At 45.6% G+C, this 44,543-nt stretch carries 60 protein-coding genes and 1 tRNA gene; 6 read left to right on the top strand and 55 right to left on the bottom strand.

The annotated features are described in order from the left end of the window. Nucleotides 1-403 precede the first annotated feature (403 nt). On the top strand, nucleotides 404-1,021 hold the full coding sequence (locus HMPREF9443_RS05055; RefSeq protein ID WP_021720610.1) for an HD-GYP domain-containing protein: 618 nt from the start codon (nucleotides 404-406) through the stop codon (nucleotides 1,019-1,021). Between the two features lie 107 nt (nucleotides 1,022-1,128). Here the strand turns inward: HMPREF9443_RS05055 and nrdG are convergent, their stop codons facing one another. After that, entirely contained in the window at nucleotides 1,129-1,668 is a 540-nt protein-coding gene (gene nrdG / locus HMPREF9443_RS05050; RefSeq protein WP_009145445.1) for an anaerobic ribonucleoside-triphosphate reductase activating protein, read from the bottom strand. A gap of 18 nt (nucleotides 1,669-1,686) precedes the next feature. After that, complete coding sequence (gene nrdD / locus HMPREF9443_RS05045; RefSeq protein WP_009145444.1) at nucleotides 1,687-3,813, bottom strand: anaerobic ribonucleoside-triphosphate reductase; 2,127 nt, start codon at nucleotides 3,811-3,813, stop codon at nucleotides 1,687-1,689. 473 nt (nucleotides 3,814-4,286) lie between these two features. Here nrdD and HMPREF9443_RS05040 point away from each other — a divergent pair, with 473 nt between their 5' ends. Both HMPREF9443_RS05040 and HMPREF9443_RS05035 read left to right on the top strand, forming a co-directional pair. Next, nucleotides 4,287-5,219 carry a DMT family transporter gene (locus tag HMPREF9443_RS05040; RefSeq protein WP_050787107.1) on the top strand — a complete coding sequence of 311 codons (933 nt, stop codon included), beginning with the start codon at nucleotides 4,287-4,289 and terminating at the stop codon, nucleotides 5,217-5,219. A 200-nt stretch (nucleotides 5,220-5,419) separates the two neighbouring features. Further along, on the top strand, nucleotides 5,420-6,607 hold the full coding sequence (locus tag HMPREF9443_RS05035; RefSeq protein ID WP_009145441.1) for an iron-containing alcohol dehydrogenase: 1,188 nt from the start codon (nucleotides 5,420-5,422) through the stop codon (nucleotides 6,605-6,607). Between the two features lie 111 nt (nucleotides 6,608-6,718). On the opposite strand, the gene rpmA is transcribed toward HMPREF9443_RS05035, so the two are convergent. The 6 genes from rpmA to guaA form a co-directional block, all read right to left on the bottom strand. Beyond that, nucleotides 6,719-7,012, bottom strand: coding sequence for a 50S ribosomal protein L27 (rpmA, locus tag HMPREF9443_RS05030; protein ID WP_021720615.1), 294 nt, complete (start codon nucleotides 7,010-7,012; stop codon nucleotides 6,719-6,721). A gap of 5 nt (nucleotides 7,013-7,017) precedes the next feature. Beyond that, on the bottom strand, nucleotides 7,018-7,344 hold the full coding sequence (locus HMPREF9443_RS05025) for a ribosomal-processing cysteine protease Prp (protein ID WP_009145438.1): 327 nt from the start codon (nucleotides 7,342-7,344) through the stop codon (nucleotides 7,018-7,020). A 5-nt stretch (nucleotides 7,345-7,349) separates the two neighbouring features. Then, nucleotides 7,350-7,661, bottom strand: coding sequence for a 50S ribosomal protein L21 (gene rplU, locus HMPREF9443_RS05020; protein WP_009145437.1), 312 nt, complete (start codon nucleotides 7,659-7,661; stop codon nucleotides 7,350-7,352). A gap of 129 nt (nucleotides 7,662-7,790) precedes the next feature. Then, complete coding sequence (locus tag HMPREF9443_RS05015; RefSeq protein WP_009145436.1) at nucleotides 7,791-9,206, bottom strand: Rne/Rng family ribonuclease; 1,416 nt, start codon at nucleotides 9,204-9,206, stop codon at nucleotides 7,791-7,793. Between the two features lie 121 nt (nucleotides 9,207-9,327). Further along, nucleotides 9,328-10,080: an EFR1 family ferrodoxin gene (locus HMPREF9443_RS05010; RefSeq protein WP_040565070.1), complete on the bottom strand. Its 753-nt coding sequence runs from the start codon at nucleotides 10,078-10,080 to the stop codon at nucleotides 9,328-9,330. 224 nt (nucleotides 10,081-10,304) lie between these two features. Next, nucleotides 10,305-11,858, bottom strand: coding sequence for a glutamine-hydrolyzing GMP synthase (gene guaA, locus HMPREF9443_RS05005; RefSeq protein WP_009145434.1), 1,554 nt, complete (start codon nucleotides 11,856-11,858; stop codon nucleotides 10,305-10,307). Between the two features lie 378 nt (nucleotides 11,859-12,236). On the opposite strand from guaA, the gene HMPREF9443_RS05000 reads away from it, so the two are divergent. After that, nucleotides 12,237-13,520, top strand: coding sequence for a dicarboxylate/amino acid:cation symporter (locus tag HMPREF9443_RS05000; protein WP_009145432.1), 1,284 nt, complete (start codon nucleotides 12,237-12,239; stop codon nucleotides 13,518-13,520). 103 nt (nucleotides 13,521-13,623) lie between these two features. Here HMPREF9443_RS05000 and HMPREF9443_RS04995 read toward each other — a convergent pair. The 15 genes from HMPREF9443_RS04995 to HMPREF9443_RS04925 all read right to left on the bottom strand — a co-directional run bounded on the left by HMPREF9443_RS04995 (nucleotide 13,624) and on the right by HMPREF9443_RS04925 (nucleotide 26,070). Continuing rightward, nucleotides 13,624-13,699, bottom strand: a tRNA-Thr gene (locus HMPREF9443_RS04995). A gap of 76 nt (nucleotides 13,700-13,775) precedes the next feature. Continuing rightward, on the bottom strand, nucleotides 13,776-14,579 hold the full coding sequence (locus HMPREF9443_RS04990; protein WP_009145431.1) for an undecaprenyl-diphosphate phosphatase: 804 nt from the start codon (nucleotides 14,577-14,579) through the stop codon (nucleotides 13,776-13,778). A 199-nt stretch (nucleotides 14,580-14,778) separates the two neighbouring features. Beyond that, the gene (locus tag HMPREF9443_RS04985; RefSeq protein ID WP_009145430.1) at nucleotides 14,779-15,873 is read right to left on the bottom strand and encodes a 6-phosphofructokinase; all 1,095 of its coding nucleotides are present in this window, start codon (nucleotides 15,871-15,873) and stop codon (nucleotides 14,779-14,781) included. Nucleotides 15,874-15,896: 23 nt separating this feature from the next. After that, the gene (gene brxF / locus HMPREF9443_RS04980) at nucleotides 15,897-16,361 is read right to left on the bottom strand and encodes a BREX-3 system P-loop-containing protein BrxF (protein WP_040565069.1); all 465 of its coding nucleotides are present in this window, start codon (nucleotides 16,359-16,361) and stop codon (nucleotides 15,897-15,899) included. 163 nt (nucleotides 16,362-16,524) lie between these two features. After that, entirely contained in the window at nucleotides 16,525-17,262 is a 738-nt protein-coding gene (gene sigH / locus HMPREF9443_RS04975) for an RNA polymerase sporulation sigma factor SigH (RefSeq protein WP_009145428.1), read from the bottom strand. A 108-nt stretch (nucleotides 17,263-17,370) separates the two neighbouring features. Next, on the bottom strand, nucleotides 17,371-17,889 hold the full coding sequence (locus tag HMPREF9443_RS04970) for an NYN domain-containing protein (protein ID WP_009145427.1): 519 nt from the start codon (nucleotides 17,887-17,889) through the stop codon (nucleotides 17,371-17,373). Nucleotides 17,890-17,901: 12 nt separating this feature from the next. Beyond that, a complete protein-coding gene (gene rlmB / locus HMPREF9443_RS04965; RefSeq protein ID WP_009145426.1) occupies nucleotides 17,902-18,648 on the bottom strand; it encodes a 23S rRNA (guanosine(2251)-2'-O)-methyltransferase RlmB in 747 nt (248 codons plus the stop codon). A 9-nt stretch (nucleotides 18,649-18,657) separates the two neighbouring features. Further along, the gene (gene thyX / locus HMPREF9443_RS04960) at nucleotides 18,658-19,359 is read right to left on the bottom strand and encodes an FAD-dependent thymidylate synthase (protein WP_040565068.1); all 702 of its coding nucleotides are present in this window, start codon (nucleotides 19,357-19,359) and stop codon (nucleotides 18,658-18,660) included. 42 nt (nucleotides 19,360-19,401) lie between these two features. Beyond that, nucleotides 19,402-19,869, bottom strand: a complete 468-nt coding sequence (locus tag HMPREF9443_RS04955; RefSeq protein WP_009145424.1) for a Mini-ribonuclease 3 — start codon at nucleotides 19,867-19,869, stop codon at nucleotides 19,402-19,404. Further along, nucleotides 19,869-21,317, bottom strand: coding sequence for a cysteine--tRNA ligase (gene cysS, locus HMPREF9443_RS04950; RefSeq protein ID WP_087942305.1), 1,449 nt, complete (start codon nucleotides 21,315-21,317; stop codon nucleotides 19,869-19,871). The genes HMPREF9443_RS04955 and cysS overlap by 1 nt, the downstream gene beginning before the upstream one ends. Nucleotides 21,318-21,413: 96 nt before the next feature. Next, the gene (gltX, locus tag HMPREF9443_RS04945) at nucleotides 21,414-22,889 is read right to left on the bottom strand and encodes a glutamate--tRNA ligase (RefSeq protein ID WP_009145421.1); all 1,476 of its coding nucleotides are present in this window, start codon (nucleotides 22,887-22,889) and stop codon (nucleotides 21,414-21,416) included. Between the two features lie 133 nt (nucleotides 22,890-23,022). Then, nucleotides 23,023-23,523, bottom strand: coding sequence for a 2-C-methyl-D-erythritol 2,4-cyclodiphosphate synthase (gene ispF, locus HMPREF9443_RS04940; RefSeq protein WP_009145420.1), 501 nt, complete (start codon nucleotides 23,521-23,523; stop codon nucleotides 23,023-23,025). Further along, entirely contained in the window at nucleotides 23,513-24,235 is a 723-nt protein-coding gene (gene ispD / locus HMPREF9443_RS04935) for a 2-C-methyl-D-erythritol 4-phosphate cytidylyltransferase (RefSeq protein ID WP_009145419.1), read from the bottom strand. Before ispD ends, ispF begins: the two co-directional genes overlap by 11 nt. 10 nt (nucleotides 24,236-24,245) lie before the next feature. Beyond that, nucleotides 24,246-25,280 carry a PIN/TRAM domain-containing protein gene (locus tag HMPREF9443_RS04930; protein WP_230197150.1) on the bottom strand — a complete coding sequence of 345 codons (1,035 nt, stop codon included), beginning with the start codon at nucleotides 25,278-25,280 and terminating at the stop codon, nucleotides 24,246-24,248. 304 nt (nucleotides 25,281-25,584) lie between these two features. Further along, nucleotides 25,585-26,070 (bottom strand): CarD family transcriptional regulator, encoded by a 486-nt coding sequence (locus tag HMPREF9443_RS04925; protein ID WP_009145417.1) that lies wholly within the window; start codon nucleotides 26,068-26,070, stop codon nucleotides 25,585-25,587. Nucleotides 26,071-26,360: 290 nt separating this feature from the next. Between HMPREF9443_RS04925 and HMPREF9443_RS04920 the strand changes: the two genes are divergently transcribed. Together HMPREF9443_RS04920 and HMPREF9443_RS04915 are read left to right on the top strand one after the other, a co-directional pair. Beyond that, entirely contained in the window at nucleotides 26,361-27,167 is an 807-nt protein-coding gene (locus HMPREF9443_RS04920; RefSeq protein WP_009145416.1) for an HAD-IIA family hydrolase, read from the top strand. 114 nt (nucleotides 27,168-27,281) lie between these two features. Next, nucleotides 27,282-28,373: a metallophosphoesterase gene (locus HMPREF9443_RS04915; protein WP_009145415.1), complete on the top strand. Its 1,092-nt coding sequence runs from the start codon at nucleotides 27,282-27,284 to the stop codon at nucleotides 28,371-28,373. Between the two features lie 113 nt (nucleotides 28,374-28,486). Here HMPREF9443_RS04915 and HMPREF9443_RS04910 read toward each other — a convergent pair whose 3' ends face one another. From HMPREF9443_RS04910 to rpsJ, 32 genes are all read right to left on the bottom strand, one after another. Next, nucleotides 28,487-28,879 carry a YegP family protein gene (locus HMPREF9443_RS04910; RefSeq protein ID WP_009145414.1) on the bottom strand — a complete coding sequence of 131 codons (393 nt, stop codon included), beginning with the start codon at nucleotides 28,877-28,879 and terminating at the stop codon, nucleotides 28,487-28,489. A 102-nt stretch (nucleotides 28,880-28,981) separates the two neighbouring features. Then, complete coding sequence (locus HMPREF9443_RS04905; RefSeq protein WP_009145413.1) at nucleotides 28,982-29,890, bottom strand: fumarylacetoacetate hydrolase family protein; 909 nt, start codon at nucleotides 29,888-29,890, stop codon at nucleotides 28,982-28,984. 165 nt (nucleotides 29,891-30,055) lie between these two features. Next, nucleotides 30,056-30,394 (bottom strand): 50S ribosomal protein L17, encoded by a 339-nt coding sequence (gene rplQ / locus HMPREF9443_RS04900; protein WP_009145412.1) that lies wholly within the window; start codon nucleotides 30,392-30,394, stop codon nucleotides 30,056-30,058. 19 nt (nucleotides 30,395-30,413) lie between these two features. Continuing rightward, nucleotides 30,414-31,379 carry a DNA-directed RNA polymerase subunit alpha gene (locus HMPREF9443_RS04895; protein ID WP_009145411.1) on the bottom strand — a complete coding sequence of 322 codons (966 nt, stop codon included), beginning with the start codon at nucleotides 31,377-31,379 and terminating at the stop codon, nucleotides 30,414-30,416. A gap of 71 nt (nucleotides 31,380-31,450) precedes the next feature. Continuing rightward, a complete protein-coding gene (gene rpsD, locus HMPREF9443_RS04890; protein WP_009145410.1) occupies nucleotides 31,451-32,044 on the bottom strand; it encodes a 30S ribosomal protein S4 in 594 nt (197 codons plus the stop codon). A gap of 16 nt (nucleotides 32,045-32,060) precedes the next feature. Next, entirely contained in the window at nucleotides 32,061-32,453 is a 393-nt protein-coding gene (gene rpsK / locus HMPREF9443_RS04885; protein WP_009145409.1) for a 30S ribosomal protein S11, read from the bottom strand. Nucleotides 32,454-32,475: 22 nt separating this feature from the next. Further along, on the bottom strand, nucleotides 32,476-32,844 hold the full coding sequence (rpsM, locus tag HMPREF9443_RS04880) for a 30S ribosomal protein S13 (protein ID WP_009145408.1): 369 nt from the start codon (nucleotides 32,842-32,844) through the stop codon (nucleotides 32,476-32,478). Between the two features lie 17 nt (nucleotides 32,845-32,861). Further along, the gene (gene rpmJ / locus HMPREF9443_RS04875; RefSeq protein ID WP_004092858.1) at nucleotides 32,862-32,975 is read right to left on the bottom strand and encodes a 50S ribosomal protein L36; all 114 of its coding nucleotides are present in this window, start codon (nucleotides 32,973-32,975) and stop codon (nucleotides 32,862-32,864) included. Nucleotides 32,976-33,003: 28 nt separating this feature from the next. After that, complete coding sequence (gene infA, locus HMPREF9443_RS04870) at nucleotides 33,004-33,222, bottom strand: translation initiation factor IF-1 (RefSeq protein WP_009145407.1); 219 nt, start codon at nucleotides 33,220-33,222, stop codon at nucleotides 33,004-33,006. Between the two features lie 12 nt (nucleotides 33,223-33,234). Further along, entirely contained in the window at nucleotides 33,235-33,885 is a 651-nt protein-coding gene (locus tag HMPREF9443_RS04865; protein ID WP_009145406.1) for an adenylate kinase, read from the bottom strand. A gap of 12 nt (nucleotides 33,886-33,897) precedes the next feature. Then, a complete protein-coding gene (gene secY, locus HMPREF9443_RS04860; RefSeq protein ID WP_009145405.1) occupies nucleotides 33,898-35,154 on the bottom strand; it encodes a preprotein translocase subunit SecY in 1,257 nt (418 codons plus the stop codon). Nucleotide 35,155: 1 nt separating this feature from the next. After that, nucleotides 35,156-35,596: a 50S ribosomal protein L15 gene (gene rplO, locus HMPREF9443_RS04855; RefSeq protein WP_009145404.1), complete on the bottom strand. Its 441-nt coding sequence runs from the start codon at nucleotides 35,594-35,596 to the stop codon at nucleotides 35,156-35,158. A 20-nt stretch (nucleotides 35,597-35,616) separates the two neighbouring features. Further along, entirely contained in the window at nucleotides 35,617-35,796 is a 180-nt protein-coding gene (rpmD, locus tag HMPREF9443_RS04850) for a 50S ribosomal protein L30 (RefSeq protein WP_009145403.1), read from the bottom strand. Nucleotides 35,797-35,809: 13 nt separating this feature from the next. Further along, nucleotides 35,810-36,310 (bottom strand): 30S ribosomal protein S5, encoded by a 501-nt coding sequence (gene rpsE, locus HMPREF9443_RS04845; protein WP_009145402.1) that lies wholly within the window; start codon nucleotides 36,308-36,310, stop codon nucleotides 35,810-35,812. 17 nt (nucleotides 36,311-36,327) lie between these two features. After that, nucleotides 36,328-36,690, bottom strand: a complete 363-nt coding sequence (gene rplR / locus HMPREF9443_RS04840; RefSeq protein ID WP_021719367.1) for a 50S ribosomal protein L18 — start codon at nucleotides 36,688-36,690, stop codon at nucleotides 36,328-36,330. 25 nt (nucleotides 36,691-36,715) lie between these two features. Further along, complete coding sequence (gene rplF, locus HMPREF9443_RS04835; RefSeq protein ID WP_040565066.1) at nucleotides 36,716-37,264, bottom strand: 50S ribosomal protein L6; 549 nt, start codon at nucleotides 37,262-37,264, stop codon at nucleotides 36,716-36,718. A gap of 27 nt (nucleotides 37,265-37,291) precedes the next feature. After that, a complete protein-coding gene (gene rpsH / locus HMPREF9443_RS04830) occupies nucleotides 37,292-37,690 on the bottom strand; it encodes a 30S ribosomal protein S8 (RefSeq protein ID WP_009145399.1) in 399 nt (132 codons plus the stop codon). A gap of 31 nt (nucleotides 37,691-37,721) precedes the next feature. Further along, nucleotides 37,722-37,907 (bottom strand): type Z 30S ribosomal protein S14, encoded by a 186-nt coding sequence (locus tag HMPREF9443_RS04825; protein ID WP_009145398.1) that lies wholly within the window; start codon nucleotides 37,905-37,907, stop codon nucleotides 37,722-37,724. A 16-nt stretch (nucleotides 37,908-37,923) separates the two neighbouring features. Next, entirely contained in the window at nucleotides 37,924-38,469 is a 546-nt protein-coding gene (gene rplE / locus HMPREF9443_RS04820) for a 50S ribosomal protein L5 (protein WP_009145397.1), read from the bottom strand. A gap of 27 nt (nucleotides 38,470-38,496) precedes the next feature. After that, on the bottom strand, nucleotides 38,497-38,826 hold the full coding sequence (rplX, locus tag HMPREF9443_RS04815; RefSeq protein ID WP_009145396.1) for a 50S ribosomal protein L24: 330 nt from the start codon (nucleotides 38,824-38,826) through the stop codon (nucleotides 38,497-38,499). 37 nt (nucleotides 38,827-38,863) lie between these two features. Continuing rightward, on the bottom strand, nucleotides 38,864-39,232 hold the full coding sequence (gene rplN, locus HMPREF9443_RS04810) for a 50S ribosomal protein L14 (protein WP_009145395.1): 369 nt from the start codon (nucleotides 39,230-39,232) through the stop codon (nucleotides 38,864-38,866). Between the two features lie 38 nt (nucleotides 39,233-39,270). Then, nucleotides 39,271-39,531 carry a 30S ribosomal protein S17 gene (gene rpsQ, locus HMPREF9443_RS04805; RefSeq protein ID WP_021719365.1) on the bottom strand — a complete coding sequence of 87 codons (261 nt, stop codon included), beginning with the start codon at nucleotides 39,529-39,531 and terminating at the stop codon, nucleotides 39,271-39,273. 32 nt (nucleotides 39,532-39,563) lie between these two features. Then, nucleotides 39,564-39,758 carry a 50S ribosomal protein L29 gene (gene rpmC, locus HMPREF9443_RS04800; RefSeq protein ID WP_009145393.1) on the bottom strand — a complete coding sequence of 65 codons (195 nt, stop codon included), beginning with the start codon at nucleotides 39,756-39,758 and terminating at the stop codon, nucleotides 39,564-39,566. Further along, the gene (gene rplP, locus HMPREF9443_RS04795) at nucleotides 39,758-40,210 is read right to left on the bottom strand and encodes a 50S ribosomal protein L16 (RefSeq protein ID WP_021719364.1); all 453 of its coding nucleotides are present in this window, start codon (nucleotides 40,208-40,210) and stop codon (nucleotides 39,758-39,760) included. Before rplP ends, rpmC begins: the two co-directional genes overlap by 1 nt. Before the next feature lie 6 nt (nucleotides 40,211-40,216). Beyond that, a complete protein-coding gene (gene rpsC, locus HMPREF9443_RS04790) occupies nucleotides 40,217-40,885 on the bottom strand; it encodes a 30S ribosomal protein S3 (RefSeq protein ID WP_009145391.1) in 669 nt (222 codons plus the stop codon). A 27-nt stretch (nucleotides 40,886-40,912) separates the two neighbouring features. Continuing rightward, nucleotides 40,913-41,245, bottom strand: a complete 333-nt coding sequence (gene rplV / locus HMPREF9443_RS04785; protein ID WP_009145390.1) for a 50S ribosomal protein L22 — start codon at nucleotides 41,243-41,245, stop codon at nucleotides 40,913-40,915. Between the two features lie 20 nt (nucleotides 41,246-41,265). Further along, a complete protein-coding gene (rpsS, locus tag HMPREF9443_RS04780; RefSeq protein WP_009145389.1) occupies nucleotides 41,266-41,541 on the bottom strand; it encodes a 30S ribosomal protein S19 in 276 nt (91 codons plus the stop codon). A gap of 31 nt (nucleotides 41,542-41,572) precedes the next feature. Then, nucleotides 41,573-42,403 (bottom strand): 50S ribosomal protein L2, encoded by an 831-nt coding sequence (rplB, locus tag HMPREF9443_RS04775; protein ID WP_009145388.1) that lies wholly within the window; start codon nucleotides 42,401-42,403, stop codon nucleotides 41,573-41,575. A 23-nt stretch (nucleotides 42,404-42,426) separates the two neighbouring features. Next, nucleotides 42,427-42,717, bottom strand: a complete 291-nt coding sequence (rplW, locus tag HMPREF9443_RS04770) for a 50S ribosomal protein L23 (protein ID WP_009145387.1) — start codon at nucleotides 42,715-42,717, stop codon at nucleotides 42,427-42,429. Further along, complete coding sequence (gene rplD, locus HMPREF9443_RS04765; protein WP_021719361.1) at nucleotides 42,717-43,343, bottom strand: 50S ribosomal protein L4; 627 nt, start codon at nucleotides 43,341-43,343, stop codon at nucleotides 42,717-42,719. The genes rplW and rplD overlap by 1 nt, the downstream gene beginning before the upstream one ends. A gap of 32 nt (nucleotides 43,344-43,375) precedes the next feature. Continuing rightward, nucleotides 43,376-44,017, bottom strand: coding sequence for a 50S ribosomal protein L3 (gene rplC / locus HMPREF9443_RS04760; RefSeq protein ID WP_009145385.1), 642 nt, complete (start codon nucleotides 44,015-44,017; stop codon nucleotides 43,376-43,378). Between the two features lie 15 nt (nucleotides 44,018-44,032). Then, complete coding sequence (gene rpsJ, locus HMPREF9443_RS04755; protein WP_040565065.1) at nucleotides 44,033-44,344, bottom strand: 30S ribosomal protein S10; 312 nt, start codon at nucleotides 44,342-44,344, stop codon at nucleotides 44,033-44,035. Nucleotides 44,345-44,543: the final 199 nt, after the last annotated feature.

Raw genomic sequence — 44,543 nt, 5'->3', positions numbered from 1 at the left:
TATAAAAATAAAAATTGGCCGCATTTTTTTTTCATTTTGCGGCAAACTGTAATTTAGGTAACAAAAAACAACTCAGCTGACCTGGTTTTCGCCCCCACACTCGCCTGCTGGAAGGTTCGCTCCTAAGCATTCCGCTCCCCACTACTACCTCTCTCGCCCATAATTTTTTTGCGGCAGGACTTACTTCTAAGCTGCACCGTGCTCACAGCAAAATTTTGCTGCTTACGTGGATCGTTTCGCCTGCAACTGGCATCGACTTGCAACCACAGACCTGAGTTGTCCTATCTATTATAATGGGAAAAAAATTTTTTTGCAAGTCAATCGCTCTGCATACTTTTATCTTTTCTCAAAAAGTGCTATACTATTTGTACTCAATATTGAACGGAAAAAGGAAATAAGCTTTATGATTGCTATACCACAATGTCTGGACTTTGCTGATGCTCGCCTGACGAAGGATATCTGCGAGTTCTATTTAAGAATGTTGGAAATTAAAAATAGAGAAATTTATCTGCACAGCCAGCAGGTTGCCAATTATTCTGCCAGCACTGCCGCTAAGCTCGGTCTGCCTGCCAGCGAAGTTTCGCAGATAAAAACAGCAGCGCTGCTGCATGATATCGGTCAGCTTTCCGTACCCAATATTATTTTGGCTAAGCTGCCGTTTCTTTCTACGCGCGAGCAGTCTATTTATAAACGTCACTGCATCGCAGGCGCCAGCATGCTGGAAAACATTCCCGGCTTTGATACCATCAGCGATATCATCCGCGCGCACCATGAAAAATGGGACGGCACCGGTTATCCCAAACGCCTGAAGGGACAGAACATCCCTATCGGTGCACGCATAGTCGCCGTAGCCAATTATTATGACCGCAACCTTAACCCCTGCACCCAGCATTGGCAAAAAACTCACGCCGACGCTATCATCGAGCTGCAGAATAAGGCCGGTCTGGATTTTGAGCCGGCAATAGTCAAAGCCTTTATCGAATCTGTTATTCCGCAATCCTTGCGCACACAATTAAAATAGCATTGTCAGTCCTGCTAAGACCGACAATGCTATTTCTTTTTCCTGGCATCCCTGCTCCTGCGAGCCGGGATGCTTTATTTTTTATAAATTTGTAAACGCACTGCTTATCAGATGCTCAAGCCTTCACCGTCATCCCATTGTACAATGCCGTCTGCCTTCAGCGATTCCTGCACTAGGATAACGCGTTGGTTTTCGCTGCCGCGAAAGCGCAGATTAGGATTCTTCAGCTCAAGCTTAAATTCTCCGTCTACCAGTACGTCAATGTAGGACAACATTTCCTCAGTGATTTCCCAAGCGCCGAGATTACCTGTCAGCATATCTTTTTCGAAATCATAGCCGCTGTAGCACCAGATATCCTTCTTGGGAAAGCGTGCTCTTACCTTGCGCAGGAACGGCAGCAGTTCTGCCTGATTGGCAGGCTCGAATGGTTCACCGCCCAAAAGCGACAGGCCGCGGATATGTTCGTTCTCCAACAGCTCCAGCAAATGCTCTTGCGTTGCTTCCGTAAAAGGCTGACCGTAATTAAAATTCCAGGACTCCGGGTTGAAGCAGCCCTTGCAATGATGCGTACAGCCGCTGACAAACAGCGATACACGCAAGCCCGGTCCGTTAGCAATATCCAGATTTTTTATTTCTGCGTAATTCATACGCCCTCACCTCGCAAATTACAGATGCATTACTCTGGCTTTGATTTCCTTAGTCTTGCCTACATTCCAGAAGTTCTCTCCCAGATAACCGCAGGTACGGCGGATAACCGTCATCTTGGAGTGATCCTTGTTGTGGCATGCGGGGCATTCCCACTCATTATCATCATTAATGGTAATTTCACCGTCAAAGCCGCAAACATGGCAGTAATCGGATTTAGTATTAAACTCCGCATACTGGATGTTGTCATAAATGAATTTGACAACCTCTTCCAATGCTTCGGTGTTGTGACGCATATTAGGAATTTCTACATAAGAAATCGCACCGCCGGAGGAAATATTCTGGAACTGGCTTTCAAATTTAAATTTGCTGAAAGCATCAATCTTCTCACGTACGTCAACATGATAGGAGTTAGTGTAGTAACCCTTATCGGTAACATCCTCAATCGTGCCAAAACGTTCCTTGTCGATACGTGCGAAGCGGTAGCAAAGGCTTTCTGCCGGTGTACCGTACAGACCGAAGCCCAGACCTGTCTGTGCCTTCCATTTATCGCAGGCACCGCGCAGACGGTTCATAACGCGCAGAGCAAAATCCTTGCCTGCAGGATCTGTATGGCTTACGCCCTTCATCAGCTTGGTCAGCTCATAGAGGCCGATATAGCCAAGAGAGATAGTAGAATAACCGTTTTCCAGATACTTGTCTATTGTTTCACCCTTACCCAGACGGGCAATAGCACCGTACTGCCAATGTACAGGACTGACATCGCTCTTAATGCCCTTCAGCGCATTGTGACGGCACATAAATGCTTCAAAGCACAGCTCCAGACGCTCATCCAACAGCTTCCAGAACTTCTGCTCATCGCCTTTGGCAACAATGCCAATCTGCGGCAGGTTCAGAGAAACTACGCCCTGATTGAAGCGACCTTCAAATTTATAGTTACCGTTTTCATCCTTCCAGGGAGACAGGAAGCTGCGGCAGCCCATCGGGGAGAAAACATTGCCTTCGTAGTTTTCACGCATCTTCTTAGCGCTGATGTAATCGGGATACATACGCTTAGCGCTGCATTTTACTGCCAGACGTGTAATGTAATCGTACTTGCCGCCCTTCAGGCAGTTATGCTCATCCAGAACATAAACCAGCTTCGGGAAGGCCGGGGTTACATAAACGCCCTTGTCATTTTTAATGCCCTGCAGACGCTGACGCAGAATTTCTTCAACAATCATGGCGTTTTCCTTCAGATACGGATCATCCTTCTGCAGATTCAAAAACAGGGTAACAAACGGAGATTGACCATTGGTGGTCATCAAGGTATTAATCTGATACTGAATAGTCTGTACGCCGCCCTTCAGCTCGTAGCGCAGGCGCTCGTTTGTCAGACGCTCCAGAGTTTCCTCATCAATGTTGCCTTCAGCGGCCTCCATAATACCCTTTTTGAACTTTTCGTAGCTCTTACGCAGATATTTGCCCAGATGACGGATATCAACAGACTGACCGCCGTACTGGCTAGAAGCAACAGAAGCAATAATCTGTGTCATAACGGTGCAGGCAACCTGAAAGCTCTTAGGACTTTCAATCATTTTGCCGTTCATAACCGTGCCGTTATCCAGCATATCGCCGATATTAATCAGGCAGCAGTTGAAAATAGGCTGAATAAAATAGTCGGCATCATGGAAATGCAGCACGCCCTCTTCATGCGCCTTCGAAATCTTTGCCGGCAGCATAATACGCTTCGTCAGGTCCTTGGAAACCTCACCGGCAATCAAGTCACGCTGAGTAGCAGCCATCGTTGCATTTTTATTACTGTTTTCTTCCATAACGTCCTTATTGCTGTTGCGGATTAAGGACAGAATAGAATCGTCGGTAGTGTTGGCCTTACGCACCAGAGCACGTTTATAACGGTAAATAATATACTGCTTTGCCAATTCAAACTTACCGGCATCCATCAGGCTATGCTCTACCATATCCTGAATATCCTCTACAAGCAGACGCATGCGGTTACGAGATTGTACGCTATCCGCAATTTCCTGGATTTTATCCTCCTCAATACGAAATTCCGGTTCCACGGCAGCATTGGCTTTTTGAATAGCAACGACAATTTTTGCGGCATCAAAATCTACTGTTGTGCCATCGCGTTTAATAACTTTCATAACCTGTCAGCATCCTTTCCTGTAAAAATTAAAGTTATAAATTCATATCTTCGTATAAGAACTAAGAACAAAATTCCATAAGTTATTCTTAAAATACACCTATACGTTATTCAAGGCTCTGACCGTAACAGTCAAAGCCTTGTCTTTATCATAAAAAACAGCTACGGTTAAGCGCAGCATTTTCTGTAGCTTTATTCTACCACAATATATCGTAGGTGTCAAAGATAAATTCATCAATATGTTGATAAAATTCTTTGTAGACGATTTTTTCGCCAATTTAGCACTTAGCTTTATTTTTTCTGTTTTCAGCTAATTGCTTTACAAAAAAGTCCTGCAAGAGGAAATATTCCGCAGAAAAGCAACTCAAAATTATCCCTCTGACGGCGTTTTTTCAAGCTGTTACCTTTGTACACGCACTGCAAAATATGGTATAATAATTTTCATCTTATTGTTTTGTTATAGGGGTGTTGTTTATGCATAATTCATCAGCAAATAATCATAGTACTCGCGGCGTTCTCATGCTCACGCTGTGTGCTTTTATCTGGGGCACTGCCTTTATCGCGCAAAGCGTCGGAGGCAATTACGCCGAACCGTTAACCTTCAACTGCGCGCGCAGTGTTTTGGCTACTATATTTTTGTTCGGCTGCTGCCTATTGTTCGACAAAGCGGCAGGTAAGCGCTTTACTGTTTTAGGCAGTGATGACCCTATTTATAAAGAACGTCTGCTTAAGGGCGGCATCACCTGCGGCCTGTTCCTCTCACTCGCGTGTTTTTTCCAGCAGCTTGGCATAATGTACACTACCGTAGGCAAAAGCGGCTTTATTACAGCACTCTATATCATTCTGGTACCTGTTTTGAGCTATATCTTCTATCGTCGCTCTGTTTCCCTGCTGCAGGGTCTCAGCGTTGTCGTAGCAGCCGTAGGCATGTACTTCATCTGCATCAACGAAGGCTTCTCTATCAACAAAGGTGATTTATACACCCTCATCTGCGCTTTCTGCTTTGCCGCACAGATTATCGCCATAGAAAATATCATTAAAAATCTTGACGGCGTGCGCCTGTCACTCATACAATTTATGACCTGCACCGTGGTCAACGGTGTGCTGATGTTTATTTTCGAAACACCATCCATGAGCAATATTATTGCAGGCTGGGCACCTATCGCCTACGCCGGTATCATGTCCAGCGGTGTAGCCTACACGCTGCAGATTGTCGGCCAAAAACATGTCAGCTCCCTGGTTGCCTGCATGCTGATGAGTCTGGAATCAGCCTTCGCATTGGTAAGCGGCTGGCTTATTTTGGGACAGGCTATGAGCAGCCGTGAAATCTTTGGCTGTGCTCTGGTATTTGCAGCTATTACGCTGGCACAGCTGCCGGAAGAAATACTGGGATTAAAGAAGCACTAAGCCTTACACTTAAAATAAATTGACAAAGAAAAAATAATTTCCTATAATAAGCAAAGTAAGAGAGATTCCTGATAGCTGTATGTCAGTCCTCTCCGGATTTTGTTTTGCGAGAGACTGCCTGCTACCTCAGGCAGTCTTTTTGTTATTCTTTTATTACCTTTTATCCATTGAGAAATTATTACTGGCAAGGAGCTGATATTATGGATCATTTTCAGATTCACGCACCTACACAAATAATCTTCGGTAAAAATACCGAAAACGAAGCAGGTAAATGGTGTAAATATTATGGTGCCCACAAGGTACTTGTACACTTCGGCGGCCACAGCGCCAAGAAAAGCGGTCTGCTGGACCGCGTCTGCGCCAGCCTGAAGGACGCAGGCCTGGAATACGTACTGTTGGGAGGCGTTGTGCCTAATCCGCAGCTTTCCATGGTTAAAAAGGGCGTAGAACTGTGCCGTGAGGAAAACGTTGATTTTATTCTCGCAGTCGGCGGCGGCAGTGTTATCGACAGCGCCAAGGGCATTGGTTACGGTCTTGCCAACCCCGGAGATGTGTGGGATTATTATGCTAAGAAAAAAGAGATTACCGCCTGCGCTCCGCTCGGCGCAGTGCTGACTATTGCGGCAGCAGGCAGCGAAATGAGCAACTGCAGCGTTATCACCAACGAGGACGGCATGCTCAAGCGCGGTCTTTCTACCGATTACGGCTACTGCAAATTCGCTATTATGAACCCTGAGCTTACCTATACCCTGCCTGCCTACCAGACAGCCAGCGGCTGCACTGATATCATGGTACATACCTTGGAGCGTTATTTTACCGCTCCTGCCACACATCAGCTGGCACTAATCGACGGTATTGCCGAAACATTGCTGCGCAATGTTATGCGCTATGCTAAAATTGCACTCAAAGAACCGGATAATTACGATGCCCGCGCCGAAATCATGTGGAGCGGTACCCTGTCCCACAACGAAACCACCGGTGACCGCACCTTCGGTGACTGGTCCTGCCACCAGCTAGAACACGAGCTGAGCAGCATGTTCGGCGTTGCTCACGGCGCAGGTCTGGCAGCAGTCTGGGGCAGCTGGGCACGCTATGTCTATAAAGAAAATGTCGGCCGCTTTGCACAGCTGGCAACCAATGTTTTCCATATTCCCTATAACTTCCGTAATCCCGAGGCTACAGCTTTAGAAGGCATTGCTGCAATGGAAAGCTTCTTTCACCATATCGGTATGCCCACCAGCATTCACGAGCTTATCGGCAAGGACCTCACAGAAGATGAAATCAAAGAGCTGGCATATAAATGCAGCTTTATGAATACGCGCACTATCGGCCAGTTTAAAGTTCTGACTATCGGAGATATGGAAAATATCTACCGTGCGGCAAAATAACCTGTTACTAAAATCAAAATGCTTCCCTTTGCGGGGAAGCATTTTTTCATCTAGTGCCGGAAACACAAAAAACTCCGTAACCAGAGAGTTACGGAGTAATTTTTATGAAGATTACATTGCTGCTTCTTCAACAGGATATACACTGATTTGGCGTTTGTCGCGGCCTTTGCGTTCAAATTTAACGCGACCTTCAACCTTAGCATAAATAGTGTAGTCCTTGCCCATGCCAACATTGTTGCCCGGATGGAATTTAGTACCACGTTGACGAACGATGATGCTGCCAGCGGTTACCAGCTGGGTGTCATGAGCTTTGGTACCCAGACGTTGTGCGTTAGAGTCACGACCGTTGTGGGAGCTACCAGTACCTTTTTTATGTGCATGTAATTGCAGAATAATTTCAAACATTACTTTCACCTCCTATGTTCTTGAATGCGAACATATTGCGGACACTGACGCGCTATTGATTCCACTCCATAAATCATGGTTTGCAATATAGCCTCTGTCAGGTCGGTAGGAGCACTGTTCAATGCTACCTCGAAGATTCCGTCCTCCTGATTAACGACATAGGACGGATTGAGTTTCAAATGTTTCTCCAAGCCAAGCAAGGGAGCCTGTGTCAGAGCGGAAACCGCGCTGCAGACAATGTCTGAGCCTTCCTCACTGTAGCCAGCATGACCACTAACCTTATAGCCGGTAATCATACCCTGCCTGTTCCTGAATAAATCAACACTTACCATAAAAATTATGCGTTAATAGCGGTGATTTCAACAGTAGTGAACGGTTGACGATGACCTTGACGTTTACGGTAGTTGGATTTAGCTTTGTATTTGAAAACGAAAATTTTGTCTGCTTTGCCGTGTTCAACAACTTTAGCAACAACTTTTGCACCTTCAACTACGGGCTTGCCAATCTTAACATCAGCATCATTTACAACGGTCAGAACTTCTTCAAAAACTACTTCAGCGCCAACTTCTGCGTTCAGTTTTTCAACTTGCAGAGTTTCGCCTTCGCTTACACGGTATTGTTTGCCACCGGTTTTGATAATTGCGTACATCTATTGCACCTCCCTTAATGATAGACTCGCCAAATACGGTACCCTGACGCCAGGGATTTTCAGAACCTCTCTGCGCGGTTGGGGACGGACCAAATCAGTCCATACTGGAATATTTTACCTTAATGTCTGCTATTTGTCAACACCACTGTTATCTAAAATCATAAAACTTTCTACATGCAGTGAAGCATCTGCCTCAACCTTCAGGGTGCAGGCCAATTCTCTTTCCCAGGCACGCAAATCCTTGCTCACCAGCCACTCTGCCAGCCAGGGATTAGCTGTAATCAAAAGATTCTTTGAGCTGCTGCGACGCTTCAGCAAAGTACGCAGACGACGCTTAATTTCCAAAGAAAGATTTTCTCTGCTCTGCACACGTCCGCTGCCGTTGCATACCGGGCAGGGAGTGTATAGTACGCTTGATAAATTCTGACGCGATTTTTTTCTGGTAATCTCTACAAGATTCAGCACCGTGATATCCTGCACCTTGGGATGCATTTTATCACCCTTCAGCGCCTGCTGCAGAGAGTTTATAATCTCTCTTTTGTGATTGTCGGTATGCATATCAATAAAATCTACTACGATAATGCCGCCAATATCACGCAAACGCAGCTGACGCGCAATCTCCAGCGCCGCTTCGCGGTTAATCTGCATTATCGTCTCTTCCAGATTTTCGCGTCCGCTGAACTTGCCGCTGTTAACATCAATAACCGTCATTGCCTCGGTGTGGTCGATAACAAGGTAACCGCCGCTCGGCAAAGTCACCTGTCTGTCGCTGATGCCGGCAACCGCTTCTCCCTGCTTATGATATTCAAAGATATCCTCCAGGCCCTGATACAGCGTTACCCTGATATCCTGTGCCTGCGGCATCTCGGCCAACAGCTCCTCTACACGCTTATAAATCGGCAGATTATCAATCACGATTTCTGTCAGCTCCGGACGCAGATAATCGCGCACAATACGGATTGGCAGATCAAGCTCACGCCTCAGCAGGCAGGGAGCCTTCGCTACACGCTCACGCGCCGCCAGCACCTTCCAGTCAGCCGCCAGCTCCTGCACGTCGCGCTCCAGAAGCTCACGCGCAACACCGGTCGCCGCCGTGCGCACCACAATCCCCATACCGACAGGACGTACACCCTCGCAAATCGTATTCAGGCGCTCGCGCTCCTCCTTATCGGTAATCTTACGCGAAATACCCACATAATCTGCCTGCGGCAGCAGTACAACATAGCGTCCGGGCAAGGTAATTTCGCGGGTAGCAGTAGGACCTTTGGTACCGCGTGCATCCTTAGATATCTGCACTATCAGGCTTTGACCTTCGGTAACGTCCTTTTTATTACCTAAATACAGAAAAGCATTTTGCTCCAGACCGATATCAACAAAGGCAGCCTGAATGCCACGTACTACATTGCATACCTTTCCCTTAAATACACTGCCTACAAGATGCTGCTCTTCCTTGCGCTCTACCAGATATTCCATCAATATTCCGTTTTCCAGCAACCCCATACGGTTTTCGTCTTCGTTGGCGCTTATAATTATTTTAGCTATCATCGCTACTCTCCGCTCTTAAATAATCATGATATTATATTGTAGCATAAATTACGCCTGCTGGCAAAAGCAACGGCATTTCTGTATGTTAAAAATCCATTAAAGCGCATATAGGCAAAAGCTCTTAGAAAAAGGTTTCATTTTCATTTCTGGCAGCCTTGAATGCAGCAAGCATATTATCTGTTTTCTCCTGCAAGGGAGGCGGAAGAATTCTTGCCTGCTTAGGACACGCATGGATGCAAGCCATGCAAAGAATACATTTTGCTGCATCCGTAGCCATCTTGCCGTCCATATTTGATATAGCATCTGTCGGGCAGATTTTTGCGCATGCTCCGCATGATGTACACGTTGGCAAAGAAAGCGGCGCTGCCGCCACATTCATCTCCGGCTTATAGGGGCGATTACCGGGAACATGAACATTTTCTGCGGAAGTGCTGCTCTTCACTGCTTCGGCAAATGTACGGATTTCTTTTATATCATCCGCATCAGGTCTGCCGGCGCCAACCTCCGGCACAATAGAATGCTGCGCCACAAAGGCAGCTGATGCTATTACCGTAAAGCCGCCTTGAATCAGAATGTCATTCATCTCCAGCAATGCATCCTCATAAGCTCTGTTACCATAAACAGCGATAGTTACGGCCTTCTTCCCCTCACCGGCAAGCGTTTTTATTTTTTCACGCACGACAGAAGGAATTCGTCCTGCAAATACAGGCGCTGCAACAATAATCAGCTCACCCTGCGGTTGCTTCGTCGGCGTTTGCTTATCTCTCAAATCATGCCATACTACATCTTTGCCTACGGCAGCAGCAAAAATATCGCTTACCTTTTTTGTTCCTCCCGTGGGACTGAAATAATAAATCTCCATTTTATCTGACATTTTTCGTCCTCCTTTTCTTTGTGCATACATATAATAATTTTAACTGCAGCCTCTTCGAAAACTTTTTTCTCTTAAGCAATAATTATGCATCACTTGATATTATTGTAAAACAAAAAGTGAGATATGGCCAGCGCATAAATATGTACAAACGCAAAAATCCCTTAGCTATGAGTTTTATACTCACAGCTAAGGGACTTGTTTTTACTATTATAATGTATCAGAAATCATTCGAACTCAATAGTAGCAGGCGGTTTGGTGGTATAGTCAAAGAGTACACGGTTGATGTGCTTAACCTCATTGACGATACGGTTAGCAGCAGTAGTAATAGTTGCCGGCGGCAGCATAGTTACTTCTGCAGTCATGAAGTCGGTAGTAGTTACCGCACGCAGAGCGATAGCATAATCATAGGTACGCTCGTCGCCCATAACGCCGACACTGCGCATATTGGTCAGAGCTGCAAAGTACTGGCTCGGACGCTCGCTCATCGGCAGCTTGTCTACCTCTTCACGATAAATTGCATCGGCATCCTGTACGATAGCAACCTTTTCCGGAGTTACATCGCCGATGATGCGGATTGCCAGACCGGGGCCCGGGAACGGCTGACGTGCTACCAGATTTTCAGGCAGGCCAAGCTCACGGCCGGATTGACGAACCTCATCCTTGAACAGGTCACGCAGAGGCTCAACGATTTCCTTAAAATCAACAAAGTCAGGCAGACCGCCGACATTATGATGGCTCTTAATGGTTGCAGATTCGCCGCCGAGGCCGCTTTCTACAACGTCAGGATAAATGGTGCCCTGTGCCAGATAGTCAACAGCACCGATTTTCTTAGCTTCTTCTTCAAATACGCGAATGAATTCTTCACCGATAATTTTACGTTTTCCTTCCGGAGCAGTTACGCCTGCCAGCTTGCTGTAGAAGCGCTCGCGTGCATCAACACAGATGAAGTTGATATCGAACTGACCGCCTTCACCGAAAACAGCGCAAACCTCTTCACGCTCGTTTTTGCGCAGCAGACCGTGGTCTACAAATACGCAGGTCAGTTGTTTGCCGATAGCCTTAGCCAGCATAGCGGCACAAACGCTGGAATCAACACCGCCGGAGAGTGCGCACAGAACCTTGCCGTCACCGATTCTTTCTTTCAGCTCAGCAACAGTCTGCTCTACGAAGGAATCCATTTTCCAGGTACCTGCACAGCCACAAACATTGTAAACAAAGTTGCTCAGCATCTTGGTGCCGTTTTCGGTATGCAGAACCTCGGGATGGAATTGTACACAGTATAATTTACGGGCTGCATCTTCAGCAGCAGCAACCGGGCAGTTCGGGGTGCTGGCAACAATCTTGAATCCGGGAGCTGCGGTTTCGATATAATCGTTATGGCTCATCCAGCAAACATTCTTCTCGGAAAGACCGGCGAACATCGGGCTGGTGGTGTCGAGGTCGACAACGGTTTTTCCGTATTCGCGCTCGGGAGCTACGCATACATGACCGCCGAGCATATGCATCATCAGCTGGCTGCCGTAGCAAATGCCCAGAACAGGTACGCCCCAAGTATAGATTTCCGGATCAATAGTAGGAGAATCCTCCAGATAAGCACTGTTAGGACCGCCGGTAAAAATAATTCCCTTAGGATTTTTAGCCTTAATTGCTTCCAGGCTATGCTTATAGGATACGATTTCGCAGTACACACCGCTTTCACGTACGCGTCTTGCGATTAACTGGTTATACTGCCCGCCGAAGTCAATTACGAGCACCATTTCTTGTGCATTATTTTGCATCAATCCTTCACTCTCCTTCAAAAATAAACATGCTGCTTATATAGCAGTTATGTAAAAAATTATACGTTTTTAATATATTATAGATTACCATAAACGGCATGAAAATGCAATGAAAATGCTATTTCAGCGTCATAACGTCTTGTTTTGGCAGAAGTATACATCCTACTGCTCTTAAAATGTACTTTGCTGCAATAAATAACAGTAAGCTTAAACACAAACATCCCATATTCAAATATCATTAATGACTGCTAAATTGAAATTTACAAATCTTTCAGAAAATGCTATAATATTTTTTAGGTATGTCACAAGGCTACCTAGGGAGTATTAGCTGACAGAAATTCTAAAAAATCTGACAGCACCTATTTTAGGAGGGATATAATGCAGCAAAATGCAGATGTGAAGGATTTAGCACAAAAAGTGATAAATCAAAACAAATCACAAAACAACAAAAGTCAATTTATTCTATGGATGGGCGCATTGGTAGTCGGTGCCATTCTCGGTTACATGGGAATTAAACCCCTGAATGAATTATTCAATTTCATCGCTACCGTTTATACACGCCTCTTCCAATTTATCGCCGTACCGACCATTGCTTTAGCCGTAATCACTACATTGGCTGCTTTGGGAAGCAAAAAAGAAACCGGCCAAATTTTTGCTCACGCCGTAGTTTATACCTTTTTGACTACTGTTTGTGCAGCAGGCATCGGTCTTGCTATCTATCTTTGGGTAGCTCCCGGCAACCTGCCGGCAGAAATTATTGGCAGCGGCATGTCCAATGTACCGCAAAATCTTGGCAAGTTAAGCTACTACGACCACATTTTAAATGTTATTCCTAACAACATGCTGCAGCCGTTCCTCGCAGGCAACGTACTTTCCGTAATGCTGATTGCTGCTGCTATGGGCTTAGGTCTGGCATTCATGCCTAAAACCGAAAACAGAGAAGCTCTGCTGAAAACAGTATTAGGCTTCCAGGAGCTGCTGTTCACTCTTATTAAAGCGCTGCTGTTCATACTGCCTCTCGGTATTCTGGCATTCGCAGGTCAGCTTTCCGCACAGATTGAAGCCGGCGTAATCGTTGGCGCTCTGGGCAAATACACTCTGGTTATCATGGCCAGCAACTGTGTTCAGTTCTTCATCGTTCTGCCTATCTTCCTGCTGGCAAGAGGCCTGAACCCGATTGATGTATTCAAGAAAATGTCTCCGGCAGTCGCTGTTGCTCTGTTTACCAAGAGCTCCGCAGGCACCCTGCCTGTAACCATGGCTTCCGCTGAACAAAACTTGAAGGTTAACAAAGCTGTTTCCCGCTTTGTACTGCCTATCTGCACCACCATCAACATGAACGGCTGCGCTGCCTTCATCTTGATTACCTCCATTTTCGTAATGCAGAACGCAGGCTTCGAGCTGTCCATGTCCACCATGCTGACATGGCTGCTGGTATCCGTACTGGCTGCTGTTGGTAACGCAGGCGTACCGATGGGCTGCTACTTCCTCACCCTGTCTCTGATGAGCGGCATCGGCGCTCCTATCGGCATCATGGGTATCATCCTGCCGATTTACACCATCATCGATATGGTTGAAACCGCAGAAAACGTTTGGTCCGACTCCTGCGTTTGCGCAATGACCGACCATGACCTCAAAGGTAAAATTGCCGAAGAAGAATAAGCCATAAAGCAAATAACTGCTAATTCGCTGTGAATTAGCAGTTATTTTTTTTCAGGAAAAACAAAAACGCCGTCAGATAAACATCTAACGGCGAAAAATTCACTGGAGCTGGCAATAGGAATCGAACCCACAACCTGCTGATTACAAATCAGCTGCTCTGCCAATTGAGCTATGCCAGCACAAAATTCTTTTATTATTATAAAGGATAAAGCCTGTTTTGTCAATACTTTCACAAGCAAAGATTTTAGAGCAAGCTTACATGTAAAAATACCAGTAGGTTACACCGGCCAGCAGTATCCTGTAAACCGCAAAGCTGGTCAGCTTGGAATTCTGCAAAAATTTCAGGAACCATAATACCGAAATATAAGCAACTATAAAGGATACAACAAAACCTATTGCCAATACCTGCATATCACCGGCAGAAAGATACTGGAGGTTTCTGAGCAAATCATAAATACAGGCCACAAACATCAAGGGTACAGCAATCACAAAGGTATAGTTTGCTGCAGCACTGCGAGTCAGGCCAACAAGCAATCCTCCGGCAATAGTACTGCCGCTGCGGGAAAAACCCGGCCACAGGGAAAGAAATTGATAAATACCAACCCATACTGCCTGACGGATAGAAATTTTATCGACATCATCCACCAGTTCAGCCTCGCGGCCTTTAGTTCTATATTCCGCAAACATCAGCAGCAGACCGCCCAGGAAAAGACCGATTGCTACCGTAAAAGGAGAAAACAGATACTCCTTGATATAGTGATACAGGAAGAAGGCTACCAGCATAACCGGTACGATACCGGCAGCTACATGCCAGACAGAAAGTCCCTTATTTATATCCCAGCCATCTTTGGTAAAGAATCTGGCAAAACGCTCTTTGTAAATAAATACTACAGACAGGATAGCGCCCAACTGTACAAAGACATCAAAAACATCTGCCAGCTGGCCTTCAAAGCCCAACACGTGACCGACAATAATCATATGTCCGGTAGAAGAAACCGGTAAAAATTCTGTCAGACCTTCGACAATACCCACAATAACGGCAATTAAATTTAAGTCCATGATTTACTCCCTTTCGCAAACACTAAGCCTTTTTATTATACTCTGAATCACGCTTAACTGCAATGAAATCTCACTATTTTTTTAAATTTTTCACAGTTCATAAAGCTGCACACAAAAACAGAGGATGGTGCAAGCACCACCCTCTGTAATATAAGTGTATAATCTTAATCTGGGGTTAAATCTAGTAATCAAGTTTAAATCAATCGCCAAAGCACAATCCCAGCTGGCGTCCTGTACGGATAATTTCGCTGTCCACAGGAACCTGACGCGGTTTTGATGCTGCCTTTTGAATAAAGACGGTAACAATCTGATCATGATACAGTGAAACCATAACATTATATTCACGTCTTAGGCAAGCCTCTGCTGCTGCCACGCCGTAACGCGTTGACAGCACACGATCAAACGCTGTAGGCGAACCGCCACGCTGCAGATAACCTAATACGGTACAGCGTGATTCGATGCCTGTCTGCTCTTCAATGGCCTGCGCCACCTTTTCGCCCGCACCGCCAAGGCGGATCGGCTCAAAGCTGCCCTCAACCATACGTGCGATTGACATCTCGCCACCCTCAGGGCGTGCGCCTTCGGCAACAACAACAATACTAAAATTCTTTCCGGCAGCCTTTCGCGCCTGAATCTTAGCAATCACCGGCTCCAGCTTGTAAGGAATTTCCGGTAGCAAAATAACGTCCGCACCGCCGGCAATACCACTGTGCAAAGCAATCCAGCCGGCATAACGGCCCATAACCTCCAACACCATAACACGGTGATGTGATTCGGCAGTAGTATGCAGTCTGTCAAGCGCTTCGGTAGCCATAGCCATAGCAGTATCAAAGCCGAATGTCCGCTCTGTGCAGGGCAAATCATTATCAATGGTCTTAGGTACGCCAACAACCTTAATATCACATTCACGCGCCAGCTCGGCACCAATATTCAGGCTACCGTCACCGCCGATAACAACCAAGGCTTCTATATCGTATTTACGCAGGTTTTCGATAACCTTTTCGCGCATATCCTTATATACAAGCTCACCATTTTCTTCAACAGCAAAATGGAAGGGATTATCACGGTTCGTGGTTCCTAAAATTGTTCCGCCGCGCGGTAAAATACCCGATACTGCAGCATAATCCATCAATTTAAGATTATCGTTTATCAGGCCGTTAAAGCCATTGAGTACGCCATAAACCTCACAATCGTTCTGCAGGAAGGTTTTTACAACCGCACGGATTACAGCATTTAATCCCGGGCAGTCACCTCCACCGGTCAAAACAGCAAAGCGACGTTTTTTCTGCTCCATATCAAGCCTCCGCTTATTAACTATTAACCTTCTACGTTCCAGATCTTAAAGCCATCGGGGCTGATACGGATAGCTTCGGTACCGTCAAATTTGTCATAGCACAGGTTACCGTTATCAATGTATCCGGGCCATGCGGTTACGATAGTAAACTTTTTGCTCAGTTTACGCATCAGGCTGTCGGTATTGATGTGGAATACAGGTACAAACAAGGTCTGCAGTCTGTCAAGAATGATAACATCTGCATTGTAGCTTGCCAGAATATCTGCAAACATATCAGGAGCATACAAGCCTCTGTCAGCAGCCGGAATTGCCAGGAATTCCTCACTGATCAGCATGCGGCAGTCAACGTAGGTCCATTTTTGAGATTCTGCAGCTTCACGTAAAACTTTGCTCTTGCCACTGCCCGGTTTACCGGTAACAATAACAACATTTCCTTTGTCGGTCTGAGCCTCTGCTACAACCTTCACTAATTCTTCAACTTGATTCATTTGAAAAACCTCCTCTAACACCGAAGTGTCAATTTTTCTTTACTGACTTGTTAATATATCTATTCGCTATACTTGTCAAAAATCCTCTTAATAAAAAAACACCATTCTGAAAATTTCAAAATGATGTAGATTTTTGTTACAGTTTTATCAATTATCCGCTTTTTCAGGAATTTTTATTCTTGAAACGCTCATACGGATCAATAGCCAGCAGTCCGCTGTAAACTGTACGCAGATCAGTAATATCTCCTTTGCTGATGATATATTTTTCAAGTTTACGCTTTACACGCTGCAGCGCATTATCAATAGATTTGATATGACGCCCCAGCTCAGCAGCAATTTCCTGATAGGATTTGCCATCAAGATAGCTCATCAGAACCTTCCATTCCAGGTCACTGAGAATATCATTCATCTTGCTTTCAATATCGCTGAATTCCTCACGGCTGATAATCATATCCTCCGGATTAGCAACCTTCACACCGCTGATGACATCCAGCAGCGTGCGGTCACTGTCCTCCTCATAAATAGGCTTGTTAAGCGATACATAGGAGTTGAGAGGGATATGCTTCTGTCTGGTAGCAGTCTTTATTGCCGTAATAATCTGCCTTGTTACACACAGCTCGGCAAACGCACGGAACGATGCCTGCTTATCGGCACGGAAATCACGGATAGCCTTATAAAGACCGATCATGCCTTCCTGAATAATATCTTCTCGCTCGGCACCTATTAAAAAATAGCTGCGAGCCTTGGCTCTGACGAAGTTTCTGTATTTATGCAGCAGATATTCCTGCGCTAAAACATTATCATGCTGTTGTGATTCTAAAACGATTTCCTCATCAGTCATTTTTGCAAAAGCGTCATTGGGATCGTTTTGCATTACAGTATCTGTAGCCATCAATAGCATATCCTCCGTCTGTTCATCTATCTGCCACTGTCTTGCAAAACAGTTATCGCAAATATCTTCATAATAAAAGCATCAGTGTTTTTATTATATCCTGCCTGGTGTTTTCCGTCAACTTTTCTCCCGACGCAATTTTTCCAGATGAGCCAGAACATGTCCGCTCACTATGCCACCAAGCTCATTGCGGTTTAAAGCTCGTCTGGGGACATGCAGACGCTCGGCAATTTCCTTTTTTGTCTTATAATACTGCTCGCGGAATTCCCTGGAGGAAATGCGGTATGCACCTGCTCCCAAAATGTTAATCTGCTCCGCGTAGTCACTGGTGACAACGAAAACCTTTGCCTGTACACGTCTAAGCTCGTAGGCTCTGCGTTCAATCCAGGAATCTGCCGTTTCTCCCTCATCGGTAAATACAACGTCAATGCCATGAATTTTTTCGGAAGCAGCAGCGCCTGCCACCTCCTGAGCATCAAAAACTACGATAGCACGATAGCCCTTAAAGGCAGCATATTCTGCCACACCCGCTACCAGCAGCTCGCGTGCATGCTCCAGGTTTTCCTGACGCAGCTGGGCAAAATCCTTCCAGGCGTTAATTACATTATACCCATCAATTATCAGATATTCGCCCATGCCTTCACCTCTTTAGAATTGATGTCGTTGACGTACTACCTCGTACATCAGGACAGCACCCGCAGCCGATGCGTTCAAAGAATTAACGCCGCCGTTCATCGGAATGCTGACAACATCATCACATTTTTGTTTTACAAGTCGGCCTAAGCCTCTGCCTTCAGCGCCGATTACCAGTACAATCGGACCGCTCATATTGGCAGCATAAAAATCAACGCCATCCATATCAGCCCCGACAACCCAGCAGCCGCGCTGCTTAAGCTCTTCGATAGTCTGGGCGATATTGCCGATTTGCACAACGGGTACATATTCTACCGCACCTGCGGAAATCTTGGCAACAACAGCGTTCAGCGGGCAGCTGCGGCGGCGCGGCATCAGCACGCCATGCACGCCTGCGGCATCGGCACTGCGGATAAGAGCACCCACGTTCTGCGGGTCCTGCAGCTCATCCAAAAGCAAAATAAACGGCTCTTCATTTTTTTCTGCCGCACAGGCAAAAACATCATCCAGAGTACGGAATGCAATCGGTGCCGCTAAAGCAGCTACACCCTGATGACGCAGACCTTTAGCCAGCTTATCCAGCTTTTCGGCCTTTACGGTTTCTACAGGTACACCCTTTTGCTTTGCCAAAGCAATGATTTCGCCCAGACTGCCGCCATGAGCGCCTTCCTGCAAAAGTATTTTATTTATTGAACGCTGACTGCGCAAGGCTTCACTAACCGCATTACGTCCAGCTATTAAATCATTATTCTGCTCAGCCATAGTTTCTCCTTACTGCTTTTGCTCTGCCTTGGCTTTTGCCGCCAAAATTGCCTGCAGACGTCCGCAGGACATAGCGCCCTCGTGACAAACGCCCTCAGATACACAGGTCGGACCTGCATTTTCAAAAATAACCGGTGCTACAGCCTGACATTGGCGCAGCATCTCATTAGCCAGCGCACGGATTTCCCATTGTGCACGGGTGCAGCAGCGCAGGCTGAAGAAGTTCAGCAAGGAGCGTGCATTAAACGTGCAGACAATCTTCGTTTCTGTTGCGTTAGGCAGAATATAACGGGCATCCTCAGCCGGAATATCAAGCGCGATAAACTCGTCATACATTGCCTGAATCTCAGTCATCAGCTTGTCGAATTTAGCCTTAGCCTCGGGCTTAGAAGCAATGGAAGCAGGCACAATTGTTTCAAAATCATGCTCCTTCACATAGCGCTGAGATTGCTGGGAATAAGAAGCAATACGGTGGCGCACCAGCTGATGTGTCAAAACACGGGATACGCCTTCGATAGCAAAGGTAAAGGTAACATGCTCCAAGGTGGACAAGTGCCCCATGCTTACCAGTTTGCGTACCAGATTTGCTGCCTGCTCATCACTGATTTTTTCTTCCAGCTGAGCGGCACCAATCGGTGAATAGCACAGACGCGCGCTCATAGCCACAGTACGCTCCGGCTCCGGCGTATGACGTACTAATTTTACCATCATATTTATCATCTCCTCTCTTTTCAACGGACAAATAGAGGGGTATTATTTTTTGTGATTTTCCTGCATATATTTGCTGATAATATCAAAGGAAAGATCCATAACCTCTTGCAGGCGCTCCTCGCGTTCTTCAAGGAACAACCAGCCCAAAAGTGCTTCAAAAGCTGTTGCCATACGGTATTCATGCACTGAGGCGCTTTTCGGCACCATCGACTTAGTATTACGGCCGCGGCGGAAAATAACGCTTTCCTCCTCGCTCAGGCCTGCCTCCAGCTGCTGCATTGCCTGACATTGGCACACTGCAGAAACCATCTTGGAACCGATGTCATGTACAATTCTTACATGCTTGGAAGTCGGCAAAAGGCGCAGACGGACATACATAGAAAAAACTACGTCGCCGATATACGCCAGCAGAATCGGATTTATTTCCTTAGTTGCAGGAAAAGGAGCACCGGCAGCCGCACAGGCTGCCAGGGCATGCTCCTTTAGCATTTTGTATTGTTCAAATTTCATTATTGCTTAGACCACTTTACGCCTTGCGGAGTATCCTGCAGCACAATGCCGATTTCATTCAGCTTATTGCGCAGCTCATCTGCCAGTGCGTAATTTTTGTTTTTACGTGCATCCTGACGCATAGCGATAAGCATTTCCACCAACTCGGCTTCCTTGCTGTCGCCTGCCTCTTCTGCAGCCGGAGCAGCAGTTTTTTCCAGAACACCGATGATAGAGCAGGTTTCTGCAAAGACATCGTTAAACATAGCAACCAGCTTGCCGTCCGGTTTAATGCCGGCATCAACAACTGCCTTATGGTAAATGTTGATTTCCTTAGCCAGAGCAAACATATGGCTGATAGCCAGCGCAGTATTGAAGTCATCGCGCATAGCTTCCATAAATGCTTCACGCAGCTCTTTAACCTTCTCGCGCAGTGCCAAGCTTTCGGCAGTCGGGCCGGCGCTCAGCATTTCGCTCAGCTCACCCAAAGTTTCCTGTGCCTGACGCAGACGTGCAAGGCTCTTTTGTGCTTCGGTAAGACGTGCATCGCTGAAGTCCAGCGGGCTGCGATAATGCGTGGAAACGATGAAGAAACGCAGAGTTTCCGGATCGTAATGCTCTAAAATATCGATAACCATGAAGAAGTTGCCCAGAGATTTGGACATTTTTTCTTCGTTAACGGTAATAAAGCCGTTGTGCAGCCAGTAATGTACGAAAGGATGAATGCCGGTGCAGCCTTCGGATTGAGCAATCTCGTTTTCATGATGTGGGAAAATCAAATCGCTGCCGCCACCATGGAAGTCAAAGGTTTCGCCCAGATACTTCATGCTCATGGTAGAGCATTCAATATGCCAGCCGGGACGACCGGGACCCCAAGGGCTCTCCCAAGCAGGCTCGCCCGGTTTAGCGGATTTCCACAGCGCAAAATCCATCGGATTATGCTTGCGGTCATCAACGTCTACACGTGCACCAGCCATCATATCCTCAATATTACGGCCGGAAAGCTGTCCATAGTATTTAAATTTTTCTACACTGTAGAAAACATCGCCGTCAACAACATAGCCATAGCCATTGTCAACCAGGCATTGAACGGTTTTGATGATATCATCGATATGCTCGGATACACGCGGATAAACATGCGCACGGCGCACATTGAGTTTATCCATTACTTCAAAGTAGGAGTCAATATAGCGGTTGCAGATATCATACCATTGTACGCCCTCTTTATTGGCAGTGTTGATAATCTTGTCATCAACATCGGTAAAGTTCTGTACATGGGTTACGTCATAGCCTTCATGCTCCAGAAAGCGGCGGATAACGTCCCAGGTTACGAACGGACGCGCATTACCAACATGCGGATGGTTGTACGGAGTAACACCGCAAACATAGATGTTGGCTTTGCCCGGATGAATAGGTACGAATTCTTCTTTTTGTTTGGTTAAGGTGTTATATACTTTAATGCTCATAATAACTATTCCTTTGCAAAAATTCTCTGAGCGACAAGAGGGCCTGGGATGCGAGCAACGCCGTTACGAAGCAGATGAGGCCTTATCGTCAGTCATCAATCAAAGATTTACGCCTGTTTTTGCCAAGCTGGATTTAATACGTTTTGCAGTACGCTCAACGCCCAGCAGCGGAACCATTGCTGCCAGCTCAGGACCATGCTGATTACCGGTCAGAGCGACACGAATCGGCATGAATACATCCTTGCCCTTCAGCTTAGTTGCTTTCTGAATCTGCTTGAACAGAGCTTTAACTGCATCATTGTCCAGTTTTTCTACCTTCGGCAGCTCTTCCAGCAGCATATTGATAACTGTCGGCACAGTTTCAGCCTTCAGGACTGCTTCTGCTTCCTCGTTTTCAAAATCGAATTCATCATTGAAGTACATTTCTACGCATTCAGGAATTTGGGCAGCATATGAAATGTGCTCCTGTGCGGTTGCTACAACGCGTTTCAGCCAAGCCAGCTTCTCGCCTTCTTCTTCGCCGGTCATGTAGCCTGCAGCAATCATGTGCGGTTTAGCAGCTTCAAAGAATGCTTCCGCATCCAGCTGACGCATATAGTGCTGGTTAATCCAGTTCAGCTTGTCGATATCGAAAACAGCAGGGTTCTTGGCAACACGGTCCATGCTGAATTCGTGAATCAGCTCGTCCATGCTGAAGATTTCCTGCTCACTGTTCGGAGCCCAACCCAAAAGTGCCAGGAAGTTGTTGATAGCTTCCGGCAGGTAACCCAGCTGACGATATTGGTCAACACTAGTAGCGCCGTGACGCTTGCTCATTTTGGTGTGGTCCTTGCCCAGAATCAGGGAAATGTGACCGAAGGTCGGTTGTTTGAAGCCCAATGCATCATAAACGAGGCATTGACGCGGAGTGTTGGACAGATGCTCTTCAGCGCGGATTACATGAGTAATGTGCATCAGCGCATCATCGATAACTACAGCATAGTTATAGGTCGGAATACCGTCGGATTTAACAATAACGAAATCACCGATATTATTGGAATCAAAAACTACATCGCCACGAACCATGTCGCGAACGAGAATCTGCTTGTCGGCAGGAACACGGAAGCGAACGGTCGGTTTGCGGCCTTCAGCTTTGAACTGAGCAATCTGCTCTTCGGTCAGATGACGGCATTTGCCCATATAACGCGGCATTTTGCCTTCTTTGATCAGGCTCTGGCGTTCTTTCTCCAGCTCCTCATCGGTGCAGTAGCAATAGTAAGCCTTGCCTTCAGCCAACAGCTTGTCAGTATATTTTTTATAGATATCAAGACGTTCCATCTGATGATACGGTCCGTTCGGGCCGCCAACATCAACGCCCTCATCCCAGTCCATACCCAGCCACTTCAAAGCAGCCTTGATATTTTCCTCGGATTCCGGGGTAGAACGCTCACGGTCGGTATCCTCGATACGCAGAATCAGCTTACCGCCGGTTTTGCGGGCCAGCAGATAGTTGAACAGCGCACTGCGCGCACCACCGATATGGAACGGGCCGGTCGGGCTCGGCGCAAATCTTACTCTAACTTCATCATTACACATTGATATATCCCTCCAAATTTATCTATTAACATTAGATTTACCAAAAAAGCACAATCACTCCGGCTCCGGCTAAAATAAATTTCCTTCCACCGGTATATCCAAACAGATTACACTTATCAGTCTAATTATTATATCACATCTTGACAATACTCGCCACAGCTTCAGCGGCAATACCTTCACCTCTGCCTGTAAAACCGAGCTTTTCTGTTGTTGTTGCCTTAATATTTACTACGGACTCAGCAACATCCAAGACCTTGGCAACATTGGCACGCATTTTGGCAATATAGCCTGCCAGCTTCGGGCGTTGGGCAATAATGGTTACATCCACGTTATTAACCTGCCAGCCTTCCTCCTGCAAGAGCTTTTTGACATGCAGCGTCAGCTGCATGCTGTCAGCTCCCTTAAAGCGTTCATCCGTATCCGGGAAGTGCTTGCCGATATCTCCCATGGCCGCCGCGCCCAAGAGCGCGTCCATCAGCGCATGCAACGCCACATCTGCATCACTGTGTCCCAAAAGGCCTTTTTCATAAGGCACCTCAACACCGCAGAGAATTAATTTACGTTCTTCTCCCAGCTTATGTACATCATAGCCGCAGCCGATGCGAAATTGCGGCATTACAATCTTATTTTCCATCTTCCTGCTCCTGTTGCGCCAGCAGATTTTCTGCAAAAAGCAAATCCTCCGGCGTAGTAATTTTAATATTTTCGTAGCGTCCTAACGCTGTCGCTACCTTATGGCCCATCAGCTCTACTACCGAAGCATCGTCGGTAACAGCAGCGGGATGTGCCGCCAAATGTGCGTAAGCCTGCTTCAGCAGTTCCGCAGTAAAAATCTGCGGTGTCTGCACTGCCATCAGCGTACTGCGCTCAGGCGTAGCAGTTACAATACCGTCGGTGCCGACAACCTTGATGGTATCTTTCACCGGAACGGCAGCAATTGCGGCGCCATGCACCTTAGCGGCAGCCAATGTGCGTTCAAAAACAGCGCGTCCCGCAAAAGGACGCGCACCATCGTGAACAGCGATATAACAATCTGTTTCCTCTACTGCGGCCAACGCATTGGCAACACTGTCCTGACGCTCCTTCCCGCCGGCTACTACGCAAAACGGCAGCGTCCGGAAATAATCTTCCTGATAGCCTGCCAAAAGCTCACGGCCTTCAACAACCTCCTGCGGCGCCAGCACGACAACGGCACGCTTAACCAGACCTGTTGCCTCCAACATATGCAGACAGTGCACCAGAAGAGGTGCACCGTTCAGCATAGCAAAGGCCTTATTAATCCCCAGCCCCAGACGCTTACCGGCGCCTGCAGCCGGAACAATTACAATAAGTTCATCCTTGCCCATCTCAAAGCTCCTATTTTGTTTTTGCGAAAATCATTCTTCCGGCAGAAGTCTGCAGCACGCTGGTTACAACAACAATTGCGCTGCGGCCGATGAAGTGACGTCCGTTTTCTACAACGATCATAGTACCGTCATCAAGATAAGCAACAGCCTGTCCCTGCTCCTTGCCTTCCTTAACCAGGAATACGTTCATTTCCTCGCCTGCAACAACTACCGCTTTAATAGCGTTCGCCAGCTCATTGATATTCAACACCTTAACGCCCTGAATACCTGCAACCTTATTCAGGTTATAATCATTGGTAATAATGTCAGCGTTAGCCTGTCTTGCCAAACGTACAAGCTTAGCATCCACGCCTTCCAAATCATCATAATCGTTATCTACGACCAGAATACGGTTCTTGTAGCTTATCTGCAAATCATGCACCAGGTCCAAACCACGACGGCCTTTGGCACGCTTCATATTATCCGAAGAATCCGCCAGCTTCTGCAGCTCCTCCAGCACAAAATTCGGCACCACCAGCTGACCGTCCAAAAAGCCTGCAGCCATAATATCCATAACACGTCCGTCAATAATGACGCTGGTATCAAGCAATTTATTGCTGCTGTAAAGACGGTCACCCAAAGGTCCCTCCAATACGCTCTTTGTTTCATCGACAGGCTTTACGGACTTACGCGTAGGAATGCGGTTAAAAAACTCCACAATATCATTATGCTTACGCAAAGCCAGCTTAGCACCGACAACCGAAAGTACAAGGCTTAGTACGATGGGAATAAACGGTCCGATAACCGGCAGTCTGGAAAAAGGACTGCCTATCAGATTTGCTAAAATCAGACCGATGCCGATACCGAAAATCATTACCAGAATATCACTGGTAGGTACGCCGGAGAGAGAAACCGTCAGACGTTCAGCGTAATTGAACAGCCATTTTGTAATAAACGGTGCCAATACTAGGCCAAGCCAAGAAGATATAAAAAGACCTGGTAAAGTCAGTATCATGGTAGCAAAGGTAATTCCCATTAAGCCATTGCCGTGTAAATCATAGCCCAAGTAATTTGATAAAAACGGTAAAGATAAATTTGTTAGTATGAGTCCGGTTACAATAATAATTAACGATATGCTCAGGCTAATAATTTTTCTCAGCATTTCAATTTCTCCTTTCTCTGAATTTCTGATACATAGTATTTCATCCTACTATTATATCAATTATATAATACAGCTATAATCCGCAAAAAACAAGTAAATAACTTTTTTAAATATGACATTAATGAAAAAAAGGCCTAAAAATTTTGCAAAAAAACCGTTTTAAAGCAGTTTCTAACTCAACAGCCTTAAAACGGTCTTTATATTCTGCCTAATTACAGCAACGCTCTAACCAGTTGCCCGCTTTCTCTGCATCCACATCCTTAATCAGCATTATTTCACTTTGCAAAATCTGCTTCGTACTGTGCAGCAATCTGCGCTCACCTACGGAAATTTTCTTTCTGCGTTCTAAAATAGTCAGTATTTTAAAGATTCTTGCGACCTCAGCAACACTGCCGCTTTTTATCTTCTGCATATACAACTGAAAGCGCCGATTCCAGGAAATCGCCTTCACCGTTTGTACATCCGGTACTTCATGCAGCGTATTCTGAATTATTGCCAGAGTTTCATCATCGCCAATATAACGTAAACCTAATTTTTCGGCGTTTTCTACCGGTACCGACACTGTCATATTGTCAAAAAGCATTTGTAAAATGTAATACTTCACAGTCTCGCCATCCTGTATATGTGCTTCTATATCCTTGATAATAGCTCCACCATGAAGTGGATATACAACTCTGTCACCCATCGCAAACATCTTCAACCCTCCTAAAATTATAATTCTGATAAATACATTGTAGCACACCCCTTCTTTATTGTCAAAAATATTTTATTTTACCACTATCTTTCTAATATGTCAACCTTTAACTAGGATGTTGGTCTATCTTCAGAATTCTTTTAACATTTAGCGATAAAACCACACTTAAAAGAATAATATTTTACAAACTGTTAACTAATTACAGCTTCTGCTGCCCCGTTAAGCTCTTGCAAAAGATATTTTTTTCTTGCATAATATAAGTGTCTAAAACAGTAAAGGAAGTAAAAATTATGGACAGCAACGAAAAATATGAATTATTATTAACACAGCTTCGCGCAAAAGAAGGCTTTATCTGCGATATGGATGGTGTTATCTACCACGGAAATAACCTATTGCCCGGAGTAAGAGAATTCGTAAACTGGCTCTATGAAGAAAAAAAGAGCTTTTTATTTTTGACTAACGCCAGCGAACGCAGTCCCAAAGAACTGCAGCAAAAGCTTTTACGTCTGGGACTGGAGGTTGACGAAAGTCATTTCTATACCAGTGCTCTCGCCACTGCCAAATTTATCCATTCGCAGGCCCCCGGCTGCAGTGCCTACGTTATCGGCGGCCCCGGTCTTGTCAATGCGCTTTATGATGCCGGCATCACAATGAATGATGTTAATCCCGATTACGTTGTAGTCGGCGAAACAAATTCTTATAATTATAATATGATTCTCAAGGCAGTAAGCCTGATTAACCAAGGAGCACGCCTGATTGCAACAAACAGCGACCTTACCGGCCCCTCTGATTTCGGTATCATCCCCGCCTGCCGCGCACTGGTCGCACCTATTGAGCTTGCTACCGGCAAAAAGGCTTACTTTGTCGGCAAACCTAACCCCTTGATGATGCGCACAGGCTTGCGTCTGCTGGATGTTCATTCAGAGGATGCTGCTATGATCGGCGACCGTATGGATACAGATATCGTTGCCGGTATGGAAAGCGGTCTGATGACAGCTCTTGTTCTGAGCGGCGTAAGTACGTTGGAAAATATTAAGGAATTCTCCTACCGTCCGTCTATCATCTTAAACGGCGTCGGTGATATTCCGAACAAATAATGTTATACCTCACGGACTGCCGCACTCGGCAGTCCTTTTTCTTTAGCGCAGCACTTGACTTAAAGTACACTCTAACATATATAATGTAAGCAAGAATTATATAAAGGAGCCTTAATGAATAATATGCGCATTTTTCTTTTCGTCGGTACGATTGATGCTCTCATGAGTATCATCGGTTATATGTATTATCGCCATTATCTGCCCTTCGGCCGCACACTGACCTTCGGGCTTATATATCTGCTGATGGCACTCGGCACAGCTATCAGTGTCATTCTGCCGCAGGGAACGCCTCATTTTCTGCTCAAGCTCACTGCGTGGATAGAAGGACTTTGGATTGCTTTTTGCTACTACACACTTCTGTTGGCCATCATTCATCTTCTCTGCCTGCTTTTCAGTAAGCTGGGCGGTTGGCAGCTACCTTCAGCAAAAATCAGTATCATCGGCCTTGCCTTTATCTGCTGCTTCATTACCTGGGGCAGCTGGCGCGCCTTTCACCCGACAGTACGCACAGAAGCACTGGTAACGGAAAAGCTGCCGCAGAATGCTCATTATAAAATTGTCTTTCTCACCGACCTGCATATGGGAAGAATACTCGGCCATGACTACGCAGAACGTCTGGCAGCACGCATCAACGAGCAAAAGCCGGACTTTGTTGTAGTCAGCGGCGATATGCTTGATGAGCGCATTTTTTATGTAGAAGAGGAGGATACGCTTTCTGCTCTGGCTCAAATCAAAGCGCCTGTCTACATGGCCTTCGGCAACCATGATTATCTTGACGAACCATTGCGCTGGCAACAAATGCTCACAGACAAGGGCTTCTACATCCTGCGCAATACCGATACCATTATCGACAACAAAATCAAAATAACCGGTATAGATGATTACAGCAAAAACCGTACCAACAACCAGCTTATAAACCTTTCCTCCCAAAATGAAGACTACTACAGTATTCTGCTCGATCATCAGCCTCGCCGTATGGATGCTGCGGCTGCTGCGGGTTATGATCTTTATCTGGCAGGCCATACGCATACAGGCCAGCTTTTTCCCAACCGTCTGGTAACGAAAAAAATGTACAAGCTGGATTACGGCCGTACAAACTTTGGCAATCTGACCGCAATCACCAATAACGGCTACGGCTTTTGGGGACCTCCGGTTCGCACGGAGATAGCACCGGAAATGGTTGTATTGGAGCTGCGGGGAAAATAACTTCTGCCGGATAAAGCTTTCCAAAAAAATACACAGCAGACTAATATAATCTGTTGTGTTACAAAAAAAAGGACCACTGCGTGTTTATAGCGTAGTGGTCCTTTTGATTGACATTATTCAGCTTTTGCTTCTTTAGGTGCTTCAACAATTATTTTGGCATCAACAACATTTTTCTTAATGGACTCAATGCCGCGTTTGCATCCTGCCATTGCCTTGTAGCCTTCACCGGTAGCAATAATCTGTCCGTTGGTTGCCTTCAAACGGAAGCGGAATTCTCCGGCCTTGTCTTTATAAACTTCAAATTTCGGATGCTTACAAGGGGTAAAGCCTTCTACCGTCTGGTCCTCTATCGGAGCAACAGGAGCATTGTTGATAACACTGGCAATACCCTTTCGACAGTACTTCTCATCCTTATAAACCTGGGAGCTGGCAATGACTTCACCATTTGCAGCTTTTAAATTAAATTTAACGCCATTTTTTGCCTGAGAAATTATGAATTTACCCATTTTGTAGCCTCCTTTAAATTTAGTATGGTCTATATGTTTATTTTATGCCATCAGCACTAAAAACACAAGTATTTTTATTTAAACTACACAATTTAGCAATTTTTAATCGATAACATTCTTCAATGAACCGATTTTTTCAATAGAGCAGACAATTTTATCACCGTGCTGTAAGAATGTCGGCGGTTTCATCCCCATGCCGACGCCGGCCGGAGTACCGGTAGCAATAATTGTACCTGCAGCTAATTTCATGCCCTCTGACAGCTCTGCAATTGCACCAGAGACAGTCTGAATCATATAACGGGTATTACTGCTCTGGCGCAGCTCTCCGTTAACCGTACAGCTGATATCAAGTGCCTGCTCATCGCCAATTTCATCTGCCGTAACAATACACGGTCCCATAGGCGTAAAGCCGTCAAGACTTTTTCCCAAATACCATTGCTTATGACGCGTCTGCAGATTACGTGCACTGATATCATTAATAATTGTATAACCAAAAATATAATCTCTGGCGTTTTCTTTGCTGACACCCTTGGCATCGCGTCCCAGGATTACTCCCAGCTCTGCTTCGTAATCAAGGCTGTCTACCAATCCTTCATAACGCGGAACACTTTCACCGCTTGCCGTTGCTCTGTTCACACGCTTGGAAAAATAAATTGTGTAGGGGCGTTCACCGCCGAAAGCTTCACTGGAAAAGCGTCCTGCTTCCTGAGCATGTGCATCATAGTTAATACCAAGGCAGACTACATCCTGACGCGGATGAACAATCGGTGCCAGCAGCTTTACTTCCGGAAGCTTGACTGCAGCGCCCTGCAGAACGTCCTCATTATCAGCCAAGTGCTCCAGCTTTGCCTTAACCTCAGGCGTATAACGGCATATTAATTCATTCATATCCGCAACTGCCAGCTCAGGCACAAGTCTTGCCAATAAATTCAGTCTGTAAACGGCTTCATTCTCACGAAAGCCAACAAGAATTTCCTCACGTCCCGCTATCTCTACTGTATAAAAACGCATTATATCTTCCTCCTCTTGGAATATTGATAGTTTGTATCATGCTAAAGCCATAGTATTTTCGGATCATATATCCGGAAATAGGATTAGCATAATATTATTATACACATACAATCCCCGGAACGCAAAAAAGCAGGAACCGAAGTTCCTGCTTTTTACAGCTCTAAATTAGATGAGTTCGATGATAGCCATTTCAGCTGCATCGCCACGGCGAGGACCTACTCTGTAAATGCGAGTAAAGCCGCCTTGTCTGCCTTCATATTTCGGAGCAATTTCTTCAAACAGTTTTTTGGTAATGGTTTCGTCAACCAGAACTGCCATAACCTGACGACGAGCATGCAGGTCATTGCGTTTTGCCAAAGTAATCAGTTGAGCGGAATGCTTAGCAACTTCTTTAGCTTTGGTAACGGTGGTTTCGATCTTACCATATTTGAAGAAGGAAGTTAAAATGCTGCGAAACAGAGCCTTACGGTTGCTGGAGTTACGACCCAGTTTTCTGTATGCCATGTACTTCTGACCCCCTTAATTATTCTTCATCGTTTTTGCGAAAATGCAAGCCCATATCCTCAAGTTTCTTTTTAATCTCTTCCAGAGATTTACTACCCAAGTTACGAACTTTAATCATATCAGCTTCTGTTTTCTGGATCAATTCTTCGACAGTATTGATACCTGCACGTCTCAGGCAGTTATTGCTGCGGACGGACAAATCCAAATCGTCGATAGACATTGTGTTTTGACCCTCTTGCTTGCTCGGTTCGGGAGCTTCAGGCTCAGAACCGCCAGCTACAGTGATCACAGAACCTTTGCCATCACTGGTCTGGAAAAGCTTGAGATAGTCAATCAGGATGGTGGAAGCCATATCAACAGCTTCATCAGGCTTTATGCTGCCATCTGTCCAAACTTCCAAAGTAAGCTTGTCATAGTTGGTAACATTACCTACGCGGGTATCGTTAACAGCAAATTTTACTCTGGTAATCGGAGAGTAAATGGAGTCTACCGGAATAACGCCGATAGGCTGATCAGGCTGTTTATTTTTGTCCGCAGGTACATAGCCACGGCCTTTATCAATATGGATTTCCATATTGAAAACTGCGTCTTTATCTAAAGTCGCAATATGCAGCTCAGGGTTCAGGATTTCAACATCGCTATCAGCAATGATATTTGCAGCAGTAACTTCCTGTTCACCGGAACATTCGATACGCAGAATCTTTTCCCCTTCACCTTCCATTTTAAGGCACAAAGCCTTAATGTTCAGGATGATATCAGCAACATCCTCACGAACACCAGGAATGGTAGCAAACTCATGCAGAACACCGTCAATCTTGACGTAGGTTACTGCAGCACCCGGCAGGGAGGACAGCAGCACACGACGCAGGCTGTTGCCCAGCGTGATGCCGTAGCCTCTCTCGAGCGGCTCCCAAACGAATTTGCCATAACGACCATCTTCGCTGACATCAGATGTAACCATCTTAGGTTTTTCAATTTCAATCATTCGGAAAGCCTCCTTCTATCGCGTATTACCACAATACGTCTCATAAGTGGGTGGCACAAGATATTCACTAATTATTTGGAGTACAACTCTACGATGAAGTGCTCTTCAATAGGAACATCAATTTCCTCACGAGTCGGGAAACGGTCTACCTTACCGCTAACGTTAGCAGCGTCCAGTACCAGCCAAGCCGGAACTGCTTTGGTAGCCAGAGTTTCGTCCATGCCTTTGAAGTATTCTTTAGCACGGCTGTTTTCCATAACGGTTACAACATCGCCAACTCTTACCAATGCGGAAGGAATGTCCAGACGTTTGCCGTTAACAGCAATGTGGCCATGTCTTACGATTTGGCGAGCCTGACGGCGGGTGTTAGCCAAGCCGAGGCGGAAAACTACGTTGTCGATTCTTCTTTCGAGGAGGATCAGCAGGTTTTCACCGGTGATACCTTCCATCTTTTTAGCTTTATCATAGTAGCCACGGAATTGTTTTTCCAGTACGCCATAGATAAATTTAGCTTTTTGTTTTTCAGTTAACTGAATGCCATATTCGCTCTTTTTTCTGTTTTGGCGGCGAACTTGGCGTTTAGATTCCTTGCTAATGCCCATGAATGCGGGAGCTAAGCCCAAAGATCTGCATCTTTTCAGGACAGGAGTTCTATCAATTGCCATCTATTTACACCCCCAATTATACTCTTCTACGTTTCGGCGGACGGCAGCCGTTATGCGGGATCGGAGTAACGTCTTTAATAGAGTTAACTTCCAGACCTGCAGCCTGAAGTGCACGGATTGCTGCTTCACGGCCAGCGCCAGGACCTTTTACATATACTTCTACTTGTTTCAAGCCATGCTCCATAGCAGCTTTGGTTGCTTCTTCAGCAGCCATTTGTGCAGCAAACGGAGTGCTCTTACGGCTGCCACGGAAACCGAGGCCGCCTGCGGAGGCCCAGCTCAGAACATTACCTTCGGTATCAGCGATGGTAACGATAGTATTATTGAAGGTGGAGCGGATATGTGCTACACCGTTGATTACGTTTTTGCTAACTTTTTTCTTGTTGCGAACAACTTTCTTGCCAGCCACTGGTTTATCCCTCCCTCGCTAATTATTTCTTCTTGCCTGCAATAGTACGTTTCGGACCTTTACGGGTGCGGGCATTGTTTTTAGTGTTTTGACCACGAACAGGCAGACCCATACGATGTCTTCTGCCACGATAGCTGCCAATTTCAATCAGACGTTTAATGTTCAGGGATTCCTCACGGCGGAGGTCACCTTCAACTTTATAGTCCTGATCCAGAGTTTCACGGATCTTAGCAACTTCTTCTTCAGTCAGGTCGCGAACGCGAGTGTCCGGGTTAATACCGGTTTTAGCTAAAATTTCACGAGAGAGAGTCAGGCCGATGCCGTAGATGTACGGCAGAGCATACTCAATACGTTTATCTCTCGGTAAATCGACACCAGAAATACGTGCCATTAATGTGCACCTCCTTCTTATCCTTGTTTTTGTTTATGTTTCGGGTTTTCGCAAATTACCATTACATGGCCTTTACGTTTAATGACTTTGCATTTTTCACATATTGGCTTAACAGACGGTCTTACTTTCATAATTTAAACCTCCTCTTTGCCTGTTGGATTATTTATACCGATAAGTAATTCTTCCACGATTGAGGTCGTACGGAGTAAGCTCCACGGTAACCTTATCACCAGGCAAAATCTTGATGAAGTTCATACGAATCTTACCGGATATATGTGCTAAAATTGTATGGCCGTTAACCAGTTGAACTTGGAACATAGCATTGGGAAGTGCTTCTAAGATTGTACCTTCAACCTCAATAACATCCTGTTTGGACACTGTTGTACCTCCTTATTTGCTACATCCGAGACTAACTTTAACGTCGGCATATACTTTATCGATAGGCTGCAAGCCATCGATTTCTTTGTACAGGCCTTGTTTTTTGTAGTACTCAATTAACGGTTCTGTTTGTTCATGATATGCATGCAGACGATTTACAACGGTTTCTTCTTTATCGTCGTTACGTTGATAAAGGTTACCACCGCATTTGTCGCAAACATTTTCTACCTTGCTGGGGTTAAAGCTTACATGATAGGTAGCACCGCAAGCTTTGCAGATACGGCGGCCAACTACACGCGCAACCAACTCGGAGTCAGGAACAGAGATATTAACAACACCGGTCAATTTAATGCCCAGGTCTTTGAGGATTCCGTCGAGAGCAACTGCTTGCTCCTCAGTTCTCGGGAAGCCATCTAAGATGAAACCATTTGCACATTCGGGTTTGGACAAGCCTTCACGAACAATGCCGATGGTTACGACGTCGGGGACAAGTCCGCCAGCGTCCATATATTTTTTTGCCTCTTTACCAAGTTCGGTGCCTGCGCTTACTGCTGCACGGAACATGTCTCCTGTGGAGATATGAGGGATTTTAAATTCATCAATGAGTTTTTCTGCTTGAGTGCCTTTACCAGCACCCGGAGGTCCCATTAAAAGAATGTACATTCTGAACTCCTCCTATTTCATAAAGCCATGATAATGACGCATCAGAACCATGGACTCTATTTGCTTCATAGTTTGTAATGCAACACCAACAACGATCAACAAAGCGGTACCGCCGAAGTACACACCTTCAATGCGGGTTACCCATCCGATAACATGAGGCATCAGCGCAATTAATGAGAGGAAAATCGCACCGGCCAAAGTTATTCTGGACATCACCTTGTCAAGATATTCTGTAGTAGGATTACCGGGTCTTAAACCGGGAATAAAGCCACCGTTCTTTTTAATATTATCGGAAAGATCTCCGATGTTCAGGCTTACTGCTGTATAGAAGTAAGTGAAGAACAAAATCATCAGAACATATAATGTGGTCTGCAGCGGGCTGCCCCACTGAAAGAGCTTACCCATTGCTTTAACCCAGGGAACATCAACGAACTGAGCAATTGTTACCGGGAACATCAGCACCGAAGAAGCGAAGATGATCGGAATAACGCCTGCCTGGTTGACCTTCAGAGGGATATAGCTTGTATGACCGCCATAAGCCTTTTTGCCTACTACACGCTTAGCATACTGAACGGGGATTTTGCGAATACCCTCAGAAATGATAATTACGAAAACTACCATCGCCAGGGCTATAGCCGCGAACAAAATAACGTTCAATAAGCTTACCGTGCCAGCCTGCAGATATTGGAAAATTACCTTAAGTCCATCCGGCAGTCTGGATACGATACCGGCAAAGATTATCAGGGAAATACCATTGCCGACGCCGCGAGCTGTAATCTGCTCGCCTATCCACATAAGGAAAACGGTTCCTGCAGTAAGTGTGATAGCAATAAGCAGGATTGAGAAAATCCCGGGGTTATTAATCGCCATCTTCAGGCCGTAGGCCATACCGCAGGCTTGGACAAACGCCAAAGCCACCGTCAGCATACGTGTAAGCTTTGTCGTTTTCTTGAAGCCTTCCTCACCTTCCTTGGACCATTGTTCCAAGGTCGGTACAACTACCTTCAATAACTGTAAAATAATTGAAGCATTGATATATGGGGTAATACTCATAGCAAAAATAGAGAATTTGCTCAAGGCGCCGCCACTGAACATATCAAGCAGTCCGAAGAGATTACCGCTGCGGAAAAGCTGTTCAATGACAGAAGCGTTTACGCCAGGAACAGGTATATGTGTTCCAGCCCTGAATACGATGAACATGGCGAGAGTAAATAAAACTTTTTGCCTGAGTTCTGTTATTCTAAATATGTTTGCAAGGGCTGCTAACACTTTAGATCACCTCAATCTTACCGCCAGCTGCAACGATTTTCTCTTCAGCGGATTTGCTGAAGCCCATAGCTTGTACAGTAAGCTTTTTGGTTAATTCGCCATTGCCAAGAATACGGATGCCGTCGCGAATGTTCTTAACAACACCTTCTTCAATGAGCATTACGGGTTCAACAACGGTGCCGTCCTCAAAACGATTGAGTACGGAAACGTTGATTTCAACATAATCTTTACCAAATTTATTGTAGAAACCGCGTTTAGGAAGACGCAGGTACAGAGGTCTTTGACCACCTTCAAATCCAGGGCGCTTAACACCGCCGGAACGGGATTTCTGACCTTTCTGGCCTTTGCCGGAAGTCTTGCCCAAGCCACTGCCCAGGCCACGACCTACGCGAACTGCTACACGTTTAGATCCCGGAGCGGGAGACAATTCATGTAAATTCATCTTCAGTACACCTCCTTGTCTTACGCTTCTTCAACCTTCACGAGATGTTCAACCTTGTGAATCATGCCGCGAATAGTCGGAGTATCTTCTTTAACAACGCTAGTATTGATTTTACCTAAGCCCAGAGCTTTAACGGTTGCACGCTGATCTTTGGGGTAACCGATCAGGCTGCGGGTCAGGGTGATTTTAATTTGTGCCATGACAAAGTCCTCCTTAGCCCAACAATTCTTCTACGGTTTTACCACGCAGAGCTGCAACAGCTTCAGCACTCTTCAAGGATTTCAGACCTTCAATGGTTGCACGAACCATGTTGTTCGGGTTGGAAGAGCCTTGAGATTTAGTAAGAATATCACGAACGCCAGCCAGTTCCAGTACGGCACGTACAGGGCCGCCAGCGATAACGCCGGTACCTTCTGCAGCCGGTTTCAGGAATACGCGGCCTGCGCCGAATACACCGATGTTTTCATGAGGAATGGTAGTACCAACCAGCGGTACAGTAACCAGGTTTTTCTTAGCATCTTCAACGCCTTTACGAATAGCTTCAGGAACCTCTGCAGCTTTACCCAGGCCCATGCCTACATGACCATTTTCATCACCTACAACAACAAGTGCAGCGAAGGAGAAACGACGTCCGCCTTTAACAACCTTAGCAACACGGTTGATGAAAACGACTTTTTCTTGTAATTCGTTTTCTTTATTTTCGAAGTTCGCCACTTTATTTCCTCCTTCTCTTAGAATACCAGGCCAGCTTCGCGAGCAGCTTCAGCCAGGGCAGCTACACGTCCGTGGTACAGATAGCCACCACGATCGAATACAACTTCTTTTACACCCTTAGCCAGCGCTTTTTCAGCGATTGCTTTGCCTACAGCTTTAGCAGCCTCAATGTTGCCGCCGTAGTTTTCTTTCAGATCTTTTTCAACGGTGCTGGCAGCAGCGATAGTTTCGCCGGTCTCATCGTTAATAACCTGTGCATAAATGTTGGACAGGGAACGGTATACGTTCAGACGAGGTTTTTCAGCAGTACCGATAATATATCTACGAGAACGGAGATGACGTTTTTGACGTTTCTCGTTTTTATCAACTCTGTTAAGCAAGAGTTTCACTCCCTTCTTTTAGAAATTATTTCTTGCCTTTAGCGCCGGCTTTACCAATCTTACGACGAACATGTTCGCCTTCGTAACGGATACCTTTACCTTTGTAAGGTTCAGGCGGACGCAAAGTACGGATATCTGCAGCAACTGCACCTACAACTTCTTTATCAGCACCGCTAACAACGATCTTGTTCGGAGCGGGAACTTCAAAAGTAATACCTGCAGGCGGCTCTTTTACAACCGGGTGAGAGAAACCCAGAGTAAAGTTAATGTTTTGGCCTTGCTTAGCAGCACGGTAACCAACACCATTAATTTCCAGAGTTTTGCTGAAGCCTTGGGTTACACCGATGATCATGTTGTTAATCAGGGTGCGGGACAGACCATGCAGAGAACGGTTTTCTTTTTCATCGTCCGGACGTTCAACGGTGATTACACCATTGTCCATGGTCAGCTTCATGTTTTTATTGATTTGGCGAGCTAATTCGCCTTTAGGACCTTTAACGGTCACGTGATTATCTTCAATAGTAACTGTTACACCAGCGGGAACAGTAATTGGCATCTTACCAATTCTAGACACGTACGAGCACCTCCTATCTTTTTAGTATTACCATACGTATGCAAGAACTTCGCCGCCCAAGCCTGCTTTACGAGCAGCTTTGTCGGTCATCAAGCCTTGGGAAGTAGAAATTAATGCAATACCCAGACCTCCGAGGACTCTAGGCAGTTGGTCTTTTTGAGAGTAAACTCTCAGACCAGGTTTGGAAATACGTTTAATACCGGAGATAACCTTCTCTTTATTAGCACCGTATTTCAGGCTGACGCGGATAACATTTTGTTTGCTGTCAGCAATAACTTCGAAATCTTTAATGAAACCTTCGGCTTTCAGGATTTCAGCAATAGCCAGCTTAATCTTGCTGCCGGGGATTTCAACTTTATCATGATGAACTGAATTTGCGTTACGAATACGGGTAAGCATATCAGCAATCGGGTCAGTCATTACCATACTTAAATACCCTCCTTCCTTGTTGTCTGTCTTACCAGCTTGCTTTGGTTACGCCCGGAATAGCTCCTTTATAAGCATATTCACGGAAGCAGATACGGCAGAGGCCAAATTTACGCATATAGCCATGAGGTCTGCCGCAAACTTTGCAGCGGTTATAATGACGAACTTCGAATTTCGGTTCGCCTTTCCATTTTTCGATCAGGGCTTTTTTAGCCAATGTGTTCCCTCCTCACTTATGCGCCGAACGGCATTCCGAGGAGTTTGAGCAGCTCTCTAGCTTCCTCGTCTGTCTTAGCGGTAGTCACAATGATGATATCCATGCCACGAACTTTATCGATCTTATCATATTCGATTTCCGGGAAAATCAATTGTTCTTTCAGACCCAGTGCGTAGTTGCCACGGCCGTCAAATGCGGAAGCATTTACGCCACGGAAGTCACGTACGCGCGGAAGAGCGAGATTCATCAGTTTATCAAGGAAATAGTACATACGGTCGCCACGCAGGGTTACTTTAGCACCCAGAGGCATACCTTGACGTACTTTGAAAGCTGCGATGGATTTCTTAGCTTTGGTGATAACAGGTTTCTGACCTGCGATCTGAGTCATATCAGCAACTGCGCTTTCCAGAGCTTTGCTGTTGCCTACAGCCTCGCCAACACCCATGTTGATTACAACTTTCTCAATTTTAGGGATTTCCATTACGTTTTTATATTGGAATTTGTCATGCATAGCCTTAGCTACTTCAGACAAATATTTTTCTTGCAATCTGGTCTTTGCCATTCAGTTATTTCCTCCTTTCCCGGAAAATTATTTATCGATTACTTCACCGCATTTTTTGCAGGTTCTTACGAAAGCACCGGCAACTTCGGTCTTTTTAATACGGGTAGCTTGTTTGCAAACCGGGCATACCAGCATTACTTTGGAAGAAGCGAGCGGAGCTTCTTTAGTAATGATGCCGCCTTGAGGATTTGCCTGAGACGGTTTGGTATGACGTTTTACTTTATTCACGCCTTCAACAACCACTTTGGCTTTCTTAGGCAGAGCTTCAACGATCTTACCTTGCTTGCCTTTATCCTTACCGGACAGTACAAGAACGGTATCGCCTTTTTTAACATGCAGCTTTACAGCATTTGCCATGTCAAGAACACCTCCTTACAGTGCGTTATCTAATTTCTTACAGCACTTCCGGTGCCAGAGAAATGATTTTCATGAAGTCTTTTTCGCGAAGTTCGCGGGCAACAGGCCCAAAAATACGAGTGCCGCGCGGGCTCTTGTCGTCTTTAATTACAACTGCTGCGTTCTCATCAAAACGGATGTAGGAACCGTCTGCACGGCGAACACCTTTAACGGAACGAACAACAACTGCTTTAACTACGTCGCCTTTTTTTACAACGCCACCGGGTGATGCATCTTTAACAGCACATACGATAACGTCACCGATATTAGCATATTTACGGTAAGAACCGCCTAATACACGGATACACATAACCTTCTTAGCGCCAGTGTTGTCACCAACATTAAGGATAGTTTGTTGTTGTATCATGGATTTCCCTCCCTTGCCGGACTAACTCTTCGGCAAAATTATTTAGCACGCTCTAAGATTTCAATAACGCGCCAGCATTTATCTTTAGACAGCGGACGAGTTTGCATAATTTCAACTACGTCGCCAACATGTGCTTCGTTATTTTCATCATGAGCTTTAAATTTAATAGTATGTTGTACGCCTTTTTTGTACAGCGGATGCTGAACGAAACGTTCTACTGCAACTACGACAGTTTTCTGCATTTTATCGCTGACAACTTTACCAATACGGGTAACACGTGCGTTTCTTTCTTCGGTCACGACTGTTTCCTCCTTGTTATACTTCAAAACAGTTAAGCCTTGAGCTCACGTTCACGCTGGATTGTTTTGATACGGGCAATGGATTTCTTAACGTCACGAATTTTCATCGGATTTTCACATTGACCGGTTGCCATTTGAAAACGCAGATTGAAGAGTTCCTCTTTCAAATCTGCCAACTTGGTGTCTAACTCAGCAGCAGACAATTCACGAATTTCTGTTGTTTTCATTAAGCTTCACCACCCTTTTCTTGTGCGGCAGCTTCAGCTTCCTGTTGAGCGCGAGTTACAAATTTGCATTTGATAGGCAATTTGTGGCTAGCAAGACGCATTGCTTCTTTAGCAACTTCTTCGCTAACACCGTTCATTTCGAACAGAACGCGACCAGGTTTAACTACTGCTACCCAGTACTCCGGAGAACCTTTACCAGAACCCATACGAGTTTCAGCAGGTTTTGCAGTAATCGGTTTATCCGGGAAAATTTGAATCCAAACTTGACCGCCACGTTTGATATAACGTGTCATTGCGATACGGGCTGCCTCAATCTGGCGGTTGGTAATCCAAGCGGGCTCCAATGCTACCAGACCGAAATCGCCATGAGCGATTCTATTACCGCGCATAGCACGGCCAGTCATACGACCTCTATGTTGTTTACGATGTTTAACTCTCTTCGGTAATAACATGTCTGATTATGCCTCCTTTGCCGGAGCAACTTTAGCTGCTTCTTTGCTTTCAGGAAGAACTTCACCTTTGTAAATCCATACCTTAATGCCGATACGGCCATAAGTGGTATGTGCTTCTGCAGTGCCATAATCGATGTCAGCACGCAGGGTGTGCAGAGGAATGCTGCCTTCACGATAGGATTCGCTGCGTGCAATTTCAGCACCGCCAAGACGACCGCCGCAGGTAATTTTGATACCTTTAGCACCCATACGCATGGTACGGCCAACGCATTGTTTCATAGCACGACGGAAAGCGATACGGCGTTCCAGCTGTGCTGCAATGTTCTCTGCAACCAAGGTTGCGTCCATATCCGGGGTTTTAACTTCTACGATGTTGATTTCGATAGCGCTCTCAGTCATTTTCTTCAGGTCGGATTTCAGCAGTTCGATGTTGCTGCCTTGACGACCGATTACCATACCAGGTTTTGCAGTATGGATGGAAATGCGGGCTTTATTAGATGCGCGTTCGATTTCTACTTTAGAGATACCGGACAGGAACAGTTTTTCTTTGATGAACTCACGGATTTTAATGTCTTCTAACAAGAATTTCTCATAGTCTTTGCCAGCGTACCATTTGGAATCCCAGCCTTTGATAACGCCAACACGGAGACCATGCGGATTAACTTTTTGACCCACTATCTTTTCCCTCCTTCTGACGGGATATTATTTTTCTTTAACTGCTACAGTTACGTGGCTAGAACGTTTCAGAATTTTGAAAGCCTGTCCACGGGAACGAGGATGAATACGTTTCATGGTCGGACCTTGATCTACTGCACAGTAGGATACGATCAGGTTATCCACGTTCATGTCAAAATTGTGCTCTGCGTTTGCTACTGCACTGCGCAGAACTTTCTCGATTACCTCAGAACCAACCTTCGGGGTATATTTGAGGATCGCGAATGCTTCACCAACGGATTTGCCGCGGATGAGATTGATTACGATGCGCAGTTTGCGCGGCGCAATACGGATATATTTTGCAATTGCCTTTGCTTCCATTGTTTGGTCCCCCTTTCCCCTTATTTTAAGCCGGTGCTCTTATCTGCGTGACCTTTGTAAGTACGAGTAGGAGCGAATTCTCCTAATTTGTGGCCTACCATATCCTCGGTAATGAATACCGGAACATGTTTGCGTCCGTCATGAACCGCAATGGTGTGACCAACGAAAGACGGAAGAATAGTAGAGCTGCGAGACCAGGTCTTAACAACTTTTTTATCATTAGCGGCATTAAGCACGTCAATCTTTTTCAAAAGACTTGCATGGACAAAAGGTCCTTTTTTAACTGATCTGGACACTAGGTTAGCCTCCTTTCCTTATCCTGTTTTATTATTTAGTTCTACGTTTCAGAATTAACTTAGTAGAAGCTTTCTTCTCTCTGCGAGTACGAGTACCGAATGCACATTTACCCCAAGGAGTAACAGGACGTTTACGACCAACGGGGGAGTGACCTTCACCACCACCATGCGGATGGTCGTTAGGATTCATAACAACGCCGCGGTTAGCAGGACGGATACCCAGCCAACGGCTGCGGCCAGCTTTACCGATGCAGATGTTTTCAGCATCAATGTTACCAACTTGACCGATGGTTGCACGGCAGTTGATATGTACTTTACGGATTTCGCCAGAAGGAAGACGGAGCAGAGCGTAGTCGCCCTCTTTAGCCATCAGCTGTGCGCTGGTACCAGCACTACGAGCCATTTGGCCGCCTTTACCAATTTTCATTTCCACGTTGTGTACGGTAGTACCAAGCGGAATGTTTTTCAGCGGCAGGCAGTTACCGGTTTTGATATCTGCGTCAGGACCGCTTACTACGATATCGCCAACTTTCAAATCAAGCGGAGCGATGATGTAACGTTTTTCGCCGTCAACATAGTTGATCAGAGCGATACGAGCGTTACGGTTAGGATCGTATTCAATGGTAGCAACCTTAGCCGGAATGCCGTCTTTGGTACGCTTGAAATCAATGATACGATATTGTTTTTTATGACCGCCGCCTTGATGACGAACAGTCATTTTACCGGTATTATTACGGCCTGCATGTTTACCAAGTTTTTCAACAAGCGGGCGGTAAGGCTTGTCAGTCGTAATCTCTTCGAAGGCAGACACAGTAATAAAGCGTCTGGAAGGAGAATACGGATTAAAGCTTTTAATAGCCATTTAATTTACCTCCTATACGTTAATTACATTCCTTCGAAAAGGGGAATCGTATTGCCTTCAGCAAGCTTCACGATAGCTTTCTTATAATCGGAACGTTTGCCAACATATTTACCCATGCGTTTGGTTTTGCCCAGTACGCGGATGGTATTTACATTCAATACTTTAACTTTGAAAATCGCCTCTACAGCTTGGCGAATCTCTACTTTGTTAGCATCCAGGGGAACCTGGAAGGTGTATTTGTTCTCCTGCATCATCTGAGAAGTCTTTTCAGTGATGATGGGACGAATCAGTATATCGCGAGGATTAGTAGCCATTATGCGAGCACCTCCTCAATTTTTTCTACAGCATCTTTAGCAAGGAATACCTTTTTGCTGTTCAGGATATCAAAGCAGTTCAGACCCATGTTGGTGATGGTGGTTACTTTCGGCATGTTACGTGCGGAAAGAGCAACGTTTTCGTTGGAACCATCGGTAATCAACAGAGCTTTAGTGTCAACAGCTTCAAAAGCTTTCAGCAGAGAAGCTACTTGTTTAGTTTTCGGAGCGTCAAAAGCCAGACCTTCAACAACTACCAGTTCACCAGCTGCTACTTTAGCAGACAGTGCGCAGCACAGAGCTAAGCGACGTGCTTTACGAGGCATTTTCTTTGCATAGCTGCGGGGTTGGGGACCAAAAGTGGTACCACCGCCAACCCATACGGGAGAACGGTTGGAACCGCAACGAGCGCGGCCAGTACCTTTTTGTTTCCAGGGTTTACGACCGCCACCGCGTACCATAGCACGGGTTTTAGTAGCGGAAGTTCCTTGACGTTGGTTTGCCAGCTGCATTACAACTGCTTGATGTACTACAGCTTCATTGAACTCAGCGCCAAATACGGAATCATTTAATTCTATTTCACCGGTTTGTGCACCGGAAAGATCATATACTGATAACTTCGGCATTAGAAGCATCCTCCTTTCTTTCGCTTATCTTATTATTTGTTAGGTTTTACGGTTTCCTTCAGTACTACGTAAGAACCAGTAGCACCCGGAATAGCACCCTTAACCAGAATAAGATTACGTTCTGCGTCAACCTTAACAACGGTCAGACGTTGAACAGTTACATTTGCATTACCCATACGGCCAGGCAGTTTTTTGCCTTTGATTACACGGCCGCCAGGACCGGAATGCATGGGGCCCATAGAACCAGGCTCACGATGAGACTTAGAACCATGTTTCATAGGTCCGCGAGAGAAATTGTGGCGCTTAATAGTGCCTGCAAAACCTTTGCCGCGGGAAACGCCGCTTGCGTCAATCAGTTCGCCTGCAGCAAAAATATCAGCAGCGATTTTATCGCCTACCGCATATTCGGAAGGAGCAGCCAGACGCAGCTCTCTGACAAATTTAACCGGTGTTACACCAGCTTTGTCAAAATGGCCTTTCATCGGTTTGGTGGTATGTTTTTCTTTAATTTCACCAAAACCAAGTTGAACAGCATTATAACCGTCTGTTTCTTCGGTTTTGTTTTGAAGTACAACGCAGGGTCCTGCTTCTACAACAGTAACAGGAATCAGTCTGCCATCAGCTTCAAAAATTTGGGTCATGCCCAGTTTTTTGCCTAAGATACCTTTAGCCATTATTGCACCTCCTCCTTACAGTTTAATTTCAATATCTACGCCAGCGGGCAGGTCAAGACGCATCAGAGCGTCAACAGTCTTACCGGTGGGTTCCAGAATGTCTACAAGACGTTTGTGAGTACGCATTTCGAATTGCTCACGGGAATCTTTGTTAATATGCGGAGAACGCAGAATAGTGTAAATGTTTTTTTCTGTAGGAAGGGGAATCGGACCGGAAACTTGTGCACCGGTACGTTTTGCAGTTTCTACAATCTTAGAAGCACTTTGGTCAAGTGCTTTATGATCATACGCTTTCAGGCGTATTCTAATCTTTTGAGACTTAGCCATTAAAAAATATCCTCCTAAATTCGCCCAGTTTCTATGAACGGACATACTCCGTGAAAATCTCCCTGTCTAACAGGCAAGCAACCTTTCACATCATCGCAGGGCCATACCAACAAACATAAGAATAGAGGGGAGGTTAACCCCCCTCATATTCTTCCAGGGATCTAACTAAAATTATTTCTCTTCTACTTCGGAAACAACG

The sequence above is a fragment of the Phascolarctobacterium succinatutens YIT 12067 genome, assembly GCF_000188175.1.
GTDB classification, from domain to species: Bacteria; Bacillota; Negativicutes; order Acidaminococcales; family Acidaminococcaceae; genus Phascolarctobacterium_A; species Phascolarctobacterium_A succinatutens.
This window is presented reverse-complemented; position numbering and strand designations above follow the sequence as displayed.

Coding starts and splice junctions, on each gene's coding strand:
- HMPREF9443_RS05055 (WP_021720610.1), top strand. CDS start 404: ATGATTGCTATACCACAATGTCTGGACTTTGCTGATGCTCGCCTGACG.
- nrdG (WP_009145445.1), bottom strand. CDS start 1,668: ATGAATTACGCAGAAATAAAAAATCTGGATATTGCTAACGGACCGGGC.
- nrdD (WP_009145444.1), bottom strand. CDS start 3,813: ATGAAAGTTATTAAACGCGATGGCACAACAGTAGATTTTGATGCCGCA.
- HMPREF9443_RS05040 (WP_050787107.1), top strand. CDS start 4,287: ATGCATAATTCATCAGCAAATAATCATAGTACTCGCGGCGTTCTCATG.
- HMPREF9443_RS05035 (WP_009145441.1), top strand. CDS start 5,420: ATGGATCATTTTCAGATTCACGCACCTACACAAATAATCTTCGGTAAA.
- rpmA (WP_021720615.1), bottom strand. CDS start 7,012: ATGTTTGAAATTATTCTGCAATTACATGCACATAAAAAAGGTACTGGT.
- HMPREF9443_RS05025 (WP_009145438.1), bottom strand. CDS start 7,344: ATGGTAAGTGTTGATTTATTCAGGAACAGGCAGGGTATGATTACCGGC.
- rplU (WP_009145437.1), bottom strand. CDS start 7,661: ATGTACGCAATTATCAAAACCGGTGGCAAACAATACCGTGTAAGCGAA.
- HMPREF9443_RS05015 (WP_009145436.1), bottom strand. CDS start 9,206: ATGATAGCTAAAATAATTATAAGCGCCAACGAAGACGAAAACCGTATG.
- HMPREF9443_RS05010 (WP_040565070.1), bottom strand. CDS start 10,080: ATGTCAGATAAAATGGAGATTTATTATTTCAGTCCCACGGGAGGAACA.
- guaA (WP_009145434.1), bottom strand. CDS start 11,858: ATGCAAAATAATGCACAAGAAATGGTGCTCGTAATTGACTTCGGCGGG.
- HMPREF9443_RS05000 (WP_009145432.1), top strand. CDS start 12,237: ATGCAGCAAAATGCAGATGTGAAGGATTTAGCACAAAAAGTGATAAAT.
- HMPREF9443_RS04990 (WP_009145431.1), bottom strand. CDS start 14,579: ATGGACTTAAATTTAATTGCCGTTATTGTGGGTATTGTCGAAGGTCTG.
- HMPREF9443_RS04985 (WP_009145430.1), bottom strand. CDS start 15,873: ATGGAGCAGAAAAAACGTCGCTTTGCTGTTTTGACCGGTGGAGGTGAC.
- brxF (WP_040565069.1), bottom strand. CDS start 16,361: ATGAATCAAGTTGAAGAATTAGTGAAGGTTGTAGCAGAGGCTCAGACC.
- sigH (WP_009145428.1), bottom strand. CDS start 17,262: ATGCTATTGATGGCTACAGATACTGTAATGCAAAACGATCCCAATGAC.
- HMPREF9443_RS04970 (WP_009145427.1), bottom strand. CDS start 17,889: ATGGGCGAATATCTGATAATTGATGGGTATAATGTAATTAACGCCTGG.
- rlmB (WP_009145426.1), bottom strand. CDS start 18,648: ATGGCTGAGCAGAATAATGATTTAATAGCTGGACGTAATGCGGTTAGT.
- thyX (WP_040565068.1), bottom strand. CDS start 19,359: ATGATGGTAAAATTAGTACGTCATACGCCGGAGCCGGAGCGTACTGTG.
- HMPREF9443_RS04955 (WP_009145424.1), bottom strand. CDS start 19,869: ATGAAATTTGAACAATACAAAATGCTAAAGGAGCATGCCCTGGCAGCC.
- gltX (WP_009145421.1), bottom strand. CDS start 22,889: ATGTGTAATGATGAAGTTAGAGTAAGATTTGCGCCGAGCCCGACCGGC.
- ispF (WP_009145420.1), bottom strand. CDS start 23,523: ATGGAAAATAAGATTGTAATGCCGCAATTTCGCATCGGCTGCGGCTAT.
- ispD (WP_009145419.1), bottom strand. CDS start 24,235: ATGGGCAAGGATGAACTTATTGTAATTGTTCCGGCTGCAGGCGCCGGT.
- HMPREF9443_RS04925 (WP_009145417.1), bottom strand. CDS start 26,070: ATGTTTGCGATGGGTGACAGAGTTGTATATCCACTTCATGGTGGAGCT.
- HMPREF9443_RS04920 (WP_009145416.1), top strand. CDS start 26,361: ATGGACAGCAACGAAAAATATGAATTATTATTAACACAGCTTCGCGCA.
- HMPREF9443_RS04915 (WP_009145415.1), top strand. CDS start 27,282: ATGAATAATATGCGCATTTTTCTTTTCGTCGGTACGATTGATGCTCTC.
- HMPREF9443_RS04910 (WP_009145414.1), bottom strand. CDS start 28,879: ATGGGTAAATTCATAATTTCTCAGGCAAAAAATGGCGTTAAATTTAAT.
- HMPREF9443_RS04905 (WP_009145413.1), bottom strand. CDS start 29,890: ATGCGTTTTTATACAGTAGAGATAGCGGGACGTGAGGAAATTCTTGTT.
- rplQ (WP_009145412.1), bottom strand. CDS start 30,394: ATGGCATACAGAAAACTGGGTCGTAACTCCAGCAACCGTAAGGCTCTG.
- HMPREF9443_RS04895 (WP_009145411.1), bottom strand. CDS start 31,379: ATGATTGAAATTGAAAAACCTAAGATGGTTACATCTGATGTCAGCGAA.
- rpsD (WP_009145410.1), bottom strand. CDS start 32,044: ATGGCAATTGATAGAACTCCTGTCCTGAAAAGATGCAGATCTTTGGGC.
- rpsM (WP_009145408.1), bottom strand. CDS start 32,844: ATGGCACGTATTTCTGGTGTCGATTTACCGAGAGATAAACGTATTGAG.
- rpmJ (WP_004092858.1), bottom strand. CDS start 32,975: ATGAAAGTAAGACCGTCTGTTAAGCCAATATGTGAAAAATGCAAAGTC.
- HMPREF9443_RS04865 (WP_009145406.1), bottom strand. CDS start 33,885: ATGTACATTCTTTTAATGGGACCTCCGGGTGCTGGTAAAGGCACTCAA.
- rplO (WP_009145404.1), bottom strand. CDS start 35,596: ATGAATTTACATGAATTGTCTCCCGCTCCGGGATCTAAACGTGTAGCA.
- rpmD (WP_009145403.1), bottom strand. CDS start 35,796: ATGGCACAAATTAAAATCACCCTGACCCGCAGCCTGATCGGTTACCCC.
- rpsH (WP_009145399.1), bottom strand. CDS start 37,690: ATGGTAATGACTGACCCGATTGCTGATATGCTTACCCGTATTCGTAAC.
- rplE (WP_009145397.1), bottom strand. CDS start 38,469: ATGGCAAAGACCAGATTGCAAGAAAAATATTTGTCTGAAGTAGCTAAG.
- rplX (WP_009145396.1), bottom strand. CDS start 38,826: ATGGCAAATGCTGTAAAGCTGCATGTTAAAAAAGGCGATACCGTTCTT.
- rplN (WP_009145395.1), bottom strand. CDS start 39,232: ATGATACAACAACAAACTATCCTTAATGTTGGTGACAACACTGGCGCT.
- rpmC (WP_009145393.1), bottom strand. CDS start 39,758: ATGAAAACAACAGAAATTCGTGAATTGTCTGCTGCTGAGTTAGACACC.
- rplP (WP_021719364.1), bottom strand. CDS start 40,210: ATGTTATTACCGAAGAGAGTTAAACATCGTAAACAACATAGAGGTCGT.
- rplV (WP_009145390.1), bottom strand. CDS start 41,245: ATGGAAGCAAAGGCAATTGCAAAATATATCCGTATTGCGCCGCGCAAA.
- rplB (WP_009145388.1), bottom strand. CDS start 42,403: ATGGCTATTAAAAGCTTTAATCCGTATTCTCCTTCCAGACGCTTTATT.
- rplW (WP_009145387.1), bottom strand. CDS start 42,717: ATGGCTACTAATCCTCGCGATATACTGATTCGTCCCATCATCACTGAA.
- rplD (WP_021719361.1), bottom strand. CDS start 43,343: ATGCCGAAGTTATCAGTATATGATCTTTCCGGTGCACAAACCGGTGAA.
- rplC (WP_009145385.1), bottom strand. CDS start 44,017: ATGGCTAAAGGTATCTTAGGCAAAAAACTGGGCATGACCCAAATTTTT.
- rpsJ (WP_040565065.1), bottom strand. CDS start 44,344: ATGGCTAAGTCTCAAAAGATTAGAATACGCCTGAAAGCGTATGATCAT.